This is a genomic window from Porphyromonas circumdentaria (assembly GCF_900167105.1).
GTDB classification, from domain to species: domain Bacteria; phylum Bacteroidota; class Bacteroidia; order Bacteroidales; family Porphyromonadaceae; genus Porphyromonas; species Porphyromonas circumdentaria.
In genome coordinates this window covers 1-51,734 of the sequence record NZ_FUXE01000017.1, presented here as the reverse complement: position 1 = coordinate 51,734, position 51,734 = coordinate 1, and the positions used below count along the sequence as shown (strand labels likewise).

At 44.7% G+C, this 51,734-nt stretch carries 43 protein-coding genes and 1 tRNA gene; 15 read left to right on the top strand and 29 right to left on the bottom strand.

Features of this window, described 5'->3' with window-relative positions; translation table 11 throughout:
* A partial coding sequence (locus B5D06_RS07605) for a transposase (protein ID WP_200804989.1) occupies positions 1-218 on the top strand: 218 nt, incomplete at its 5' end.
* Positions 219-487: 269 nt separating this feature from the next.
* Here B5D06_RS07605 and pckA read toward each other — a convergent pair.
* Complete coding sequence (gene pckA / locus B5D06_RS07600; protein ID WP_078737404.1) at positions 488-2,098, bottom strand: phosphoenolpyruvate carboxykinase (ATP); 1,611 nt, start codon at positions 2,096-2,098, stop codon at positions 488-490.
* A 42-nt stretch (positions 2,099-2,140) separates the two neighbouring features.
* Complete coding sequence (locus tag B5D06_RS07595; protein WP_078737403.1) at positions 2,141-3,631, bottom strand: butyryl-CoA:acetate CoA transferase; 1,491 nt, start codon at positions 3,629-3,631, stop codon at positions 2,141-2,143.
* 207 nt (positions 3,632-3,838) lie between these two features.
* Between B5D06_RS07595 and B5D06_RS08965 the strand changes: the two genes are divergently transcribed.
* The 3 genes from B5D06_RS08965 to B5D06_RS07580 all read left to right on the top strand — a co-directional run bounded on the left by B5D06_RS08965 (position 3,839) and on the right by B5D06_RS07580 (position 6,415).
* Positions 3,839-4,009: a hypothetical protein gene (locus B5D06_RS08965; RefSeq protein WP_159442704.1), complete on the top strand. Its 171-nt coding sequence runs from the start codon at positions 3,839-3,841 to the stop codon at positions 4,007-4,009.
* Between the two features lie 127 nt (positions 4,010-4,136).
* Positions 4,137-5,489, top strand: a complete 1,353-nt coding sequence (miaB, locus tag B5D06_RS07590; protein WP_394364851.1) for a tRNA (N6-isopentenyl adenosine(37)-C2)-methylthiotransferase MiaB — start codon at positions 4,137-4,139, stop codon at positions 5,487-5,489.
* 419 nt (positions 5,490-5,908) lie between these two features.
* Positions 5,909-6,415 (top strand): CD225/dispanin family protein, encoded by a 507-nt coding sequence (locus B5D06_RS07580; protein ID WP_143742649.1) that lies wholly within the window; start codon positions 5,909-5,911, stop codon positions 6,413-6,415.
* Positions 6,416-6,613: 198 nt separating this feature from the next.
* Here B5D06_RS07580 and B5D06_RS07575 read toward each other — a convergent pair whose 3' ends face one another.
* From B5D06_RS07575 to B5D06_RS07530, 10 genes are all read right to left on the bottom strand, one after another.
* The gene (locus tag B5D06_RS07575; protein ID WP_078737400.1) at positions 6,614-7,570 is read right to left on the bottom strand and encodes an NAD-dependent epimerase/dehydratase family protein; all 957 of its coding nucleotides are present in this window, start codon (positions 7,568-7,570) and stop codon (positions 6,614-6,616) included.
* An 86-nt stretch (positions 7,571-7,656) separates the two neighbouring features.
* Positions 7,657-9,378 (bottom strand): phosphoethanolamine transferase, encoded by a 1,722-nt coding sequence (locus tag B5D06_RS07570; protein ID WP_078737399.1) that lies wholly within the window; start codon positions 9,376-9,378, stop codon positions 7,657-7,659.
* 57 nt (positions 9,379-9,435) lie between these two features.
* Positions 9,436-10,359: a hydrogen peroxide-inducible genes activator gene (locus tag B5D06_RS07565; RefSeq protein ID WP_078737398.1), complete on the bottom strand. Its 924-nt coding sequence runs from the start codon at positions 10,357-10,359 to the stop codon at positions 9,436-9,438.
* Positions 10,340-11,029: a DedA family protein gene (locus B5D06_RS07560; RefSeq protein ID WP_143742648.1), complete on the bottom strand. Its 690-nt coding sequence runs from the start codon at positions 11,027-11,029 to the stop codon at positions 10,340-10,342. The genes B5D06_RS07565 and B5D06_RS07560 overlap by 20 nt, the downstream gene beginning before the upstream one ends.
* A 26-nt stretch (positions 11,030-11,055) precedes the next feature.
* Entirely contained in the window at positions 11,056-12,777 is a 1,722-nt protein-coding gene (locus tag B5D06_RS07555; protein WP_078737396.1) for a glutamine--tRNA ligase/YqeY domain fusion protein, read from the bottom strand.
* 274 nt (positions 12,778-13,051) lie between these two features.
* Positions 13,052-13,720, bottom strand: coding sequence for a uracil-DNA glycosylase (ung, locus tag B5D06_RS07550; RefSeq protein WP_184227949.1), 669 nt, complete (start codon positions 13,718-13,720; stop codon positions 13,052-13,054).
* A 389-nt stretch (positions 13,721-14,109) separates the two neighbouring features.
* Positions 14,110-14,490: a rhodanese-like domain-containing protein gene (locus B5D06_RS07545; protein ID WP_078737394.1), complete on the bottom strand. Its 381-nt coding sequence runs from the start codon at positions 14,488-14,490 to the stop codon at positions 14,110-14,112.
* Positions 14,463-15,893, bottom strand: a complete 1,431-nt coding sequence (locus tag B5D06_RS07540) for an MBL fold metallo-hydrolase (protein WP_234989577.1) — start codon at positions 15,891-15,893, stop codon at positions 14,463-14,465. Before B5D06_RS07540 ends, B5D06_RS07545 begins: the two co-directional genes overlap by 28 nt.
* Positions 15,894-15,966: 73 nt before the next feature.
* Complete coding sequence (locus tag B5D06_RS07535) at positions 15,967-16,770, bottom strand: sulfite exporter TauE/SafE family protein (protein ID WP_078737393.1); 804 nt, start codon at positions 16,768-16,770, stop codon at positions 15,967-15,969.
* Positions 16,771-16,835: 65 nt separating this feature from the next.
* Complete coding sequence (locus B5D06_RS07530; RefSeq protein WP_078737406.1) at positions 16,836-17,459, bottom strand: Crp/Fnr family transcriptional regulator; 624 nt, start codon at positions 17,457-17,459, stop codon at positions 16,836-16,838.
* A gap of 197 nt (positions 17,460-17,656) precedes the next feature.
* Here B5D06_RS07530 and B5D06_RS07525 point away from each other — a divergent pair, with 197 nt between their 5' ends.
* Positions 17,657-18,556: a glycosyltransferase gene (locus tag B5D06_RS07525; protein ID WP_234989576.1), complete on the top strand. Its 900-nt coding sequence runs from the start codon at positions 17,657-17,659 to the stop codon at positions 18,554-18,556.
* Positions 18,557-18,571: 15 nt separating this feature from the next.
* Here B5D06_RS07525 and B5D06_RS07520 read toward each other — a convergent pair whose 3' ends face one another.
* The 5 genes from B5D06_RS07520 to B5D06_RS07500 are packed head-to-tail and all read right to left on the bottom strand — an operon-like array spanning position 18,572 to position 24,349.
* Entirely contained in the window at positions 18,572-19,588 is a 1,017-nt protein-coding gene (locus B5D06_RS07520) for a glycosyltransferase family 2 protein (protein WP_078737392.1), read from the bottom strand.
* Between the two features lie 23 nt (positions 19,589-19,611).
* Positions 19,612-20,745, bottom strand: coding sequence for an EpsG family protein (locus tag B5D06_RS07515; RefSeq protein ID WP_078737391.1), 1,134 nt, complete (start codon positions 20,743-20,745; stop codon positions 19,612-19,614).
* Positions 20,746-20,753: 8 nt separating this feature from the next.
* A complete protein-coding gene (locus tag B5D06_RS07510; RefSeq protein WP_078737390.1) occupies positions 20,754-21,758 on the bottom strand; it encodes a glycosyltransferase family 2 protein in 1,005 nt (334 codons plus the stop codon).
* A gap of 6 nt (positions 21,759-21,764) precedes the next feature.
* Positions 21,765-22,772: a glycosyltransferase family 2 protein gene (locus B5D06_RS07505; protein ID WP_078737389.1), complete on the bottom strand. Its 1,008-nt coding sequence runs from the start codon at positions 22,770-22,772 to the stop codon at positions 21,765-21,767.
* Positions 22,773-22,786: 14 nt separating this feature from the next.
* On the bottom strand, positions 22,787-24,349 hold the full coding sequence (locus tag B5D06_RS07500) for an MATE family efflux transporter (protein WP_078737388.1): 1,563 nt from the start codon (positions 24,347-24,349) through the stop codon (positions 22,787-22,789).
* 301 nt (positions 24,350-24,650) lie between these two features.
* Between B5D06_RS07500 and B5D06_RS07495 the strand changes: the two genes are divergently transcribed.
* On the top strand, positions 24,651-25,058 hold the full coding sequence (locus B5D06_RS07495; protein WP_078737387.1) for a PEGA domain-containing protein: 408 nt from the start codon (positions 24,651-24,653) through the stop codon (positions 25,056-25,058).
* 722 nt (positions 25,059-25,780) lie between these two features.
* Here the strand turns inward: B5D06_RS07495 and B5D06_RS07490 are convergent.
* From B5D06_RS07490 to B5D06_RS07480, 3 genes are read right to left on the bottom strand one after another with little or no spacing between them, the layout of a single operon-like run.
* Positions 25,781-26,617 (bottom strand): BamJ family beta-barrel-assembly machinery protein, encoded by an 837-nt coding sequence (locus tag B5D06_RS07490; RefSeq protein WP_078737386.1) that lies wholly within the window; start codon positions 26,615-26,617, stop codon positions 25,781-25,783.
* A 26-nt stretch (positions 26,618-26,643) separates the two neighbouring features.
* Positions 26,644-27,444 (bottom strand): BamJ family beta-barrel-assembly machinery protein, encoded by an 801-nt coding sequence (locus B5D06_RS07485; protein ID WP_078737385.1) that lies wholly within the window; start codon positions 27,442-27,444, stop codon positions 26,644-26,646.
* A 23-nt stretch (positions 27,445-27,467) separates the two neighbouring features.
* The gene (locus B5D06_RS07480) at positions 27,468-28,064 is read right to left on the bottom strand and encodes a BamJ family beta-barrel-assembly machinery protein (RefSeq protein WP_078737384.1); all 597 of its coding nucleotides are present in this window, start codon (positions 28,062-28,064) and stop codon (positions 27,468-27,470) included.
* 355 nt (positions 28,065-28,419) lie between these two features.
* On the opposite strand from B5D06_RS07480, the gene B5D06_RS07475 reads away from it, so the two are divergent.
* A complete protein-coding gene (locus B5D06_RS07475; protein ID WP_078737383.1) occupies positions 28,420-29,295 on the top strand; it encodes a hypothetical protein in 876 nt (291 codons plus the stop codon).
* 44 nt (positions 29,296-29,339) lie between these two features.
* Here the strand turns inward: B5D06_RS07475 and xseA are convergent, their stop codons facing one another.
* Both xseA and ruvB read right to left on the bottom strand, forming a co-directional pair.
* On the bottom strand, positions 29,340-30,749 hold the full coding sequence (gene xseA, locus B5D06_RS07470; RefSeq protein WP_078737382.1) for an exodeoxyribonuclease VII large subunit: 1,410 nt from the start codon (positions 30,747-30,749) through the stop codon (positions 29,340-29,342).
* A gap of 187 nt (positions 30,750-30,936) precedes the next feature.
* Entirely contained in the window at positions 30,937-31,974 is a 1,038-nt protein-coding gene (ruvB, locus tag B5D06_RS07465) for a Holliday junction branch migration DNA helicase RuvB (RefSeq protein ID WP_078737381.1), read from the bottom strand.
* A gap of 361 nt (positions 31,975-32,335) precedes the next feature.
* On the opposite strand from ruvB, the gene B5D06_RS07460 reads away from it, so the two are divergent.
* The 8 genes from B5D06_RS07460 (at position 32,336) to B5D06_RS07425 (ending at position 45,992) form a co-directional block, all read left to right on the top strand.
* Positions 32,336-32,932: a sugar transferase gene (locus B5D06_RS07460; protein ID WP_078737380.1), complete on the top strand. Its 597-nt coding sequence runs from the start codon at positions 32,336-32,338 to the stop codon at positions 32,930-32,932.
* Between the two features lie 161 nt (positions 32,933-33,093).
* The gene (gene mfd, locus B5D06_RS07455) at positions 33,094-36,513 is read left to right on the top strand and encodes a transcription-repair coupling factor (protein WP_078737379.1); all 3,420 of its coding nucleotides are present in this window, start codon (positions 33,094-33,096) and stop codon (positions 36,511-36,513) included.
* Between the two features lie 670 nt (positions 36,514-37,183).
* The gene (gene cysS / locus B5D06_RS07450; protein WP_078737378.1) at positions 37,184-38,659 is read left to right on the top strand and encodes a cysteine--tRNA ligase; all 1,476 of its coding nucleotides are present in this window, start codon (positions 37,184-37,186) and stop codon (positions 38,657-38,659) included.
* A gap of 20 nt (positions 38,660-38,679) precedes the next feature.
* Positions 38,680-39,654 carry a glycosyltransferase family 2 protein gene (locus tag B5D06_RS07445; RefSeq protein WP_078737377.1) on the top strand — a complete coding sequence of 325 codons (975 nt, stop codon included), beginning with the start codon at positions 38,680-38,682 and terminating at the stop codon, positions 39,652-39,654.
* A gap of 42 nt (positions 39,655-39,696) precedes the next feature.
* The gene (locus tag B5D06_RS07440) at positions 39,697-42,204 is read left to right on the top strand and encodes a YfhO family protein (RefSeq protein WP_234989575.1); all 2,508 of its coding nucleotides are present in this window, start codon (positions 39,697-39,699) and stop codon (positions 42,202-42,204) included.
* A gap of 11 nt (positions 42,205-42,215) precedes the next feature.
* Positions 42,216-43,910, top strand: coding sequence for a tetratricopeptide repeat protein (locus tag B5D06_RS07435; protein WP_078737375.1), 1,695 nt, complete (start codon positions 42,216-42,218; stop codon positions 43,908-43,910).
* Positions 43,907-44,473, top strand: coding sequence for an isochorismatase family protein (locus B5D06_RS07430; RefSeq protein ID WP_078737374.1), 567 nt, complete (start codon positions 43,907-43,909; stop codon positions 44,471-44,473). Before B5D06_RS07435 ends, B5D06_RS07430 begins: the two co-directional genes overlap by 4 nt.
* 115 nt (positions 44,474-44,588) lie before the next feature.
* Positions 44,589-45,992 (top strand): YihY/virulence factor BrkB family protein, encoded by a 1,404-nt coding sequence (locus B5D06_RS07425; protein WP_078737373.1) that lies wholly within the window; start codon positions 44,589-44,591, stop codon positions 45,990-45,992.
* 175 nt (positions 45,993-46,167) lie between these two features.
* Here B5D06_RS07425 and B5D06_RS07420 read toward each other — a convergent pair whose 3' ends face one another.
* From B5D06_RS07420 to B5D06_RS07390, 7 genes are all read right to left on the bottom strand, one after another.
* Positions 46,168-46,713 carry a hypothetical protein gene (locus tag B5D06_RS07420; RefSeq protein WP_078737372.1) on the bottom strand — a complete coding sequence of 182 codons (546 nt, stop codon included), beginning with the start codon at positions 46,711-46,713 and terminating at the stop codon, positions 46,168-46,170.
* Positions 46,714-46,739: 26 nt separating this feature from the next.
* Positions 46,740-47,963, bottom strand: a complete 1,224-nt coding sequence (locus tag B5D06_RS07415; RefSeq protein ID WP_078737371.1) for a C10 family peptidase — start codon at positions 47,961-47,963, stop codon at positions 46,740-46,742.
* A 103-nt stretch (positions 47,964-48,066) separates the two neighbouring features.
* Positions 48,067-48,315, bottom strand: a complete 249-nt coding sequence (locus tag B5D06_RS07410) for a hypothetical protein (protein ID WP_078737370.1) — start codon at positions 48,313-48,315, stop codon at positions 48,067-48,069.
* 11 nt (positions 48,316-48,326) lie between these two features.
* Positions 48,327-49,445 carry a cation diffusion facilitator family transporter gene (locus tag B5D06_RS07405; RefSeq protein ID WP_078737369.1) on the bottom strand — a complete coding sequence of 373 codons (1,119 nt, stop codon included), beginning with the start codon at positions 49,443-49,445 and terminating at the stop codon, positions 48,327-48,329.
* 69 nt (positions 49,446-49,514) lie between these two features.
* On the bottom strand, positions 49,515-50,951 hold the full coding sequence (locus B5D06_RS07400) for a CCA tRNA nucleotidyltransferase (protein ID WP_078737368.1): 1,437 nt from the start codon (positions 50,949-50,951) through the stop codon (positions 49,515-49,517).
* A 301-nt stretch (positions 50,952-51,252) separates the two neighbouring features.
* Positions 51,253-51,325 (bottom strand) — tRNA-Gly (locus B5D06_RS07395).
* 92 nt (positions 51,326-51,417) lie between these two features.
* On the bottom strand, positions 51,418-51,734 hold a 317-nt coding region (locus B5D06_RS07390; RefSeq protein ID WP_234989574.1), incomplete at its 5' end, for an IS30 family transposase.

The following is a 51,734-nucleotide window of genomic DNA, read 5'->3' as shown; positions in this document are numbered from 1 at the left end:
TTACCTATCTGAGATTTCCTGAGGAGGTTCGTCGTATGATTTACTCGACGAACTGGGTGGAGCGTCTTAATCGTAGCTATAAGCGTACGTTACGTATGCGCGGGGCTTTACCCTCGGCTGATGCCGTCCTATTCCTCTTAGGATCTGTTGCCCGAGAGATGACTGAAAGGACTTATGCTAGGAGGTTGCCCTACTTCCAAGAGTGGAGGATTAAATAAATGGATAATAACAAGAAAACCACAAAGTTTTTACCACAGGGGCATGCCCCTGTGGTAAAAAAGGAACAACTACTCTTACACACTTTTTCGGACACTACCCAATAGTTGGGCGAGAGAAAGGCAGGAAATGGGAAAAAGTCGCCTATGCGACACTCTTCGCGGCAGAACAAGAAAAATTTGTCTTATAGGTATATAAAACAATTATAGAGACGAAAAAAGGGAAATAACACGAGGTTACTTCCCTTTCTCTTGTGTCTAAAAGTTACAGATTAGTCTACCTTTGGACCTGCTTTAACCAAAGCTTTACCAGCATCGTTGCCTGTGAATTTAGCAAAGTTCTTCACGAAACGATCTGCCAAGTCTTTCGCCTTAGTTTCCCATTCAGTAGCATCTTGATAAGTGTCGCGAGGATCGAGAATCTTAGGATCTACTCCAGGAAGAGCGGTTGGCACTTCAAAATCGAAGTAAGGAATCTTCTTGGTAGGAGCCTTATCAATAGAGCCATCCAATATAGCATCTATGATACCACGTGTATCCTTAATGGAGATACGTTTGCCAGTACCATTCCATCCTGTATTTACCAAGTAAGCTTTAGCACCTACAGCTTCCATACGTTTCACCAATTCCTGTCCATACTTGGTAGGATGGAGTGAGAGGAACGCAGCACCGAAACAAGCCGAGAAGGTAGGAGTAGGCTCTGTGATACCACGCTCTGTTCCTGCCAATTTCGCTGTAAACCCGCTCAAGAAGTAATATTGAGTTTGCTCTGGAGTGAGTATAGATACAGGAGGCAATACACCGAAAGCATCTGCCGAGAGGAATATAACCTTGTTGGCATGACCTGCCTTAGAAACGGGCTTAACGATATTGTCAATGTGATAGATAGGATAAGATACACGTGTGTTTTCTGTAATGCTCTTATCGGTAAAGTCTATTTTTCCGTTGGCATCTACCGTAACGTTCTCAAGCAAAGCATCACGACGAATAGCCTTGTAGATATCGGGTTCACTCTCTTTGCTAAGGTCGATTACCTTAGCGTAACAGCCACCTTCGTAGTTGAAGACGCCATCGTCGTCCCATCCGTGCTCATCGTCCCCAATAAGTTGACGCTTAGGATCGGTAGAAAGGGTCGTCTTACCTGTACCTGAAAGTCCGAAGAAAATGGCTGTTTCTTTACCATCGAGACTGGTATTAGCAGAGCAGTGCATAGAAGCACGTCCGTTAAGCGGATTGAGGTAGTTCATGTAAGAGAACATACCTTTCTTCATCTCTCCTCCGTACCATGTATTCAAAATAATCTGAATCTTTTCGGTAAGATTGAAAACAACAGCTGTTTCTGAGTTCAAGCCTAATTCCTTGTAGTTTTCCACCTTAGCTTTGGAAGCGTTCATGATAACGAAATCAGGTTCTCCGAAGTTTGCCAACTCTTCGTCGGTAGGACGGATAAACATGTTCTTCACGAAGTGTGCTTGCCAAGCCACCTCCATAATGAAGCGGAGTTTAAGACGACTATTGGGGTTAGCACCGCAAAAAGCATCTACCACGAAGAGACGTTTATTGGACAACTGCTCGGTAGCGATACGCTTAAGTTCTTTCCAAGCCTCTGGAGTGATAGGCTTATTATCGTTTTTGTATTCGTCGGAAGTCCACCAAATGGTATCACGGGTCGTATCGTCCATCACGAAGAATTTATCTTTGGGTGAACGTCCCGTGTAAACCCCAGTCATAACGTTAACGGCTCCGAGCTCTGTTACCTGTCCCTTTTCGTAACCTGTCAATTCAGGTTTTGTTTCCTCGGCATAGAGTTGCTCATAGGAAGGGTTGTAAACAATCTCCAAAGCATTATGGATATTGTATTTACTCAAATCGGGTGTTTTCATAATCTTTTACTTTATAATTGTACATTCTAATCTCTCTAAAAATCACTTCTCGGTATACTCTGTCATACGCATATCGCCCTTTTCGACAGCTGCTTTGTGGAAAGCAAAACAGTTGTCAAGGTCTTGAGGTGTTTGTCCCTCTATGCCTCTCTCGAGATATTGGTTCAGCAGCGGTCTGTAATCTGGGTGAACGCAATTATCGATAATACAACGTGCTCTCTGGCGTGGAGATAGGCCTCTCAAATCGGCTACACCATACTCGGTAACAATTACCTTGACAGAGTGCTCGCTGTGGTCTAAGTGTGAAACCATAGGAACAAAGGCACTAACCTTGCCATCTTTGGCTGTGGAAGGCGTTGTGAATATAGATATGTAAGCATTGCGCGTGAAGTCTCCCGAACCACCCAAGCCGTTCATCATGCGAGTACCGTTGACATGGGTAGAGTTGATATTACCAAATATATCAGCCTCAAGAGCCGTATTGATGGTAATAGTACCTAATCGACGTACAATCTCGGGGCTATTGGAGTATTCCACAGGGCGGAGCAAAAGTTTATCGCGGAAGAAGTCGAGATGGCTATACACATCTTGAATAGCAGAGCGACTTACCGAAAGCGAACATCCGCTGGCAAAGCGAACGCGCCCCTTCTTCATCAATGCAATAACAGAGTCTTGGATTACCTCTGTATATATATCGAAAGGAGGAATCACTTCATTATCTCCCAATGAACCGAGTACGGCATTTGCCACATTACCTACCCCACTCTGTATGGGTAGGAACTCTTTGGGGATGCGTCCGCTCTTGAGTTCATCGGCCAAGAAGCGTGCCACGTTGTCTCCGATAGCCTTAGTAACATCATCCAGGGGAGCGAAGTCTCCTTCGTCGTTAGGTTCACTGGTGTGTACTATGGCTACGATCTTTTCGGGGTCTACCTGTATGTAGGGCAATCCGATGCGGTCACTGGGGCTATATATAGGTAATTCTTTACGGTAGGGAGGGTCGAGAGGTTCGGTCAAATCGTGAATACCACGAATGGCTTTGGGGTGCTTATCGTTAAGCTCCACAATAATCTTTTTTGCCAATCGGCATATAGTAGGAAGTATTCCCACGCCCGAAGTGGGGACAATCTGTCCATCCTCAGTTACATCGGCAGCCTCCACAATGGCTACATCTACAGGTCCTAAAAAGCCGTAGCGTAACTCTTGCGCAAGCATAGAGAGGTGCATATCGAAATATTGAGTACCTGCCGAGTTGATTAACTTACGAAGGTCTTTGTTAGATTGGTAAGGTGTACGGAATTTAATAGCATTAGCGCGCGCCAACTCTCCATCGAGACGGTCTCCCGTAGAGGCACCTGTAAACATCCCAATAGCAAATGGGCGACCTGCCTCATGCTCTGCCTTAGCTCGGCGAGCGAGTGCTGCTGGGACCACTTTGGGGCAACCTGCGGGAGTAAAACCACTAAAACCTACATTATCTCCGTCATTAATAAAGGATGCGGCTTCTTCTGCCGACATAATCTTTGTCTTCATCTTTTTCCTCTGTGTCTATTATCCTTATGAATATTTTGTAATAAGAGGCGTCTTGTCTCTGTTTTTAATAGTTCACATTCTCTTTTGTACTTTTGTACTGAGTATGAGTACCCAAAGATACGAAGTATTCATCAAAGTATCCTTATCTGACAGGGATGTTTTACCGAACCTTTTGTGCCTTATAAAGGTTGGTATAAGGGAATAAAAATGCAGAAGATGGTCAAACGTATCGCTATATTGATTGCAATGCCGTTAATGGTACTTGCTCGTCCCTTTCATGACGCAGGAAAAAGAGGTAAAGCGACCGATGCTTTTGCAAAAGAAAGGGCGAACTTCCCAGCTCACCCCTCCCAACATAACCAAAACCTTAACTTATGAAAAGTCCTATTATTCGCCACAAATGTATATAATTAATTTGATAATACCAAAAATATTTTAGATAATATTTCGACTTTATTGTGAAGGAAAGGACGTGATATCCCGTTACAACATAAAAATGCAACATATGAATAGCAAAAATGCCTTACGAAAAGTACATATAGAAACCTATGGTTGTCAAATGAACGTCGCAGACTCTGAGGTGGTAGCAGCCATCATGGAGATGGCTGGGTACGTAATCACCGACTCTCCAGAGGAGGCAGATGCACTACTTATCAATACCTGTTCTGTACGAGACAATGCAGAGAAAAAAGTACTAAACCGTCTGGATTACTATAATGCTTGCCGTCGTAAACACAAGCGTCCCTCAATTATAGGAGTATTGGGATGCATGGCAGAGCGTGTACGACAAGACCTAATTGACAACCACGGAGTAGATATCGTGGCGGGTCCCGATGCCTATGCCGACCTCCCCAACCTCTTTGCCGCCGTAGAGATGGGACAAAAAGCAATGAATATCGAGCTCTCACGCACGGAAACCTATAAGGATGTGATACCACTAAAGATGGAGGGGCTTCACATCACGGGCTTCGTATCCATCATGCGTGGGTGCGACAACTACTGCACCTACTGTATAGTACCCTACACGCGCGGGCATGAACGGAGCCGAGAGGTAGAGAGCATACTGCGAGAGATAGACCATATGGTAGAGTTGGGGTATAGAGAAGTAACGCTCTTAGGACAGAATGTCAACTCCTATCAAGTCAAAAGAGAAGATGGTACCCTTTTCGACTTTGCAGACCTCCTGCAAGCCGTAGCCGAGCGTGCCCCTAAAATGCGCATCCGCTTTACCTCTCCGCACCCCAAGGATATGAGCGATAAAACGATTGGTATAATGGCTCGCTACCCCAATATATGCAAGCATATCCATCTGCCCGTACAGAGCGGAAGCAATCGGATACTGAAACTCATGAAGAGAAGCTACACAAGAGAGTGGTATCTCGATAGGGTTGCCGCCATCCGCAAGGCGATGCCCGACTGTGCCATAGGTACCGATGCCTTTTGTGGCTTTTGCGGAGAGACCGAAGAAGACTTCCAAGAGACGCTTGACATTATGCGTAAGGTGCATTTCGACTCGGCCTTTATGTTCAAATACAGTGAGCGACCTGGTACTTACGCGGCGAAACATCTCAAAGACGATGTACCCGAAGAGGTCAAACTACGCCGTCTGAACGAAATGATTGCCCTGCAAAACGAGTTGAGCCTAAGTTCCAACAAGAACGACATAGGGAAGCAATTTGAGGTACTCGTAGAGGGGGTAAGTAAAAAATCTCCGAACGAACTCTTCGGACGCTCTTCACAAAACAAGGTTATTGTATTCCCTAAAGTAAAAGCACGCATCGGCAGTTTTGTCATGGTAGAGGTGTTGGAGGCTACTTCTGCTACCCTTTTAGGACGAGAAGTATTGGACGAAGCATAAGAAGTTCCCTTTAGCCCCCTCCACAGATGATGTGTCCCATAAAAATGGTGCCTATTGCCCGTTGAAAGTTTAGATAGGAGATAACAAGAGTTTGTATAGGAGGGAACTCAAGTTTTCTCCTATACAAACTTGAGTTTCCTTCTGTGCAAACTTTTGTTGTAGCAAGTCCTAAGTAGAGGCCGTTACGTAGACTTTTGAGCAGTCTGTAGTAGCGGTCTTTTTTGTGTCTGTTGCATTCATATTTATAACGTACAAAATAGAGGGCTTGCACTTATTCTTTCAAGCTCTTCTCTGCACGCTATTACTACAAAATAGCCTACCTTTACAGCAAGAATTACAATACTTTAAGGTACAGCCTTCTTTGCACTCTAAAAGTAAGCGCAGAGAAACGACACAAACTATTAAGAGAATATTGACCGATGGAAAAGCTCTACTACAGCATTATCAATGGAATGCAACAGGGTCCCTTTACTCTGGAAGAACTTTTGAAAAGAGGAATTACACGGGATACTCCCCTGTGGACAGAGGGTATGGTAGACTGGCTACCCGCCTCGGGCATACCCGAAGTGGCCCGCCACTTGACCTATCGACAAACTCCTCCCCCCTCTTACGAGGCACAAATAAGGTATGGAGAGATTACGAACGAGGATAGAGGTGTTTGTCCCCCTACCTACCTTGTTTGGTCTGTATTGATGACGCTCTTTTGCTGTTGGTTCTTGGGGATTTTTGCGATTATCAACTCGGCAGGCGTGCAGTCGGCTTACCGCAGGGGAGACTACGAATTGGCGCAAAGAAAGAGCAAAACAGCTCTTACGCTCACAATTATTGGAGCGATTGTAGGCTTTGTATTCTCTGTGATATACTTTATTTTCTTTTTTATAGTGGGTGCTTCAAATGCACTATTCGACACCTTAAGTACGTTCTAATAGCACCAATCTCCCTTTACCTCTGGGGGCAACCTCATAAAGGTTCTTGAAGTAAAGCATTGCCCAAGCTCTAAAAATTAGGCATAACGGCTATAAATATCACTATACAACAACCCCCTTGCTCTACAACCATAGAACAAGGGGGTTTATTCGTAACTCTCCGCTATCCTCGAAGGGTAGGAAAAAAGCTGTTACTAATTATTTGCCGTAACGCTCTTTGAGGATGCGAATCATATCTTCGCTCATAGAGTCCATATCGTAGCGTGGAGCCCAATCCCACTCGGCACGAGCACAACTGTCGTCCAAAGAATTAGGCCAAGACTCCGCGATACCTTGACGAAGAGGGTCTACCTCGTAGGTCATCTCGAAATTAGGTATGAGTTTCTTAACGGCAGCAGCAATCTGACTGGGTTCAAAGCTCATAGCCGTGATATTAAATGAGTTGCGGTGTACTAAACGACTTGGGTCTGCTTCCATCAATTCGATACAAGCGCGGAGCGCATCGGGCATATACATCATATCCATATAAGTACCCTCTTTGATAGGACACACGAAACGTCCCTCTTTTACCGCCGCGTAGTAAATATCGACAGCATAGTCGGTTGTACCTCCACCAGGCAAAGTAACGTTAGAAATCAATCCAGGGAAACGAACCGAACGAGTATCTACCCCAAAGCGTTTGAAGTAGTAGTCGCTGAGCAACTCACCCGCTACCTTGGTTACCCCGTACATAGTCTTAGGGCGTTGAATAGTATCTTGAGGAGTTTTATCCTTAGGTGTATCGTTACCGAAAGCTCCGATAGAACTTGGGGTAAATACGGCACATTTCTTTTCTCGAGCTACTTCCAACACGTTGAAAAGTCCGCCCAAACCAATGTGCCACGCCAATTGTGGCTTAGCTTCCGCTACAGCACTCAAAAGAGCCGCAAGGTTGTAAATAGTATCCACCTTATACTTATCTACAACTTCTGCTATTTGCTGCGCATTGGTAATATCTACCACTTCACAGGGTCCAGTCTCTGCCAAAGCTCCTTTGGGCTCAGCCCCAGGGATATATCCTGCTACAACATTACCAGAGGGATACGTTTCCCTCAACTTCAGAGCAAGCTCTGAACCGATCTGACCGGTAGAGCCGATAATGAGAATATTTTTCATTACGCTTGATTGATTAGTACTATATTACGCCTTACAAAAAGACACTGCAAAATTAGATATTATTTTGGTCGTTACAAGTATTTAAATCATTCTTTATGGAGCGTAGCATCTGCCGAACGCACCTTAAGATTAGGGCTCAAATAGTAACGCTTACGGGATTGATAGGTAGAGTCGGCTATCGAGATGGGAAACTCGGGCGAAGTAATTCCCCCTAAGCGTACCAACAGAGAGGGTATGTCGACAATGCTTATCGGCATACGGCTCTTCTCTTTCAAAGTCGCAATGAGTTGAGGGTTTAGTCGCTCGTAGCGTTTGTTGTAGGCTATAATCATAGGTATCTGCAACTCGTCTCTCAAAGGGTGTTCCGACCCGTGCAAAAGGCTTCGAGGGTCTACCTCTCCCAACCCTTCCCCATGATCGGGGGCGTAAAGGAATAGGGCAGGCCTATCCAAAGCGTCTATACGATGGGCTATTTCGTTAAGAAAGAAATCGGTGTAAAGGATAGAGTTGTCGTAGCTATTGATGAGTGCCTCTCGATTACTTTGGTGGAGTACACTGTTGGTTGTCTTATAGCTTCTCGTCGTTGGCGTGAAACGCTCAAACTCGATAGGATAGCGAGCATCGTATCTGAAATGGCTACCCATCGTGTGGAGCACAATACAAGCTGCCCTTTTACGCTCTATGACAGAACCCAAATAGTCATCTAAATGGGGTAATAGCTCCGAATCGTAAGCGACCATACTCTCCACCTCTTTACCCGTATTGAAGTAGTGGTCTACCTTATTGGAAGAGGCACGAACGATGGCAAAGCTGGAGGCTTGGTTGCCCAACCACGCGGTTAAAAAGCCTGCCTTATTGAAGAAATGAATCAAACTGCCCTCATGTTGCCACCGTTTGAAGTCGCGCGGAGTAGACCTGCTTATCATCATAGGCACTGCTATCGAGGTGAGTGTGGCGGCGGAAAGTACGTCCGAGAAGGCGATAAGACGCTCCCTCTCTGCCAAAAGAGGCGTAGTAGGGCGTTCGTATCCATAAAGTTGCCAGTGAGACATATTGCCCGTTTCACCGATTACGAAGAGTATTATCGGCTGTTTAGAGGCAGGAAGTTGGAGACTTTGAGGCGAAGAAGCTACTTCAAACATTCCGTCTCCAATCTGTTGGGAATACTTCTTCTCCTCCTGACGCACCGCAATATAGCGCCCCGTATTATAGAGGATATCTATCGGGAATACCTTACAGAGCTTCGAAGCAGTATAGGTTACAGCAAAATCAAGCTTATACAAAGTGCTGGCTCTCTTACTCGGTAACTGATACATTTTCACCATGACCGCCAATAAAAATAGGGTGAAAGCAGCCGCAATACCCCACCGCACCTTGCGGTGCAGTACAATCGGACGTTTCCTCCACACTATAAAAGCCCAATAGTACATAAACCAGTACAGCAGTGTGATGGCGGCGATAACGATGTAAAGACCGAAAAGCTCCATTATTTCACCTGGATTGGTCTGAAATGTAGCCTGTACTAAACCGAAAGAAACTGGTTCACCCGCCAAGACATACGATGCGATTTCTGCGGGAAAGAAGAGCAGCCAAATGGCTCCGAGTATAGGGGCTACACGCCCCCCAATAGCACCTAACATTCCTACGCATAGAGCTGCCAGAACCAAAAGAGCTGAACCGAGGAAAAGACTCTCGGAAGCCTGTTTATCGGCAAATACAATCAAACAGGTAGGCAACCAACAAAGAAGTGCCATTAACAAATAGGCTCTTCTGGGCGTTAGTTGGAAGTGTCGAAAAAAAGCTTTCATGTTGTTGTGGTTATGTGATATGTCTCCTTTTCGACTTCCCTATATAGGAAAGCGAGGTTATTTAGCTAATACTTGCTCGGGACCTATTGTAAGCATCTCACGAGGTACAGAACTACGGATACTCTCCTCGAAAAGAGTCAGCACCGACTGGCGCACGAAATCTTTACGATAAGCCAAATAAATACCTCGTACGGGACGAGGAATAGCAAAAGGACGTACGAGCGTACGCTGATTAGTATCGAGATAACGCTCTGCCAACTTGGGTATAAAGGTTAGTCCTTGCCCTGCCTCTACGATGTGCATAAAAGAGATAAGATTGCCCTCTGAATAGGTCAACTTGCTTTTATTTTGGTACTTCAACTGGCAGAAACGTACCAATTGATCTCTAAAACAATGCCCTTCGTCAAGTAACCACATACGTTGTGGATCTACTTCTGACGTACGTACAACAGAGGAGCTATAAATCTTTTCGTTGCGAGAGACGTAACCCAAGAACTCTTCGTAGTAGAGCTGCGAGTAGCGTATATCGGACTGTTCGGGGTCTGAGGCTATAATAGCCATGTCCACAGTGCGGTCGGTAATAGAGCGAAGACAGTCGCTTGTTTTCATTTCCACTATTCTAAGCTCCAAATCCTTGAAACAGGTTCTCCATCGGGGCAATACTAAAGGGAGCAGGTAAGGGGCTATTGTGGGAAGTACGGCAAGCGTAAAAGTTCCTTGTATCGTATTCTTTTCCTCGTCGATAATACTCTTTATCTGAGATGCCTCTTGGAGGATGCATCGAGCTTGCTCGATTACTTTAAGGCCTATCTCGGTAGGTCTTTGCTGTGTGCGGTCGAAAAGAGTTACTCCAAGCTCCTCTTCAAGACGCTGAATCATAGTGCTAAGCGTGGGTTGCGTTATGTCGCAAGCCGTAGCCGCTTTGGCAAACTGTCTATGTTTGTCAAGAGCTAATAGGTATTCAAGTTGTTGAAGTGTCATCTTTAGATTGCACAATTATTTGTTTTCTATTCTTTCTCTTTTTGTACACCTTCATCAGCACCATCGGCACTACAACGAGGTGAAAGAGAATTAGTATAACGACACTAATCTGATGGCTATATATGGTAACCTTCTCGATCAGTTGCTCTTTGGTCTCTATACCAGGTATTTTGGAAACAGAGTAGCCCAAGATATAGAGAATCACATTCCAGACACCTGCCCCCAGTGCCGTATAAGATATAAAAGGCAATAGACGCATACGTGCCAAACCTGCGGGGATAGAGATGAGCTGACGTATACCAGGCAGTAATCTTCCTATAAGGGTAGAGACTGCCCCCTTACGATCGAAGTAATGCTCGGCACGTACCAACTTCTCTTCGCTCAAGAGCAAAATTCTCCCCAAACGACTGCGTACAAAAGCATGCACCAGAGGCCGCCCCAACCACAGCGCAAGGCAATAATTGATTACAGCCCCGCAAAGAGCTCCCAACGTGGAAACGAGCAAAACAAGCGTACCATCGAGTTCGCCCTGAGCTGCCAAGTAAGCCGCAGGAGGCACTACTACCTCGCTCGGAAAGGGTATGAAACTACTCTCAATTGTCATCAAGAGGAAAATCGTCAAGTAGTTGATATGCGCCAAATACCACGCAATGAAAGCCTGCATAGGGATAGGGTCTCGTGAGGATTAAAAACGGATTAATTCTTCGCTGCTATTTTACTCCACGTATCTTTGAGCGATACGGTACGGTTGAATACTAAGTGCCCTTTGCTGCTATCCTTATCGACCACAAAGTAGCCCGTGCGCTGAAATTGGAACTTATCGCCCACCTCGGCACCTTGCAAGAACTCTTCTACCTTGGCATTGGGCAGTACCTGCAGCGAATTGGGGTTAAGCATCTCTTCGAGCGTCTTACCCTCTACCGAAGAGGGGTCTTCGTCTAAGAAGAGGCGGTCATAAAGCCTTACCTCGGCATCCAGAGAGTGCTCCGCAGAGAGCCAGTGTATAGTACCCTTTACCTTACGGTTGCTCCCAGGCAAACCGCTACGTGTCTCTGGGTCATACTCTGCGTATACCTCGACCACATTGCCCGCTTCATCTTTTTTACACCCCGTACATTTTACGATGTAAGCACTCTTCAAACGCACCTCATTACCAGGTGTGAGGCGGAAATATTTCTTGGGAGCCTCCTCCATGAAGTCGTCTCTTTCGATCCAAAGCTCTCTGGAGAAAGTGATTGAGTGCGTACCCTCGGATTCATTTTCTGGGTTATTCACGGCCTCGAAGTGCTCCACTTTATCCTCTGGGTAGTTGGTTATAACCAAACGCACAGGGTCTAAAACGGCAGAAACACGAGTTGCTATCTTGTTTAAGTCCTCGCGCACGGCATGCTCCAACAGTGCCACATCAATCATACCATCATATTTGGTGTACCCAATGCTATCGATGAAATTGCGAATGGCTCTCGGCGTATAACCACGACGGCGATAACCGCAAATAGTCGGCATACGGGGGTCGTCCCAACCTTTGACCAATCCCTCCTTTACCAGTTGTAGCAACTTACGCTTACTCATCATCGTATAAGTAAGGTTCAGTCTATTGAATTCGTACTGACGAGGGCGATAATCGCTATCCTTTTCCTTCAGCAAATCGATGAAATAGTCGTAAAGTGGGCGGTGAGGAACAAACTCCAACGTGCAGATAGAGTGTGTTACCCCCTCGAAAAAGTCACTCTGTCCGTGAGCAAAATCGTACATCGGATAAACCGTCCACTGCGTACCTGTGCGGTGGTGGGGATGTTTAATAATGCGGTAGATAATAGGGTCACGGAAGTGCATATTGGACGATGCCATATCTATTTTGGCACGCAATGTCATCGCCCCCTCCTCAAACTCGCCTGCATTCATTCGACGGAAGAGGTCTAAGCTCTCCTCTTTGGGGCGGTTACGATAGGGGCTATCAATCCCTGGTGTGGTAGGTGTACCCTTTTGGCGTGCTATCTCCTCGGCACTCTGCTCATCTACATAGGCATGTCCCTCCATGATGAGACGCTCGGCAAAGGCGTAGAGCTGGTCGAAGTAGTCCGAAGCATAATAGATCGCTCCATACTCAAAACCGAGCCAATGTATATCCTCTACGATAGCATCTACATACTCTACATCTTCCTTAGTTGGGTTGGTATCGTCAAAACGAAGATTACAAACCCCTCCGTACTTCTGTGCTATACCGAAATCAATACATATCGCTTTGGCATGGCCTATATGCAAATAGCCATTGGGTTCTGGCGGGAAACGTGTCTGCACACGACTATCGTTTACCCCCTCTGCTAAATCTTTTTCAACGATTTGCTCCACAAAATTGAGAGAGCGTTTCTCCTCTTTTGCAGACTCTAACGGATTGTTATTTTTGATTTCGTTCATTTTTCTTGCACTAACGAGTTGTACACATCTGAAAACAGTTGAAGATCTACGGTTCTTTATAAAGACCTATACCAGAGCAAAGATAAAGGTTTTCAGTTAAAAATCGAAAAGAAGAGGCACAAGCAGTGAATAGAATTTACCCTCTGCATCACGAGTGGGCGTCAAAAGGCAGTTCAGAAGAAAAAGAGCCTAACGAAAGGTCGCCGAAGAGCACTCCAGCAGAGCTGAAAGAGCGATAGAGCCACTTATCCCTCTCCCGAGAGAAGCAGTATTTTCACCAGTTAATAGGCTCCTTACCCAGAGAGATGAGATACCTATTTGCCTTGCTGAAGTGTTTACACCCTATAAATCCACGAGAAGCTGAGAGGGGAGATGGGTGCGGAGCCTCGAGTATAGCGTGCTTATCGCTCGGTATCATGGCAGCTTTGCGACGGGCAGCACTTCCCCAAAGCATAAACACAAGCCCCTCGCGTTGCTTGGCAAGTGCCTCAATGGCTGCATCGGTAAAGGTTTCCCACCCCTTATTCTGATGCGAGGCGGCACTATGAGCAGCTACCGTTAGGGTAGCATTGAGGAGCAAAACACCCTGCTCTACCCACGGTCCTAAGTGCCCCGAACGGATGATAGAGGGGCGTCCTAAATCCGCTTCTACCTCTTTCAAAATATTGCGCAGACTGGGCGGAATGGCTACTCCATCGGGTACAGAGAAAGCGAGCCCCTCTGCCTGACCTGACTCATGATAAGGATCTTGCCCCAATATAACCACACGCACCTTATCAAAAGGGCAAGTATCAAAAGCTCTGAAGATATACTTAGCTGGTGGATAGACCCGCCCCGAGGAGTAGCTTTGGCGCACAAAATCGGTCAAAGCCGAGAAATAAAACTTCTCAAACTCTTTGGCTAACACCTTTTTCCAACTCTCTTCAATACGTACATCCATAATATCCAACCTTGTAATGTAGGGCTATTTCACTTCTTTCACGATGTCAAAGGTATACATTTCCTGCCATGCAGAGCGAAGGGCTTGCAGGGGATTCTCCTCGTCGGATTATTTGAGAGTAACCCAATGTACAAAAGAGTTCTTAGAGAGCATCGTAGTCTCCCAAAAGTTGGGATATATGGAAACTTAAGTTTGCACATATCCCAACTCGAGTTTCCATATATCTAAACTTTAGTTCCCTCCTGTGCAAACTTTTATAAGAATACGAGAGACTCAAAATACCCTCCAACCATGAAGTGCCGCTTGGGGTTGAGCAACAAAAAAACCGCCATTAGATATGCTATCCAATGACGGTTGGTATTTAGTTGAAACGAGATAGTTCTTTAGAGGTGTTACTCGTTTTTGAGAGAGGCTACATGTTCCCAAGTACCTCCATTGAGTACATTCGTGAAACCATTGCGCTCGAGGATACTCTTCGCTTGACTACTTCTACCTCCGCTGCGGCAGAATACAATGATGGTTTTCTTCTCTTTGAACTCGCCCAAGCGGCTCTCAATTCTGTCCAAAGGGATGTTTACAGCTCCCTTAACGCTCCCCGAAGCAAACTCTCCAGGCGTGCGTACATCTACCAAGAAAGCTCCTTCACGAATCGCTTCTGCGAGAGCTTTATCGTCGGTTTGAGAAAATAGATTTTTGAATAATCCGAACATAACAAATACAATAATTATAGATACCGAGAATAGTGTTACTTTTTTGATACTTTGCTTTGACATACAAAATCGGTTTTTGGGATATTGGTTTGGGCGATGCTTCCAAAGCCTCCTTCAACATCTGTAAAGTTGCGATAACCTCTTGCAAGGAGAATACTTGCTGCAATCATACTACGATATCCGCCCGCGCAGTGTAGATAGAAGTGCCGATCGTTAGGTATATCCTGTATCCAGTCATTGATGTAAGCCAACGGACGGCTATAGGCATCTTCTACGTGCTCAGAGGCATATTCGCCCTCCTTACGTACGTCTATTATGATACTATCCTTAAGTAGGAATAGTTCTGCCAGTTTCTCTGCCGATATACGCTCTACTTGGTCTACCTCTTTGCCCGAAACTTTCCATGTATCGAAGCCCCCCTTTAGGTAGCCCAATACGTTATCGAAGCCTACACGACTTAAGCGAGTAATGGCATCTTCCTCTTTCCCTGGCTCTGCTACAAGAAGTAGAGGCTGTTTAACGTCTACTACCATAGCCCCAACCCAAGGTGCAAAGTCGCCTTCAAGACCGATGTTAATGGAGCGAGGTATGAAGCCTTGTGCAAAAACACCTGCGGCTCTTGTATCCAAGATAAGAGCTCCCGAGCTGGCAACCATAGCCTCAAAGTCGTCTGCCGATAGAGCAGATAAGCCTCTCTCGAGAACGTTTTCAAAACTATCATAACCCTGTTTATTCATTGCCACATTACCGCCAAAATAACCAGGAGGAGGGAGTAGACCCTCTGTTACGGAGGCAATGAAAGCTTCCTTATTAGGTTGGTTAAGAGCATAGTTGACACGCTTTTGATTGCCCAAGCTATCTACGGTCTCTTGCATCATATTCTTACCGCACGCAGAGCCAGCTCCGTGAGCAGGATATACGACAATATCGTCAGAGAGCGGGAGTATCTTGTTGTAAAGGCTGTCGTAGAGGAGACCTGCAAGCTCCTCTTGCGTCATGTTTGCCGCCTTTTGTGCCAAGTCGGGACGCCCTACATCGCCCAAGAAAAGAGTATCGCCACTGAAAAGGGCACTCTCTTTGCCCTGCTCATCAATCAGCAGAAAGCAAGAGCTCTCTAAGGTGTGCCCTGGGGTATGAAGTACTTTTATTTTGATTTCTCCCAATTCAAAGACTTGGTTGTCCTCCGCAACGATAGCATCGAACTCAGGCTTTGCGGTGGGACCATAGAGGATTTTTGCGCCTGTTGCACGACTTAAATCGAGGTGCCCACTGACAAAATCGGCATGGAAATGGGTCTCCAAGATGTACTTGAGCTTTACGCCATCTCGTTTGAGTCGCTCCATATAGGGAGCAATCTCACGCAAGGGATCAATTATTGCAGCCTCTCCTTTTGAAACGATATAATATGCGCCTTGAGCAAGGCAACCAGTATAAATCTGTTCTATCTTCATAACTACTGAAAGCATTGTTGTTTTATTTACAACACAAAGATGGTTCTATTTTTATTCCTGTACAGCTACTTTTGTTACATAAGCGTTTTTACAGAATAGTCTCTTTCAGTATAATGTACAAACCCATCAAAAGAACAAACCACCCAAAGGCAGGTTTGAGCTTTTCTCCATTGATATAACGGGCAAACCGTGTGCCTGCGAGGATGCCGATGATAGCAAAAGCTGTAACCATTAGAAGTAATTGCCAATCGAGACTTGCAAGATTTTTTTCGCCCAGAAAACCCAATAGAGATTTAGCGGAGATGATTACGAGGGAGGTACCAATGGCCTTTTTCATAGGTAGACCACCAAAGAGGATAAGGGCAGGGATGATCAAAAAGCCTCCTCCAGCTCCCACCAAGCCTGTCAGAGTACCCACGACCATTCCTTCGAGGAGAATTAGAAGGTAGGGCGTCGGTTTTTGAGTTTTCGCTTCGAGTTTCCGCCCTTCTCCCTCCTTGGTAGGCCGAATCATACTGATAGAGGCAAGAAGCATGAGTACGGCAAAAAGGAGCATCAAAAGCACATTCCTGTCGATTACAAAGCTACCTACGCGCGCAATCGTCGTGGGGATAGCGGGTATCAAATAGGCTCGAGTAAGAAAAACAGCGACGATAGAAGGGATTCCGAAGAGTATCGCTGTACGTATATCTACCGAAGAATTGCGAAAATAAGAGACACTTCCTACTGCACTTGTTATACCTACGATAAAAAGAGAATAGGCTGTACCCAATACAGGGTCTACACCGAGTAGATACACAAGCACAGGAACGGTGAGAATGCTTCCGCCCCCACCAATAATTCCAAGGGATAAACCTATTAAAATAGATGCTAAATAACCAAGTATATACATAAGGTCTCTAAATCAAACGACAGAGCAAAGGTCGTTATATATAGAGCTTCGTACTGTTACTTTGGTTACATAAGGGTGATTTTATTACGACCTAAAAGCACAACGCCTGCTTCTTCGAGTTGTTTTAACAGTCTTGACACGACAGCTCTTGCCGTTCCTAATTCGCTGGCAAGCTGTTCGTGCGTTATGGGGATTGTGTGGCTCCCGATGAGTTCGGCTTTCTTATGAATGAGTGCTAATAAGCGTTCGTCCATTTTCTTAAAAGCGATGGCGTTGATGGTTTCGAGTAATTCTTCAAACCTCTTGTGGTAAGATCGAAAAATATAGTTGACCCACTCGGGATGCTCCTTCATAAATAGAGAGGCCTTATCGACGGGGAGGAAAAGAATCTCTGCATCATCTTCTATTTCTACTCTTACCTTGCTCGTTTCGTTGTGCAATCCACCCAAAAAAGACATGATACAACTCTCTCCTGCCTTTATGTAGTAGAGCAAAATTTCTCGCCCATCCTCTTCGGTGCGAATAACTTTCATCACCCCTTTTATAACGATGGGAATGAAACGAATATGGGCATTCTCGTTGAGGATAATGCTGCCCGCCTTGTAGGTCTTGGCAATACCATATTTGTAGAGTTTCTCTACAAGTTCGGGAGAGGAACGAAACTCCGAAATCTCTTCTATCTGCTTCATGGTAGCAAACTTACTAAAAAAATGGCCGCTAATAGAAAGAACTCTTTTGCTCCACATTTCTCTCGAACTTTCTTACTGGTTGGTCACTTTTACTGCCCCATAATCTAACGAACCCTAACAGATTGACAGAGAAAATGTAGAAAGCCATAATAAAAAGATATAACTTTGCGTTGTTTTGAGAAAAATATAGTGCTATCGTGACACACCACACTACACAAAAAGGGGATATCCATACTGCCCCCGATGGAGAGGCGCGCAAGAAAACGACCCCAGATAGAGGGTTTAGTGTTCTTATGGCTGTTTACCATGGGGAGCATCATTCACACTTCCGAGATAGCATCGAGAGTATCTTTCACCAGACTCTTATGCCCTCCGAAATTATCTTGGTATGCGATGGACCCCTTAACGATAATCTTGACGCTATCATTGAGCAACATCAATCAGAGTATCCAGAGATTCTAAAGGTTATTCGTCTGCCCGAAAACCGAGGCTTAGGCAATGCCTTAAACAAAGGTATCGAGCAGTGTAGCTATGAAATCATAGCACGTATGGATGCCGACGACGTAGCCTATGCCAATCGCTTCGAGGAGCAAATCAACTACATGTACCAGCATCCCGATATTGATGTTCTTAGCTGTGCCATCGATGAGTTTCGAGAGAGCCCCGATAAAATCGTATCGAAACGTTTACTCCCAGAGAAGCATGAAGATTTAGTAAAGTATGCCAGAAAGCGTTGCCCAGTGAATCATCCCTCAGTAGTATTCCGTCGTAGTGCCGTACAAAAAGCAGGTAATTACCAACACTTCTTCCTTTTCGAGGACTATCTTCTATGGGCAAGAATGATTATGAACGGGGCTAAGTTTCATTCTTTGCCAGAGTCATTACTCTACTTCAGAATGGATGAGAATACCTATAGCCGACGTAAGGGATGGAAATATATTCAGAGCGAAATGAAGTTACAGAAGAAATTCCTCAAGATGGGCTTTACCAATCGCTATGAGTATCTGCGTAATATCTGCTTACGTGTCCCTCCACGTTTGCTATCGACACGACTTCTTTCTCTCTTTTACCGATGCTTTTTGCGTTCCAAAAAATAGGGCGATGGATTAAGTCTATCGCCTTTTTTGTAAAAACTCTTTGATACGTACTATAAGGTAGGCAAGAGGCGTTAGGTGTAGCTTATGAAAAAAGAGCGCAGCCCGCAGGAAATGCCCACTTAGTTTGGGCATTTGTTGTATGTGGGTATGAAGAGTAGGGTTGTTATGCAGTATCGCGCCAAAGTTTTTGTAGGAAGCATGGCAGAGTACTCCTATGTCGATGTGGAGATAAGCTGTGGCAAAACTCTTTTGAAAGGAGTGTGCTTGCTCCTCTCCCAATCGCTCAACAAAAAGGTTTTCCAAGAAGTTAAGCACCTTTTTCATCGAAGTTACATTCTTGTGGGAGAGATCTAAGGTAACCGATCGTTCGTTGGTACGCCGATAAGCGACCAAGTTTTCCTCTATGTAGGCTACTCGTTGCACTTCCAAACTATAAGGCACTACGCACTGAAGATCCTCCCACATATTATTGCCTAACTGTAATAAATTGGCTTTTTCCAAGAAGAGGGAGCGACGGAAGACCTTGTTCCAGAAGTAAGCGGGTGTAACTCCCTCTAAAAGGGCAGAGGTAAGTTCCTTAGAATCATATATTAGGGGCAAAGAGCTTCGCCTTTGACTTCGCTTAAAAAGCTCCGTATAGTTGAAAATTACAATATCGGCTTGCTCGTGTTGCATACACTCCACGGCTCTTTTTATTGCCTCAGGAGATAGAAAATAGTCGTCACTATCCAAGAAAAGTAATAGTTCGCCCTGCGCCTCTTTTATAGCCGTAATTCTGGCTCCTGCTATGCCCATGTTCTTTGCATGATGTAAGATGCGGAAGGTGTGATTGTATCTATTCTCTTGAGCAATCAACTCTTCTGCCAAAGAGATGCTATTATCGGGCGAACAATCATCTACCAAAATAACCTCCAGAGGGGTATACTCTTGCTGCAGCACAGAGCGCAAACACTCCTCTATATAGAGTTCTACGCCATAGACTGGTATCAATAGGGATACTAAAGGGCGGAGGTTATGTTGGTTTGCTTTCATAGAAAACTGCCATTATTAGGATTTTATGCCATCTTTTGTTCTAAAAGAGTTGGTGTGGAGGTCATGTTGTACCCTACCCAAAAGTCGCTTGGGGCATCCTTATCTTTTAATATAATTTTATAGTTGTGATACGTCTCGCTGGGGTCGCTTATCGTCTTGATGGTAATCATGATTTGGAAAAGGATAAAAAGCGATAGAACCACTCTATCCATACGATGCCCTCGAATGAAGAAGTTCGACACCAGTATCGGAAAAAACATAAGAGGGTAATACATCAAACGATCTGCCACTTGGAAAAAAGAGAACGAGTTACTCAGCAGACAGACAAAGAGCCATGTGTTTAAGTATGGGAGTAAATGGGCATCTTCATCGGTCAATTCTCTCTGGCGGTAAAGGATATAGAAAGCGAGAAGAGTATTGATGATAAATCCTATTCCAGAGCCCTTCCCTTCTTGCGTATCGTACATCGTCTCGATATAGAAAGTATCGAAAGGAAGATAGGGTATAAGGGCTATAAGCGTTGCTTTGAAGAGAATAGGGAAGAGCGTTAACGAAAGAATAAGTACCCCTCCTACGAAATAGCGGTTATAGCGAATAAAAAGAAACGGAGTTAATGCTACCATTATAAAAGCAGACTTATGTATGAGTAGTGCACCCATGAGCAAGAAGAGAGCAGGTACGTATCGTTTCTGGCGCAGATAGGGAATTACAAAAAGGCAAACAGCCTCTGCCATGGCTTGACGTACCATATTAAAAGACTCGAAGTAGAGGCGGTACATGAAGATGAAGACAAAGAGTGCCAGTGCCAGATTATAGCTTTGCTGTCGGTAGGCTCTGATTACCAGAAATATAAATATAAGTGCTACGAGGAAAGTCCACATAGGGAACTCAAAATTAAAGTAGCGCAATATACTCTTGAAATAGTTCCACACCGCCTCCATGTGCTCTGCATCGTACGAGTAGTACCTGTTGAAAGCACGTTCGTAAACGGTGTAATCTCGGCCGACCTCATAGCGTAATGCCGAGAAAAGTACCAATAGTACCCCCAGTAAGAACGTAGGTATTCGGCGCCCATATTCGTCTCGGGCTATAAACCATAGGAATACGGTTGCCAAAAGAAAGAATCCTGAGTAGAGTAGAGCTGAGTAAAGGGGCATATTATAAACTATCGAAGGCGTTGTAAAGAGGCTTTTAGACGTAGTAAAGCATAAGCCACGTGAGGCATTCGCTTTCTGTAAGAGAAAAGAGCCAAACGAAGGATCTTACCTCCCACACCGCCAATTTCCTGAGCATAGGAGTGTAAAGAGGGATATTGGGATAGGGTTTTGTGCATTCCCTGATAGTTGCTGCTGCACAAGATCACCAAATCAATGACCTGCGAAGCCTTTTTAAGCCCTTCTTGAAAGTAAGGCAAATCGTCTGTGGAACAGTGTTTTTTGAAATGTTCAGAAAGGAAAGAAACAACCCTACGCATAGAAAGAATGTTTTTTGAAGAGAAGTCTAAAGTTACCGATCGTTCGTTGGTACGTCTATACGCCAAAAAACTTTCTTCGACATAGGCTATGCGTTGTACAGCCAGACTATAAGGGATAACGTTCTGTACATCTTCCCACATATTATTCCCTACCTCCCATAAGTTAGCATGTTCCAGAAATAAAGAGCGTCGAAAACATTTATTACAGAGAAAAGCTGGCACTCCACCAATTAAGAAGCTATAAACCAATTCTTTGGAATCGTATATATGGGGCAAATTACTCGTTCTTCTACTCCGTTTGAAGAGCTCGGTATAGTTAAAGATTACCATATCGGCACGCTCTGCTTGCATGGATTGCACCACCTTTTCTACTGTGTGGACGGAGAGGTAATAGTCATCACTGTCTAAGAATAGCAATAGCTCTCCTTGCGCCTCTCTTACTGCCGTTATTCTTGCTCCCGCCAAGCCTAAGTTTTTTTCGTGACGAATAAGTCGCACACAATGGTTATACCTATTCTCCTCGGCAATAACTCTCTCTGCCAATGCGATACTACGGTCGGGCGAGCAGTCATCTACCAGAATAATTTCTAAAGAGGGATATTCCTGTTGTAGTACAGAGCGCAAGCACTCTTCTATATAGAGCTCTACGCCGTATACGGGGATTAAAACAGATACAAGGGGTGAAGTGGCAGGCATAATGGTCTATAACATCATTTTGATAAGGTGGATTTTCAGACGGAAGAGGGCAAATCCCAAACGGTAACAGCCTATGCGGTTCAAAAATAGTACCCATGCATCCCAACGGGCACTCCATCCCTTTCGTTGCGATATGGCTTCTTTCCAGTCCGTTCGCTCCCGAGCAATCTCCTTATACGCTTTGAAAGAGCCTGTTTTTAAGCGTATCATATGTGTGAGCAGAGCATTGACCTCAAGAGCTTCGTATACAGCTTTGCAAGCCTCTTCATCGGTGTACTCCAAGTCGTAAAAGCGTTGCATCAAATCTTGGTGTATGGCCCAGACAGAGGCTCTTGCTATGGGAGATAAATTGTTGGTTATAGAGTTAGGGAGGCGACGATAGGTCAGATAGTATTTATCTATGTAGGTAATACGCTTTGTTTGAAATGTGTAGAGAGGTACATTGTGCAGATCTTCCCAGAGATTACAGGAGGGTAACCATACTGCAGCCTTGGACAAAAAGTCCTCTCTTAGAAAACATTTATTCCATAGATAGGCAGAAGCCTCTCCCTTAAGATAGGCTACTGTCTGTTGCAGCGAATCCTCTATGCCCAACACTTTCACCTTTCGGGAGCCTCTACTGCGTTGTTCTATGTAATTGAATATAGCAAGGTGGGCAGAGCATTCCATCATTTGGGAGATTACTTCGCGCACCATCGAGGGGCTATTCCAGTAGTCATCACTGTCTAAAAAGAAAAGATACTCCCCCTCTGCTGCATGAAGTGCCGATAGACGTGCCACGGCTAACCCTTGATTGCTCTCGTGGTGCAGCCACTTAACCCGATGGTGCTGTGGATTTTCTCGCTCCACAACCTCCTGAGCCAAAGATACGCTCTGGTCGGGCGAACAATCGTCCACCAAAACAACCTCCATCTGAGGATAGTCTTGTATCAGTACCGAGCGAAGTGCTTCCTGAACATACGCTTCAACTCCATAAATAGGTATAAGTACAGAGACTAAGGGCAACTTTTCCATAGCGTAATTATTCTCTAAGAATGCGAGCGTATCAATTTTATTTTTCGAAGTAGCATCTGCAAGCCCTCGCGGAAGTCTCCATGCGTTAGAAAGAGTACAAACGCAGATACTGTCGCAAAGATAGCGGTTCCACTCATACCCGATAGTAGTAGGTGTACAAGTCCTGTTTGTTCAGGCCTAAACCACTCTGGCATATAACGGAAAAGGTAAAGAGGAATTATGAGTAATAGCAACGCTTTGGCCTGCTGTAAGAAAAAGGGGAAGACCGACATGTGAAATCCTCGTGAATAGAGAAAGTAGGGCTTCCAGCCATGTACTACCACGAGCAAACTAACGGCTATACCAGAGAGTACCCCCGCAATGCCCCAATAAAAACCCAACAATAACGATAGCCCTAAGTTTAGAACCGCTTCGACTAAAGGCGCGGCTACATCTTGAAACATACCGTAAGCAGATATGAATTGGTCAGGGAGGCGTGTGATTTGGAGTAGCAGGCAAAGCACAAAAAGCAGTAGTTCGGGCTCTGTGAAGTAACGCTCGCCACCCACCCATAGAATCATGAAAGCCTTGGAGTAGTATATAATTGCAAAGGCAGCTGCAAAGGAAATCCATAGCCGCAGAGCGTAAAGGCGACGAAATAGCGACTCCACCCGTTGATGATCTTGCTCTAAAATAAGATTGCCCACACTGGCCGTCAGCCCATTGAAGATGGAGCCGAAAATCCCGAAAACACCCGCTTGTAAGACAAGGTAGTTTTGATAGATGGTTACAATGGGCAGGGCTTCTCTCGCCTTAAATATAAAGAGTAGCACGATTGGGGTACTCTGCTGGAGGATGAAAGATGCTATCTTATGGTAGATAACTTGCCCCGTACGACGAAGTATATCGCCATACTGGCGTCTAACCTTACCCCCTAATGCAGCACTTGCTTTGAGCCAAGGGTAGTCTTTATGTATCATCCACTCAATAAGCAAGGCGGTAAATACTCCAAAGGCGGCTTCTATACCGAGCCACCATATATAAGGATTGGGGAGATAAAGGATGGCAAAGACCTGTAGTACCTGCTTTATAATCTTCGGGAACTGTGCCGCAAAGGTGATTTTATACTCCCTCTGGTCCGATGAGAATATGATCTGCCGATAATTGTACAAATAACTCCATAGGGCATTAAGCAGTAGCACCCCATACGTTGCATAGGCATACCACATAGGAAGCCCACTGTCGCTAAAAATACGAGGGAAGAAGAGCAGCAATATACCCGATCCGACAAGGATAAAGATGGCTACCAAGCGGTAAAACCACGCCTGTATAGAAATAATCTCCTGAACCGATTTCCGATCTCCTTTGGACAAGGGGGCATAAAGGGCAAAGGCAATTGCTGAGGCAAGCCCCAACTCTGCAATGTTTAAGAACCCTAAGAAGCTCGTTAGAGTTGTATTAAGTCCCAGAAGAGCGTCCCCTAACTCTTGTATAAAGTAGCGACGGAAAAAGAGTGCTACCACTTGCCCCATCATGTAAAATGTAATGGCATAGCGGGCATTGCGTAGGCTATTGGCTGCTCTATCGGTAGTAACCATGGGTTTTTGAGGAGAAGAAAAAAAATGTCTTGTATTCTTTTTATTTAACGACTGCAAAGATACCTTATTGTACAGGATAAGGAAACTTTGTCCTAATAAGGATTATCCCTTTACTCTATTTATAAGCGATGAATTTTAGAGGAACTATAATAGAAATGGATCGAAATATACATATCTTTGCAGTCGCAATATAGAGAGTACTACTCGACTTTCTATAATAAAACGAATAAAATCAACACATAAAACCAAACAATGTTTATGAAAAAAAACAATCCTCTCCTTACTTGCAACTACCTTGCTATTGACGAGTTGCGCTACAATCTTTACAGGAACGTACGATTACATTTCTTTTGACTCCAAACCCTCTGGTGCCAAAGTATTTTTAGATGGCATAGAGCTCTGTGAAACTCCTTGTGGAGAAGATATCAAACGTTCCATAAATAGCAAAGAGGTAGAGTTTGTTTTAGATGGTTATAAGACCAAAGTTGTACGCCTCGACAAGGAGTTCAACGTCATATCTGTACTCAATATGACCACCATATTTGGTTGGGCTGTAGATGTTGCTACTGGTGCTGTGCTCAAGTATGGACGCAAGCACTACAGAGTAGATATGGAGCGCGACGAAGCCTTCATTGCTTCTTTGAAAGAGGCCAAAGAAATCCATATAGATAGTAACACGAAAGAGGCTACTATATACGTTCAGCGTTAAATAGCAACCTTTATAACACGCAGAAGAGAGTTGGGGGCTTGTTGCTCTCAACTCTTTTTTGAAAAAGACATTCCTTTTCAAAGATTTTCCTCTTCTCAACGTCGCAAAATGCCAAAAGGTGTAAGCTAAAAGAAGTTTATACTTGTGTTATTCTTTATACGCAATCTAAATATACATATATTCAACCTTAGTATATATATATTCAACCTAAATATATATATACGTAGATTGCGTATAGAGTTTTACCTATGTTTTAACGATTTTATGGCCGTGAATAGAAGTGTTTTTTCTCCTGTGGGAGCAATTTTCACAATGGGTATATAATCCTGATATTTGCGGTATTATCGCGGATATTTAGTCTTGAAGTGCAGACTTTTCATACCTTATCAAGGCTCTATACTTAGGATAGAGTAAAATACTTTAAGTTTGCCCCTGAGTGTAAGAATTGGTGTAACTCAATAGGAAGCTTGAAAATAAATCTTCCTGCTACAAGTAGAATGCCTTGCTCTTGTTGAGCGATGCTCTCTTATCCTCCCCGTACGAGTTTTTCTAATACGGTGCAAATACTCTTTCTCTCAAAACTCACTCTTTTTCCAAAGTTTGTAACAGTACAAAAAAAGAGTACACACACCTCAAAAGATGCGTGTACTCTATTCTAACGTTGTATCTCGCACGCTTTTAACTCAAAAGTCGCAGGCGCATCGAAATATAGAGACTACTTTTTACTTAACTACCTCTACCAAAGTTATCTCGAATACAAGAGTAGAGAAAGGATCAATATTGCCTGTTTGACGCTGACCATAAGCAAGTTCTTGAGGTATTACCACCTTAACTTTCTCGCCCTCTTTCATGAGCTGGAGTATTTCTGTCCAACCAGAGATTACTTGAGTAACACCAAATTCTACAGGCTCTTCGCCACTTTTATCGAACTCTTCTCCGTTGATAAGCGTACCCACGTAGTGTACCTTTACGCGGTCTTTTTCGGTAGGAGTAGCACCAGTACCTGGAGTGATTACTTTATAGGCAATGCCGCTCTCGGTCTTTTGTACACCCTCTTCTTGGGCAAACTTAGCAAGGTACTCTGCACCCTCTGTTTTGTTCTTACCAAATTTGGTCTCGAGTTTCTTCTCTTCCAATTTCTGCTCTGCTCCGTTAAGGTAAGTCATCGCATCTTCCATAGACCACTTAGTCAACGTAGTGTCTCCCATCAAACCTGCTTCGAAGTATTTCAAGAAAAGCTTTTGGTCGATTTTATCTTCTACAAGAGAAGATCCCATTTGATGACCTGTGATAGTTCCTGCATAGTAAGAGAACTTTGTAGAGTCTGCAGCCTTAGTAATCCCCTCTTTGAAGCCCTGCAAAAATAGAGCTGTGTCGATGGCTTGACCTTGCATAGCCGAATACATAAGCTGTTGTCCCATTTGCATACCCATAACGTAACCACGAGCCATAGCTAAGCTGTCATTCGCTGGGTCTTTTTCTGTCTTAGAGGAACCTGTACAGGAGATTGCTCCAAACATAGTTGCTGACGCTAAGGCAGCATAAAGTAATTTTTTCATTGTCTTTTCTGTTTATTTTGATTGGTTTATTGTTTCTCTCCTTTGTTGGTAGAGATCTTTTTTTCTACCTCCTTTGCCGTTGATGTTCCCTCCGACACAGGAAGCGGTTTTCCTTTGATAACATCTACCATTTCGATTTCGAAAATCAACGCAGAGAAAGGAGGGATATTACGTCCTGCCCCTCTCTCTCCGTAGGCTAAGCCATGAGGAATATAAAGCTCTGCCTTAGTGCCTTTAGGCAGGAGGCACAAACCTTCTGTCCAACCAGGTATCACCTGTAAAGGATTGAATTTGATAGGTTCACCACGTTCGTACGAGCTGTCAAAGACGGTGCCATCGAGTAACTTTCCTCTATAATGTACCATTACGGTATCTTCCACTGTAGGCTTGATGCCTTTTCCCTGTTTGATAATCTTGTATTGAAGGCCGCTATTGGTTGTTTTTACACCTTTTTTCTTTGCATTCTCTGCAAGGAAAGTTTCTCCTGCCAAGCGGTTAGCCTCATTTTCGGCCTTTTGTATTCCCTCAAAGTAGTCGCGTATCACTGTACCCGCTTCGTCGGGAGACATTGTTACCTTCTGCTCCAAGAAATCTGAAATACCTTTCAAAACCGTCTTTTGGTCTATGTCTTTACCGCCAGGCATTTGAGCCATATTCTGGATGATCATATAGCCCATAGAAACACCTATAGCATAGCTTGCCTTTTCTGCATCGGGTTGTGCTGTTGCTGCACTCTTTTGTGCCTCTGTTTTTTGGACGTCCTGTGCGATTGCCGTACAAGGGAGCAGTGCCAATAACAGATAGAAAAAATACTTTTTTAATCGCATAACTGATATTGCTCTTATATAGTTTATCGTTGGTCTTCTATTGCCAATAGATGGATCTCAAATACAAGGGTAGCATTAGGGCCAATCATTTGCCCAGCCCCACGCTCTCCATAAGCCATGTGTGCAGGTATTGTTACGCGCCACTTCGAGCCGACAGGCATAAGTTGTAGTATCTCAGTCCAACCAGAGATCACTCCCGTGAGGGGGAAAGATGCTGGTTCGCCACGCTTGATAGAGCTATCAAAAATGGCTCCATTGGTAAGAGTTCCTTCGTAATGTACAGTTACGGTGTCGGTTTTAACAGGTTTTCTGCCGCTTCCCTCTTCGAGGATTTCGTACTGAAGACCATTTTCGAGGCATACAACGCCAGGTTTGTTTTTGTTTTCCTCCATATACTTGCGCCCAGCTTCCAAGTTGGCATTTTTTGTTTTATTTTGGAGCTCTTCAAAGAAAGCACCTAAAACATTTTGTGCCTCTTCTGGTGAAATAGAGGGAGTAGTCATCTCAAAAATGGCCTTTACCCCCGCTACAAAATCTTCTACTACGAGATCGTTTACTCCTGTTCCCTTAAGATTGGAACCGATGCTCAATCCCAACGCATAGCTTACTTTATCTGTCATATTCTTTTATAATTATCTCTTTTGTTTAATCTGGTATATCCATAAGTACCGCTAAATATAGGGGTACAAATCGTAGCAAATGTACCTATTTTTCCTGATATATTATGAAATATTGTTTTGTGTATGAGAAGATTTGCCGACCGATATAGGACTCAGAAGGTGCGTATGGAGTTTCAAAACACTGCGTAGGGGTAGAAATTTATTAAATTCTATTACCCTGGTAAAACAGAAAAGGATTCTTTTTACGACAACCATCTGCACCATATAAAACATAATCGTATCTAAAAAGAGTGTAATAATACAACTAGATACTATTTTTGTCGCAGTAAACTACAAATGAGAATATTGATTTAGTATGGAAACCAATAAAAAAAGATTCAGTTTGAATGGAGTATGGGCTTTTTTGATCGTACTCTTTAGTATGCCATTAGGGCATGCTTTGATGATTCTATGTGAGCATCTTTTTGGGGATAATCAGCTCTTTATTGCGGCCTTTCTCATGGGATTTATCGGTCTGATTATAACCCTGATCGGCTTTTATGTAAAGAGAACGGGGCAACAGACACTACTCGGCTTCATCGGGGGGCTACTCTTTTGGACGGGATGGATAGAGTTTGGCTACGTCTATATAGCTCGTCGCTATGGGATAGAACCCTTGATGGAGAATGGAGAGATTGTAACCAAGCCCGAATACCTTTTGATGCCATCGAGTATTGGCTTCTGGGCAATGACTATGTTGGGCTACCTTTTTAATTCTCGTACAGGGTGTACATTCCTCAATTGGATACAACGTCGTGTGGTACGCAGAGAGGGTTTGTACACTTTCACCCCATCGCTACAAAACAAGTCAATCATTACATTCATGGAGTTGAATATCCTTTTGTGGACTTTCTACCTCTTACTTCTCTTCGTGTATGATAACGCTTTCTTGGGCGACCGCCATCCCATTACTTATATTGTTGCTTTCGGTTCGTTGGTTTGGGCACTTTATCTTTTCGTTCGCCTTATCCGCATTAAGGAAATCGGCGCAGCAATTCGCTACGCTATACCTACGGTAATTATCTTTTGGAACTTTGTGGAAATCCTCGGACGATGGGATTTATTTAAGGAGATATGGGTACATCCGTTGGATTATGTCTTGGAGATGGGGCTCATGCTACTCTCTTTCGTGGTACTTATAGTCATTCTTTACTTCTCAGATAAAAAGCGTAAGAATCACCCCACTAAGTGATTATGTGAAGCAAATATAGCTCTGCCTCTTGGTTGGGATAGGAGTTATTCATCATTTGCAACCCTCTCGGCATCGTTCGGGAGGGTTGTTTTTGTTACCACCGCTTCAAGCGTACCTTGGTAAAGCAATATATCAAGAGCTTCTCCTACGATTATGTCACTTGCCGAGGATATACTTCTGCCTCTTTTACGTATGATGCTATACCCTCTTTTAAGTGTACTTTGGGGGCTTAAGAGCGAATGTACCGCCTCGAAGTGTGCCAACCGTTGCTTTTCCTCAGATACTCTAAAAGGGATAAGGTACCATATCTTGTCGGTAAGGTTGTGGAGGGCAACATGCTGTTGCTCCAAAAGTCGATGCGTGCGGATAGATAGTTGCTGCTCGAGCAACGTGAGTCCATTGTGGTGGTTGGAGAGCATATAGCCCATTTCTCGAAATAGTTTCTGCTCTAAGTGATGTACGTTCAGCTCCTCTCTATGAGTTACCATTTGTACCGCCTTGGGGAGTTTCAAAAGCAGTCGGTCGAGGTAGCGCGCATTCATATCGACCATAATCCCTACAGCCCTGCATAGTTGTTCGGCAAGAGACTCTATCCGATCGCTCTCGCCCCTACGCCTTTGTACCAAAAAGTCGGCTACGGCGGTCGGTGTCTTTTGTGCCAAATGGGCTACCATATCTAACACGCTCTGGTCGCGTTCGTGCCCTATACCCGTAATCACGGGGAGCGGATAGCGTGCCACGGCGGCAGAAAGGGTATATCCATCGAAAGCGACGAGGTCGCTCACCGCACCCCCACCACGAATAATGATAACGCAATCGAACGGAATGCTCGATTGTAAAATGCGTTGCAATGCTTCTATGACCGAGTTTTCTGTATTCTCTCCCTGCATCGTTGCGGGATAGAGTTGCAAGAGAAACGGGTAGTGGTAGCGGTTGTCGGTAATATGACGGCAAAAGTCTCCATATCCTGCTGCAGTAGGAGAACTGATGATGGCAACGTGTCGGATGAGTAGAGGCAGTTGCAACTCTTTTTGTAATGCAAGTAACCCCTCTGCCTTGAGTCGCTTAATGGTCTCCATACGTTTGAGTGCCATACCACCCAATGTATGAGAAGGATCTATGTCTAAAACATCGAGCGAGAACCCATATTGTTCGTGATAGCGGAGTTTTACAAGTAGAAGTACGCTCAATCCGCTTTGAAACTTCTGCCCTGTGCCTTGCTCAAACTTGCCAATAAGTTGAGGGGCTATGGAAGACCAGATAACGGCAGCCGCTTTTGCCTTTATTCGTTGGGAGTTTTCCTCTTTTTCTATAAGATCAAAGTAACAGCTCTGCACAGAGGATGAGCGCATAAGACCGCTAATTTCTCCCTTGACCCAGTACATACCGTTGAAGTAGCGGTCAAAGGCTCTTCGAATAGAACTATTCAATTCAAAGAGAGTAAATATCTTCATCGTGTCGAGCTGTTTAACAATGTTTCTGAAAGCGATAGAGCCAACGCAAGTTTCCTATAATCTTTTCCAAAGTTTTCATAGGTCTAAACTCAAGTTAGCACCTATGGTAACTGGAGTTTGTACAAGTACTAACATCCGATAGGATATATCCTATCGATAGTTTACTGTAATAACCTTGTTTTTAATACTATACATCTTCAGAGAAAAGCCCTAAAGGTACCCCCGTAAAGGGTCTGTTCAAATGTCGGTATGCCAACTCGGTAACCTCGCGCCCTCTGGGAGTTCTCTTGAGGAATCCCTCTTTGATTAAGAACGGTTCATACACCTCTTCTATCGTCCCCGCATCTTCACTCATGGCGGTAGCTATAGTGGTAAGCCCCACAGGGCCTCCCGAAAACTTGTCTATGATCGTAGCCAAAAGTTTGTGGTCTATATTATCCAGTCCGTAACTGTCTATATTAAGTGCCTCCAGGGCATAGGTGGCAATATCCAAATCGATCGCTCCATCGCCTTTGACCTGCGCGAAGTCACGCACGCGACGCAGTAACGCATTCGCAATACGCGGTGTACCTCGGCTGCGGCTTGCTATCTCAAGAGCGGCAGCATCGTTGCAGGGAACGCCCAATATGTTTGCCGAGCGCAAGACGATAGACTTAATTGTCTCAACGTTGTAATACTCCAAGTGCATATTAATCCCGAAGCGTGCTCTCAATGGTGCGGTGAGCAAACCGCTACGTGTAGTAGCTCCGATGAGCGTAAAGGGATTAAGGTCTATCTGGATAGAGCGAGCCCCTGGTCCTTTATCTATCATGATATCAATCCGAAAGTCCTCCATTGCCGAGTAAAGATACTCCTCTACAATGGGGCTAAGACGATGTATCTCGTCGATAAAGAGTACATCTTTGGGCTCTAAAGAGGTGAGCAAACCAGCTAAGTCTCCTGGTTTGTCGAGTACAGGCCCCGAGGTAATTTTAATTCCCACCCCCAGTTCGGCAGCAATAATATTGGAGAGTGTGGTCTTTCCCAAGCCAGGAGGGCCATGTAGCAATACGTGATCCAAGGCTTCGCCTCGCAACGAAGCGGCCTTGACGAATATAGAAAGGTTTTCTACTACCTTTTCCTGTCCGTTGAAAGATCGAAAGCTGACAGGCCGAAGAGCGGCTTCAAACTGCTCCTCGGTTTCGGGCTTAAACGATTCGTTTCTAATGTCGAACTCTTGATTCATTTGCGCACAAAGGTAAAGAGAATATACGTTCCTTATCTCTTTTGCGGGCTCTTTTTGTATGATATAGCACTTTGCCGAGGAAAAGGAGCACCTAAGTAGTCGAGAGGATACCTCTATTTCCCGTGGAGTTGATAGAAAAAGAGATTCTTAATTAAAAGAATTATTACTCTGATTCGTTAGTTATCGTACAAAGTATATACTTTTGCGGAGTAATTGCGGTTTCTAAACTCTAACCGAGTCCCTTACATGGGCACTGTTTGGGAGTAATTTTGTCTCTCTTTTGTAAGAGACAGGTTTGTTTTACGACCTTTATGCAACAAATATGGAATGTGAAGAGACCGATAAGTACCAATAACACCAAATGAAGAGATTACTTGATTTTATTGTCAGCTTATTAGGACTTATCCTCCTCTCTCCTGTATTTCTAATCGTATCCCTATGGATAAAGCTCGATAGCAAGGGAACGGTATTCTTTCGCCAAGCACGTGTCGGACGTCACAACAAAGACTTTATCCTCTATAAGTTTCGTTCCATGGGATGTCAAGATTGGGGGAAAGACCAGTTGATTACTGTAGGAGATGATGACCCTCGTATTACCAGAGCGGGTTATGTGTTACGTCGGCTTAAGTTGGATGAGTTGCCTCAGTTGATTAATGTGTTGAAAGGCGATATGAGCCTCGTAGGTCCTCGTCCTTTGGTACGCCAGCAAGTGGAGCTCTATCCAGATCTTTATGCGCCTATCCTCTCGGTGCGCCCTGGTATTACAAGCAATGCTTCAATTTATTTCAGAGATGAAAATGCTCTGTTAGGCAAGGCGGAAGACCCAGAAGCCTACTTTCGAGACGTCGTTATGCCCAAGAAAATAGAACTAAATCTACAGTACGTACAGAACAGAAGTATGTGGGGAGATATTAAACTGCTCTTCAAGACGGTTTTTTTGAGTTTCTTCAGAAAGTGATCTCTTGAAGGAAAACTTCTCTCTTCCTCTTTTTTTATCTGTTATCTATGACCTTCGATAGAGTTGCTCTATTCCGAAGGTTTTTTCTTTAATAAGAGGAACCCTTTGCAAAGACTCCAATAGAAAAAAGTAACTTTACCCCTACCAAAATCCTGTATAGCATGAGTACAACGAAGAGCGCACAAACAGCCCCAAATAGCCCCCTCAATCGGGAAACAAAGCAAAGCAACAGCCATTGGGAACAATGGGCTAAGCAATCGGCTATACAAAACATAGAAAAAAGCAAAGAGCCAGCCCTGCTCTGCCGAGGTATACAAGGCTCTGCCATAGCAGCCCTTGCTTCCGCTCTCTATAAAGGAAGTACATGGGGAGAACTGCCATTGCCCTCACAACCTCTCTTGATAGTAGCTTTTGACGAGGAAGCAGCTGGTTATCTCTACGGAGATTTGGTACAATTAATCGGTAAAGAAGAGGTCTTTTTCTATCCCTCTTCGTTTCGCAGACATATAAAGTATGGCCATGTAGATGCAGGCTACGAAGTGCTCCGAGCAGAGCTCATTACTGCTCTCAGCAATGGGTCAATGCCTCTTGTAGTAACCTATCCGATGGCTTTGGCGGAAGCTATCCCCAACAAGGAAGAGCTTGAGGAGCGAATACTGCACTATGCAGTAGGTGAGAAGTGCCATCTCTCCCAGTTAAGAGAGTGGCTCTTAGAAGAGGGCTTTACCCTTACAGACTACGTGTACGAACCAGGCGAAGTAGCCTTTAGAGGAAGTATCGTAGATATTTACTCCTACAACAGCGACTTTCCCTACCGATTAGATTTTTTCGACGATGAGATCGAAAGCATCCGAACCTTTGACCCCTCGACACAGCTTTCCAAAAAGAAAGTAGAGGAGGTCAGTATCGTTTCGAAACTCTCTTTCATAGATTCAGAGCATAAGAACTCGCTCTTCTCACTTCTTCCTGCTACGTATCGCATCGTTTTTGCCGATTATGACCACACGATAGACACCCTCGAACAACTTGACAAAACCGAGGCTATAGTGATCGAGGGAGGGGAGGGATTTGATGCTACCAGCGACATGAAAGCCCATTTGCTTTCGTGTGATCAGTTGGTGCAAGAGATGGGCTCACTCTCTTCGCTACATTTGCACTCCTCACATCGCTTATCCTCCCTACCCGAGGTTCCTTTCCAAACTACAGCTCAGCCACTGTTCCATAAGAATTTTGATTTACTCATAGAGGGCTTACAGCGTTATAGAGACGAGGGCTATACGGTATACTTTCTTTCCGAGGGGGTTAATCAGTCAGAGCGTTTGCAAGAGATATTGTCCGATTTGGGGCGAGAAGATTTATTCCCCCTGCAGCTTCCTATCACACTTCACGAGGGGTTCGAAGACCACACCACACATCAGGTTTTCCTCACCGACCATCAACTCTTTGAGCGTTATCACAAGTATCAACTCAAAAGTGATAAGGTACGCTTGGGAAAGGTCTCCCTTACCATTAAGGACTTGAACAGCTTCAATCCTGGAGATTATATAGTCCACTACGATCATGGTATAGGACAGTTTGCTGGTTTGATAACTATGATGCGAGAGGGGAAGGAGGAGGAAGTACTCAAAATCGTGTACCGTAATAACGATTATATTCTTGTCAGCCTGCACAATCTCAGGAAACTCTCGAAGTATCGTGCCAAAGATGATGGCAAACCCCAATTGAGCCAACTCGGTAGTGGAGCATGGCTACGCATCAAAGAGAAGACCAAGAAGAAGATAAAGGATATAGCCCGAGAACTTATCGTACTCTACGCCGCACGTAAAGAAGCAGAGGGTTTTGCTTTCTCTCCCGATAGCTACCTGCAAAAAGAGTTAGAGGCCTCTTTTATTTATGAGGAAACGCCCGACCAGTTAAAAGCAGTCGAAGCCGTGAAACATGATATGGAGCAGGCAAGACCTATGGACCGTTTGCTCTGTGGAGATGTAGGCTTTGGAAAAACGGAAGTAGCCATAAGAGCTGCTTTTAAAGCTGTGTGCGACAGTAAACAGGTGGCCGTACTGGTGCCTACTACTCTGCTTGCCTACCAACACTACTGTACTTTTAGCGAGCGGCTCAAAGACTTCCCCGTACGGATTGCCTACTTTTCTCGTGCAAGGAGTGCTAAAGAGACAAAAAAACTACTGGAGGAATTGGCCGAGGGGAAGATCGATATCATCATCGGTACGCATCGCATAGTGGGGAAGAATGTGCAGTTCAAAGATTTAGGCCTACTCATCGTAGACGAAGAACAGAAGTTTGGCGTTAAAGTCAAGGAGGCTTTAAGGCAACTGCAGGTTAATGTCGATACGCTCTCCATGAGTGCCACGCCAATTCCTCGTACCCTTCAATTCTCCCTCATGGGTACAAGAGACCTGAGCAATATACTTACCCCTCCGCCCAACAGATATCCCATACAAACAGAGATAATCGATTTTAATGCGGAGATTATAGCCGAGGCAATAAACTTCGAGCTAAGTCGCAAAGGACAGGTATACTATGTGCATAATCGCATAGAGGATATTGAAGATATCGCCGCTATGATTCGTCGCAATGTGCCTAAATGCCGTGTTGCCGTAGGACATGGACGGATGCAACCTTCCGATTTAGAAGAAATTATACTCGACTTTGCTCGTCAAGAGTACGACGTGTTGGTCGCTACCACTATCATAGAAAACGGTATAGATATACCCAATGCCAATACGATTATTATAGATAGAGCGCATCACTACGGACTTAGTAGTCTGCATCAGCTAAGAGGGCGCGTGGGACGCTCCTCTCGAAAAGCCTTTTGTTACCTTATTGCACCGCCTCTTTCCCTACTGAATGATACTTCTCAGAGACGCTTGCGGGCAATAGAGGGCTACTCCGACTTGGGTAGTGGCTTACGTATCGCTATGCAGGATTTAGACATTCGGGGAGCTGGTAATATATTTGGAAGCGAGCAGAGTGGCTTCATCGCCGACATGGGTATAGATGCCTACCACAAAGTATTTGACGAAGCCGTAAGAGAAGTAAAGAGAGAGGAGTTTTCTAACCTCTTTGCCGAGGAGAAAGAGGCTTTGGAAGAGCCCTTAGACACTGTTTTTGAGAGCGATTTAGCCCTCTCCTTTCCGCCCGAATACATACCTCAAGATGCCGAGCGTATTACACTGTACAGAGAGTTGGATAGTCTCACTTCCGAAGAGGATATAGAGAACTTCTGCTTGCGACTGAAGGATCGATTCGGGGCAATACCCAAAGAGGGAGAGGAACTCATACGCGTACCCTCATTGCGCTCTTGGGGACGAAAATTGGGACTTATAAAAATAACGCTCCGCAAGGAGGGTATGAATCTTTTCCTGCCCGAAGACCCTGCCAGTGCCTACTATCAATCCGATCTTTTCTCTCGCCTTTTGGTTTACATAACTCGTAATACCAAGACGTGTCTTATAGAGCAGGGCAAGAAAGGACAGAGGGTGGCACGCATTCAGAAAGTCCCTACTGTGTCGAGAGGGGTAGAGGTGTTGAAAGAAATCCTTAGTACTCCCACGGAATACTAACATTAAACGCAGGCACGCTCTCAAGGTAGCTCTCTAAAGCCTCTAAGCAAACTCTCTTCCTTTAGGCTCTAACACCTCTCTTTGAGGGGGAGGGGAGTTGTCTAAACTTATCGTATTGAATTCTCTGCCTTGCGTTTTTCTTCTTTCGAGAGAGGTGCTACCTCCGTTATGCACGATGGCATAGTCTCATTTTTCGATCCTATACCGCTGCTCTTGCTTTTGAGAAACCATTCGTGTGGTATTGTATAGTTGTGTTGCTTCCCTTTAGAAAGTGAATTTGATAGGTAAAAAAGTTACTTTCTTTAGGAGTATTTTTTTATTTGCAGATTGCATATATATATTTCCAAGTTGCGTATATGTATATTAAGATTGCGTATATGTATATTCAATCCTAATATAGAAAACAGCACACCACAAAAGAGGAAAATTAGTGTGATATAAGCATTAAAAGAGTAGCTACAGAGAAAAAAGTCCGCCCTGTTGAAGTTGCCATTTTCCCTCTCTTCGCTCCAACACAAAAAAAAGGAATCCAGAACTTGCACTCATTTTTCAGACACTGCCAGTCGACGATCTTATCGCACAGAAAGAAAAGCTTCTCTCCTCTCGTCCTTTTAAGGTTGTGCGATAAACTGTATCTTTGTCTACATAAATTAGTATAGTATCGCTATCTATGGAACATCCTTTTTTTCTCTACAACACCCTCAGCAGAAGCAAGGAACAGTTTATCCCGATTGCAGCACCCCATGTAGGGCTTTACGTATGTGGCCCCACCGTCTATGGCGATGCTCATTTGGGACATGCTCGACCTGCCATCACGTTTGATATACTCTTTCGCTATCTTACGCATCTCGGTTATAAAGTGCGCTACGTACGCAACATTACCGACGTGGGGCACTTAGAGTCCGATGCCGATGAAGGAGAAGACAAAGTGGCTAAGAAGGCTCGTTTGGAACAACTGGAACCGATGGAGGTCGTTCAGTACTATCTGACCCGTTACCGCCATGCTATGGAGGCACTCAACGTATTGCCTCCGAGTATAGAACCTATGGCAAGCGGACACATCATTGAGCAGATTAAACTCGTAGAAGAGATTCTTGAAGCAGGTTACGCTTATGAAAGCAAAGGGTCGGTATACTTCGATGTAGAGAAATTCAATAGGGATTTTGGCTACGGTATCCTAAGCGGACGCAATATAGAAGATATGATAGCCAACACCCGCATCTTAGATGGGCAGGATGAGAAGCGTAACCCGCTCGACTTTGCCCTCTGGAAATGCGCCAAACCCGAGCATCTTATGCATTGGCCAGCTCCGTGGAGCGAAGGCTTCCCAGGGTGGCACTGCGAGTGTACCGCTATGGGAAGAAAGTATTTGGGCGAGAGCTTCGATATACACGGAGGGGGTATGGATTTGGTTTTCCCCCATCATGAGTGCGAAATAGCCCAAGCTACTGCTGCTCAAGGGCACCAAATGGTGCGCTATTGGATGCACAATAACATGATTACCATCGAAGGTAAAAAGATGGGCAAGAGTTTGGGGAACTTCATTACCCTTGATCAGTTCTTCTCGGGAGAGCACGACAAACTGGAACAGCCCTACTCTCCCATGACCATCCGCTTCTTTATATTGGGGGCGCATTACAGAGGGACGGTAGACTTTAGCAATGAGGCTTTACAAGCTGCCAACAAGGGTTTGATGCGTCTTTTGGATGCCAATGATCAACTCGATAAGCTCACGACAAATGGTAAAAGCAGTTGCGATGTAGCTTCGATAGCAACTCAATGCACCGAAGCTATGAACGACGACCTCAATACGCCTATCGTTATCGCCACCCTCTTCGATGCTGCAAAGCTCATCAATCGCCTCCGCAGTGGCGAGGAGCAAATCTCTCAAGAAGATTTAGAGGAGCTGAAGCGCATCTACCGCCTCTATCTCTTCGACATTTTAGGTATGAAAGACGAGCGCGTGTCGGGTAACTCTGGCACAGAAGCCTATAAGGGAGCGGTTAATTTACTCCTCGACATCCGTCAAACAGCTAAGAACCAAAAGGATTGGGCTACTTCGGACAAAATCCGAGACGCCCTCACCGAATTGGGCTTTACCATTAAAGATACCAAAGAGGGTGCCGAGTGGCAACTCAACGAATAACGTTCCCTCTGGATGCTACTATGCCTATTCCACCTCGATACTCGATAATCGTACCCGTCTACAACCGCCCTGAAGAGGTCGAAGAGCTTCTGCAGAGCCTCGCGGTACAGACGCTGAAAACATTTGAGGTTATTATCGTGGAGGATGGTTCTTCCCGTCCCTGTCTTACAGAGGTAGAGCGTTATCAAGGGCAGCTCTCCATACAATACCACGCTACACCCAACGGCGGACCCTCAAAGGCTCGCAATATAGGGAGCCAATGGGCAGAGGGGGAGTATATTGTCCTCTTAGATTCCGACATAATCTTACCGCCACAGTACATCGCTTCTATAGAGCAGGCACTCAATAGCTATCGAGACAAAGGGGCTCCTTTAGATGCTTTCGGTGGACCCGATGCAGCCCATGCCGACTTTACCACCGTGCAGAAAGCGATAAACTACTCGATGACCTCTTTCCTTACAACTGGGGGCATACGAGGGGGGAAAAAACGAATTAGCCATTACTACCCCCGAAGTTTCAATTTGGGTTGTCGTACAGCACTGTATAGAGAGATGGGAGGCTTTGACCCCTCTATGCGTTACGGCGAAGATCTCGATTTCAGTATGCGTTTACACCAAAGGGGGGCACATGTACAACTTATTCCCGAGGCTTTTGTCTACCATAAAAGGCGTAGCACTTTCCTACAGTTTTTCCGCCAAGTATTCAAGTTCGGGGGGGCTCGTGTAGCTCTAAGTCGTCGCCATCCTCACTCTTTACGCCCTATTCATCTACTGCCCTCTGTGGCAACCCTCTTCCTTATCCTCTTTTTTGTAGGGGGGGTATGTACATTTTGGTCATGGTTTCCTATCGGGGGCTTGGCTTTTCTCTTCTTTTTCGACGCTCTTGTGCGCACCCGCAGTATAAAAGTAGCTGGGTATGCGGTTATAGCCTCCTTTACTCAGATCTTTGGGTATGGATTGGGACTTATAAGAGCTCTTTTCGATCGTAAAACATAGTATCTAATAAAGCCCGAGTATTTTCTCATGAAGACAGACACAATGAACTCGAACGCTCTACTACAACGCCTTAAGGTTTTATGGCCCTATGCGGTTATCATCGTCCTATTTGGCATCATAGCCACGACCTATTTCATGCCTGCAACATGGGAGGGAAGAGTGCTCTTCCAACAAGATGTAGCGGGGGCTTCGGGCAACGGGCAGGACGTGCGAGACTATGAGGCAGCTACGGGCGAACATTCCTACTGGACCAACAGTCTCTTTGGAGGGATGCCGATGTATCAAATATCGCCCTCTTACCCCTCTACCGAGGCTCTGTCTAAGGCAGAAAAGGTCTATACCCTCCGTTGGCCACTACGACTTATGGGAGAGTCTCCGTGGTTGCTCTTCGCTATGATGATAGGCTTCTTCCTACTTTTGAAGTCTTTACAGGTACGGAATATCCCCGCAACTATCGGGGCTCTTATGTGGACTTTCTCCAGTTACTTCATTATCCTCATAGCTGCTGGGCATATATGGAAGCTCACGGCACTTGCCTTTATCCCTCCTACTTTAGCAGGGCTTATATGGATTTACCGCAAGAGATGGTTGCAGGGAGCTTTTGTACTGGCTTTTTTTACCGCTTTACAGCTACTGGCTAACCACGTACAGATGACCTATTACTTCCTTTTCGTAATGGGGGCTATGGTGATAGGGTGGTTCATCGAAGCCATTCGCACTCATCATATAAGTGACTTCTTGCGTTCAACGGGTGTGGCTCTTATAGCGGGCCTTATCGGGATTGCTATAAATTCGTCCAATTTGTACCATACCTACCGCTATGCCCAAGAGACCATGCGAGGCGGCAGCGAATTGACATTGGATGCAGAAGATGCCTCCCTCGCCCAACGGGCAGAGAAGGCGCAATCGGGACTCGACAAAGAGTACATTACTCAGTGGAGCTATGGAGTGGGGGAAACATGGAGCTTGCTCGTACCGAATATAAGGGGCGGAGCTTCGGTGCCTTTGGGGGCTAATCCGAAACAGATAGAAGACGTAGCTCCGATGTACCAACAGACAATAGCTGGGATCCCATCCTATTGGGGCGAACAACCTTTTACGTCAGGACCTGTCTATGTAGGGGCCTTCGTTTGTGTCCTTTTCTTACTCGGTTGTTTTCTGGTGCGAGGGCCTATTAAGTGGGTTATGATAGCTATGACCCTCCTATCCATACTACTTTCATGGGGTAAGAATTTTATGCCTCTGACAAATCTTTTCATCGATTACTTCCCACTGTACAATAACTTCCGAGCAGTCTCCTCTATTCTGGTGATTGCCGAGCTGACCATTCCACTTTTAGCAATCTTAGGTTTGGTAGAGGTGATGAAGCAACCCAGCATTCTTAAAGAAAAGAAATGGGCTACGATTACAGCCGTAGGCATACCTACAGTAGTGCTTTTACTCTTTATAGCAGTGCCCGATTTATTCTTTAGTTTCCTCTCTTCAATGGAGCAGGAGCAGTTGGGACAGCTTATACTCTCCAACCCCGAATACATAGGGTTGCGTGATGCGCTTGTGGGAGTACGTCGCAGTATGCTCCGTAGCGATGCACTTCATGCTCTCATCGTAATACTCCTTTCGTCTGGAATTGTTTGGCTCTACACCAAGGGAAAAGTAAAACAGGTACCCGTACTGATACTATTAGGGGTTATTACGCTAGTAGACTTGTGGTTGGTAGATAAACGCTATCTATACGACGCAATGTATCAAAGACCTGCACAGGTAGCCGCAATGGCAGCACCACAAACCGAGGCAGACCGTACTATTCTTCAAGATAAGACCTTGGGGTATCGTGTTTGGAATATGTCCGTCAATTCGTTTAATGATGCGACAACAAGCCGTTGGCATAGAAGTGTGGGCGGTTATCATGCTGCCAAACTCCAGCGTTATCAAGACCTCATTACTCATCAGTTGCTCAAAGGCAATGAAGAGGTAGTAAATATGCTCAATACGCGCTATATCATCCAGCCCGACCCCGAGACAGGAATGCCAAAAGCCTTCTTTAATGATCGAGCTTATGGCCCTGCATGGTTTGCCCAAAGTATAAAGGTCGTTTCCGATGCCAATAGCGAGATGAAGGCACTCAATACAGAAGACCTTCGCACCACGGCAATCGTCGATGCCCGTTTTGTAGATGATAATCTCAAAAGGCTCGCTCCTCTTTCCGACAGCACTGCAAATGTTACCCTCATTAAGCACACACCCAACGAGGTAGAGTACCTTACTTCGGTAGGACAAGATGCCTTGCTGGTTTGCTCAGAAATATACTATCCCGAGGGATGGATAGCTACCGTAAATGGCAAAGAAGTACCTATCATACGCGTAAACTATACGCTAAGAGGAGTTATCGTACCTGCGGGCACACATTCCTTGCGCTTAACATTTGCCCCTACTTCGATTGCCACTACCGAAAGAATTGCTTTCGGTGCACTCATACTCTTGCTCTTACTGCTTTTGGGGGCTATCTACTCCTCTTGCAAAAAATATCTGACAACAAAAACTATTAAATAACAACGCTTAGTATGTCCCAACAATTTTTGCGCACATCTTCATTGTGTCTGGCAACTGCACTTATGGTTGCCTCTTGTACGCCTAAACTTAAGCCCCTTTCAGAGCAAAACTTTACAACGCAACCTCGCCCCTTGGAACTAATGGGAGAGCAGATACCAACTACCATCTCTGTGAGCATACCCTCTAAATGGATGCACAAGAAAGCCAAAGTCTCTTTCCTACCCGTTCTTCGCTATGCTGGAGGGGAAACTTGGGGGGTAACGGAAACAATTCAAGGAGAGAAAGTTTTGGACAATTACCGCTCTGTAAACTACGCTCAAGGGAGTATTATACGTATGAATACCTACTTTGATTACTCCGATCCTCGTCTGATGGAAAGTGATCTTTATATGACCTTTAACGCCACTATCAATGGTAAAGGGGTCAATTTGCCCGAGATAAAAATAGGAGAAGGCACGCTCGCTACACAAACTTTGGCCGATCTTTCGGGTGCTACTCCTATTATTGCGCCCGATGCTTTCCAGAGGATTATTAAGGAACGCTTCGATGCCGATATTCACTTCCTCATACAGCAAGCCAACATCCGCTCACAGGAATGGAAAAAAGAGGACGTACAGGAGTGGAGAGAGTTAGTGGAGAATGCTCAGCAGGCACCGAACCAACGTGTTTCTGTAGAAGTACAGGCGTACGCTTCGCCCGATGGGGGAGTAGCTTTGAATGAGAGACTTTCTGCCCAAAGAGAGCGCAATACAACAGCTGCTCTCGATAAGGAGTGGAAAAAAGGGGTAGAGATAAGTGCTCACTATACAGCACAAGACTGGGAGGGATTTCGCTCGTTTGTAGAGCGTAGTTCTATCCAAGACAAGGAACTCATCTTACGAGTACTCTCTATGTACAGTGATCCCGAAGAGCGTGAGCAGGAGATACGCAACATCAGCGTTGTATATGATCAACTTGCCAAAGAGATATTGCCGCTGCTACGTCGTTCTCGTCTTACGGCCAACATAGAGACCATTGGCAAGAGTGACGAAGAGTTGAGCCGTTTGGCACGTACAGCTCCCGAAACACTCACCGTAGAAGAACTTCTCTATGCTGTAACCCTCGAGAACAATATAGCTACACAAGAGAAACTCTACCTACAAGCCTCTCAGCTCCATCCTAAGGATGCTCGCGCTTACAACAATATAGGCTCTCTCTACTTGCAAAAGGGAGATATGAGCAAAGCTGTCGAGTGGTACGAACGCGCTCGTGCGATACAAGACCTACCCGAAACTCGTCTGAACCTCGCTTTGGTTGCGCTCGAAAAGGGCGATTTGAAGAGTGCCGAGGAGCTTATCGGCACATCGATTGCTTCCTCTACAAAGGGAAGTAATGAAGTTCTTGGTCTACTCTACCTCAAACAAGGCAAGTATGAGCAAGCACTTGCTACTTATGCGGATACCAAGAGTAATAATGCAGCCGTGGCACAACTCCTCAACAGAAACTACAAGCAAGCCCTCGAGACTCTCGAAAGTATCGAACGTACCAACGCTACGACTGACTATTTGAAAGCAATCGTAAGCAACCGTATGGGCGATAAGCAAGCTACTTTGAACTATTTGCGCGAAGCTTTGCGTCGCAATCCAGACTTCGTAACACGCTTACGTATCGATAAGGAGTTCCGTAATCTCTCGCAAGAGGCTGCATTCCAAACGTTGCTGCTATGAAAATAACTCAACCCTATACTCTGTTGGTCGTAGACCCTCAGGTAGATTTCGTTAGTGGCTCTTTGGCAGTACCTCACGCAGGAAGAGCTATGGAGCTACTAACGGAGTGGGGAAACCGTCATATCGAAGAAATGGAAGCCCTCGTGATAACCTCCGACCAACACACATGGGATCACTGTAGCTTTCAAGCAAATGGCGGACTATGGCCCCCACACTGCATTCGTTATACCGAGGGGGCGGCCTTGACACCAGAGGTACTACCGCTTGTAAAGAGTGTGGTAGAGCGCAAAATCCCTTACAAGATGGTCGAGAAAGCGACGACCTCCGAGCGAGATGCTTACAGTGCCTTTGAGAGTGAGGTTCCAGAGTTACTCCGCAGTGCTACGCATATCGTAGTAGCTGGCATTGCAGGAGATTACTGTGTTCTACAGACGGTGCGAGATTTGCTCAAATTAGGTTTGGGCAGTAAACTATACCTTTTGGAAGAGGGTATCGCCAGCATTGACGATGGGAGTACCCTTCGTAACTTTATTGCACAAGAGGGAGTGCATTTACTTCGATAACTCCCCCCGATATAGGTAGGGGGAGCTGCTCCCTTTCCATGCATAAGAGAGAAGTTGAATCCTCTTACATCATACACAGTAAATAGATACGAAATCTAACATAGAGCATACCCCGATGAAGAAAAAAAATACAGAATCCCAACCCGTTACTCGCAAGAAAAAAAGCCGTTTTATCCGTAAATGGAACTATTTTTTTAATCGATTTTTCTTCTTTGTAACGAAAGATATGTGGCATATCAGGGAGCATGAGGTAAAAGGCATCCATCGCATATACCTCAATGCCCTCAAATCGATCTATATGGCCATTAAGGGTTTCGTGGCAGAGAACCTAACCCAAAAAGCATCGGCACTTACCTATAGTACGGTGCTCTCTATTGTTCCTCTTCTTGCGGTTCTGCTCGGTATTGCCAAAGGCTTTGGCATCCAAGATATTTTCTTTAAGACGCTACTCGACTACTTCCCCTCTCATCGGGAAGAATTGAACCATTCGTTCGACTTTGTAGACAACTACTTAGATCAGGTACGTAGTGGCATATTCCTCGGGTTCGGGTTGATTTTGCTTTGTTATACTGTATTCAATCTACTCTCTACCATAGAGGGTGCCTTTAATGAGATTTGGGAAAAGCCTCAGAGCCGCCCGCTCAAAGCGAAGATTATGAGCTACTTTGCGATGCTCTTCCTGTTGCCTATCATCATAACGGTATCTTCGGGATTGACCCTTGCCATGAGCACCATAAAAAATAGCTTCGTCAAAGATTATGTGATTATAGGTCCAATTGCCGAGCTGATACTGCACCTCATACCTTTTATACTTATCGTATTTACATTTGTAGGTATGTTTATGGCGATGCCCAACGTTAAGGTGCGCTTCTTCCCAGCCTTGCTGTCTGGGATATTGGCGGGGGTTGCTTTCCAAACCTTCCAGATGATGTATATCAATGGAATGATGTGGATCTCGAAATACAACTCTATATATGGTAGTTTCGCCGCATTTCCTCTCTTATTGTTGTGGATACAGCTAACGTGGGTCATTATACTCTTTTGTGCTAAGCTCTGCTATGCGATACAGAATGTGGACAAGTTTTACTACGAAAAGGAGGCGACTCTTGTGTCGAGAAGATACAACGATTTTCTTACCATACTCGTAGCAGGTCACATTGTTCACCGTTTTATAGACATCTCTAATCTAACGCCTCACACGGCAGAGAGTATTGCCGATACCTGCAAGATACCCATCCGACTTACCATGATTATCATAAGAGAACTCATCGAATTGGGTATTATCATCGAGGTTAACTATCCCGAAGATTTGAAAACAGGCTACTACTATCCTGCCATAGACCCAGATAAAATAACAGTCGGATTCATCATACGGCTGTTGGATGCTAAAGGAAGTGAAAATTTCAAAGTAGACCGTCAGCGATTTGCTACCGAATGGGAGCTTATTCTTGCCACGCGTAGCGGACTGAAAGATACTACGGCAGAAACGTTACTTAAAGACTTACCTCTCGGGAACTAACCGCCTGCACGGCATCGCCCGCGTCTCGGTGCTCTAAAGGGGCAATAAACAACTCGCTGCCTCCTCTCAAGTAAGGGAACAGCGAGTTGTTTTTTTTTTTGGGGGGGGGGGGGAGGGGAGGAGGAGAGAGATTCTAACGATTTATTTTCTTAGAGCCTCTTTACAAAGAAACAGATTACTCGTTTTTTATAAAGTCTATCTTAAGAGTTTTAGGATTGTAACAGTGGAACGCCCCTTCCTCAATCTCCCGAAGAGAAGCAATACCTTTGAGGGCAACGACTTCTTTTATTGGACTTGTGAGATTATGTATTTCTAACTTAATTCTCATTTTAATCTGAGCGATCTCCTTTTTATCCTTTGATGCAATATGGAGTATTCCCTCCATTTCCAGATCCCTCATCCAAGGCTGTTGGGCTACTATTTTGTCTTCTATTGCCTCATAAGGCCTGCTTATGGGTGCGTTACCCCAAAGAAGGTGCACTTCGTTATCGGATTTTGGCGAAGGGGAAGAGGAAGGATTAACGTTTACAAAAAATAGTTGATGGTCACTTTCTCTCTCAAAATAGAAGTAGGCTTCACTCAGATTGAGCACTTCTGGAGTTCCATTTATTAACCGTAAAGCAATGTCTTGTGGTCCGCTATCTTTGTTAAACTTCTGTTTACAAGAAAGGAGAAGCAAAAGTCCAAAAACGCAAAGTGCGAGAATACTAATCTTTTTCATAATGTGTTGTTTTTTATCTTCGTGTGTTATCTGTCAAAACTGCTAGGATAAACATGAGTCATTTCTATACCATATTTATACTCGTTATTTGTATTTCCATCTCTAAAAGCATTCATTCTGATAGCTTCAGAGTCGTGGGGATTGAAAACATTACTTCTAAAGTAGCCATTGTAATACATAGGTCCCCAACCCCAGTTTATATGAACCATTTCTGTTTCTTTGTTTTCTTTATCCCTAAGTTTGGCATAACCATCAACAACCCAAGCATGCCCCCCATCAGGCCAACTCCAGCTATGAAATATAAAATATCTTTCAGAACGAGCTCCATGCATATATGTCAATTTGTTTTCTAATAGCCCACTACGAACTTGATTTACTGTGTATTCATACATTCCTGTATTCGCTATAAAGCCATTTCGAGTCATTAGTTTTAGTGCTCTAGAGGAATTAGTCGAGGTCTTATATTTAGCATAGTGGGCTCCTGAATTTAATCCAATCCACCAAAGAACCTCATTTAGATCTGTCCTCGTTTCTTCGGGAGAGTCGCTCCCCATTTCACCTCCATTTCTGTAGCTTTCTTCTTCAATTTTTGCCCAATTAATTAATCTGTTTTTTATTGGCCAAGTAATCGTTTTGTAGTAAGTCAGAATTTGTGCGAGTGCCACTGGGACACAACCCGCTACATCGGCTGGTCTATAAGGATAAAAGTAGGCTCCTTTTTGTCTGAGCGCAGTCTTTAACTTCGGCTCAATTAACTCAACCACTTTATACCCTCTATTGACAAAGATTTGATGTTTTTTTTGTTTTTCATAATTGAGCATTATATCAACAATAGATTGGTCTATTACCCCCCACAGAACAGAATCGATTGTCAAACGCTGCTCCCGTTTAGGCTCGAAGTTTCCCGCATCAACAATCGCAATAGGAGTCTCGACATCGCCCTTTGTCATTATAACAAATCCTTTATCATCTTGGAAGTTCACAACACAAACATCCACATTGGGTTTGTCTGAATCTTCACTTCTAAAATTCAGAGTTTCTATTAATGATACATCCTTAACCTTCACAGGCTGTCCTTGTCTCATCTTGGAGGAGTAGAGTTCTGTATAAAGTTGAAGGGCATTTTCCTCAATGGAGGTGTCTACATTCTTTTGATTTTCAAAAGAAGCTGTTGGATCTTTTTTCGCACATGAAAATACGCTTACCATGCTCAGTAGCGCGAACATCTTTAAGAATAATTTGAATGCCATAATTTAAATATATTTTTATTACTTTATCTCGCAAAGATATACTATAAAAGAGAATTAACCAAACATAAGCACAAAGCTCAGGGGGGGGGAGCAGATTCCAGTATCAAGTGCAACGATGTTGCATATATATATTAAGAGTTCTATAGGGGCTTGAAAGTTTAGTTTTTTTCTGAGCCTGTCGTTTAACAGGCTCTGTATTGTTTTGATTTGCAGTTTCAATATTTCGGAAAAGGTGCGAAGAAGAGAGTTCCATGATAATACGTCCGAGCGCGTAGTGACTTGCTTTGAAACGATGCGAAGCAAATGCAAACGCTTCTTCCTCTTCTTGGGGTAGAATGGGCGAATTCGTCATCTTAATAAACTTTATTCACAGCAAGAGGTCATGCCACAGTCTGTATCGGGCGAGTCCATCTCTATAGTAGCGTGTTGCACACCACAGGAACGGATAACTTCACGCACACGTTCCTTAAGTGCCAAAATCTCTTCGGCTGTCGTACACTGCGTGGTATTATAAACCACGTGAATGGTAAGTACATGCAGCTCTCCGTCCACGCTCCAAAGATGCAAGTCGTGCATCGAAAGCACCTCGGGCAACGCCGCAACACGCTCTTCTATATCGTGCAGAGAGATATCGGAGGGCACACCCTGGAGCAGTACCTTAAATGTACCTAAGAGGGTGCGCACTACATTGAAGAGTACCCAACAAGAGATAGCTATCGAGAGGATAGGATCCAAGATAGGTACATTTACAAAGTTCATCACGATACTCACCACAAGTACTGCTACCCAGCCCAATACATCCTCCAAAAGATGTAGCATAACAGCCCTTTCATTAAAGCTACTTCCTTTACTAATCCGTAAGGCTGCCACCCCGTTTACAACAACCCCTACAATAGCTATGACAAGCATCCATCCTGCTTTAGGCTCTCCTGGATTGGAGAGCCTCTGTAAAGCTGCCGAGATAACGAATATAGACCCGACCAAAAGAATGGTAGAGATAAAAAGCGCGCCCAATAGGGAGAAGCGTTTGTAGCCGTAACTAAATTTGGCATCTCTCCCTTTGCTGCTCAATCGCTGTAAGTACCAAGCTACTCCGAGCGATAGCGCATCGCCAAAATCGTGTAGAGCATCAGAGAGGATAGCAATACTCTGGGTAAAAAATCCGCCAATGAGTTCAAAAAGAGCAAAAGAGAGATTGAGCCAAAAGGCCATTTTGATATTCCCCTCTGCTCCGTGATGATGGTGCCCTAAGATATGGCTATGCCCATGGTGGTGGTGCCCGTGAGCATCGTGTTCATGTGTGTAGTCGTGCTGGTGGTGATGCTCGTGTGTGTCATGCTCATGGGTATGGCTTTGATGGTGATGATGCCCATTTGTGTCATGCTCATGGGTATGGCTTTGATGGTGATGATGCCCGTTTGTGTCATGCTCATGGGTATGGCTACAAGAATCAATGTGTTTGTGTTCTTCTGTATGTCTCATAGCTTTTCTTATTATACTATTTGTAAAGGGCTAATATACAATAACTGTCGAAACGCTCCTTTGCTTTACTCACTTCTGGGTATTCTTACAGGTCAATCCCATAGCGGTTGCTTTTTCTTGTAGATATTGATAGGCGGCTTCGTATTCATTGGGAATAACGCCATCGAGTATGGCATTTTTTATGGATTCTTTGAGAGTACCTACAATGCGTGATGGCGGGAGGGAGAATAGCTCCATGATTTCCTCGCCCGAGATAGGGGGTTGGAAGTTGCGGATGCGGTCTTTCTCCTCGATTTCTTTCAGCTTTCGACGCACCGTAACATAGTTGTCGAGATAACGCTTCACACGTTGCGGATTTTTGCTCGTGATATCCGCCTCTACCAGTAGCATCAAATCGTCTATATCGTCACCAGCCTCGAAGAGCAACCTGCGTACGGCAGAGTCGCTAACCCCCTCATCTACCAGCGTAGAGGGGCGCATATGGAGATCTACCATCTTGGCAACATACTTCATGTTATGGTCCATCGGCAGTTTGAGACGTTTGAATAGACGAGGTACCATCTTTGCCCCCACGATATTATGATTGTGAAAAGTCCATCCCAGTTTCTTGTCGAAACGTTTGGTCACGGGTTTGGCAATGTCGTGCAGCAGAGCCGCCCAGCGCAAGTATAACTTATCGCTTTTCATCGCCAGATTATCAACTACTCGATAGGTGTGCGTAAGGTTGTCTTTGTGTCCTATACCATCTTTTGTTTCTGCTCCCTTTAGGGCAAGTAGTTCTGGGAGAATGATTTTCATAAGTCCCGTTTGCTCCAGCAGTTCAAGTCCTATCGAGGGACGAGGCGATGCCATGATTTTATTTAGCTCTATCATGATACGCTCCGCAGAAACGATAGAAATGCGCTCTATATTATGTTCGATAGCTTCGAAAGTCTCTTCGTGCAGAAAGAAGCCCAACTGTGTAGCAAAGCGGATAGCACGTAGCATACGCAAAGGGTCGTCGCTGAAAGTAATATTGGGGTCTAACGGGGTGCGCAGCAAACAGTCTTCGAGGTCTTCCAGACCATAGAAGGGATCGACCAATTCGCCATAACGCTCTTTATTCAGGCAAAGGGCCATGGCGTTGATGGTAAAGTCTCTTCGCTCTTGATCTTCCTCTAAAGTACCATCTTCGACGATAGGTTTACGGCTATCCTTGCGGTAGCTCTCCTTTCGTGCCCCGACAAACTCGATCTCTTTCCCTCCCTTTTTTACTTGAGCAGTACCGAAGTTCGCAAAAACAGAGAGGTGTGCTCCTCTGCCCCACTTCTTAGCAAAAGCGCGTGCCAGATCGATGCCTCGCCCTACGGAGACTACATCTATATCGTAAGAGGGGCGTTGGAGTAGAAGATCTCGTACATAGCCTCCTACCACGTAGGCTTCGACCCCCAATTCGTCGGCAGCCTCGCCAATCATGTGAAAGAGGGGAGTATCAATGGCTTTTGCTAAGCTTTTTTCATCGAACATATTTTAGAGAGAACAAATTAGATATAGTAAGGGACAAAGGTAGAGTTTTCCTACAGAATCTATTCCTGTAACCTTGGTGAGAGTTGCGCAGAAACCTACAAAAAGTTTCCTCCTGTGCCAACTTTCATTTCTACCTATGCAAACTTGAGTTTAGACCTGAGGAAACTTGAGTTTACACAGAACCTTTTACGGAGAGGGTCTAAGGCTCTTCGTCATCCTCTGCGATAAAAAGGGTTTCAACCTACTTTACTCCATAAAAAAACTCCCCCATCTAAAGCAAGATAGGAGAGCCAAACCCGAGAGCGGAAAACGAGACTCGAACTCGCGACCCTAACCTTGGCAAGGTTATGCTCTACCAACTGAGCTATTTCCGCAGGTATATTTTCAAAATCCGACTGCAAAGGTAGTAAATAATTTGATATAATCAATAGCGAGGTGCAACAAATTAAACGTGCAGATTCCAGAGTCAAGTGCAACGTTGTTGCAAATATACGTCAAGGGCTTTTATAGGAGATTGAAAGTTTAGCTTTTTTCTGGGTCTGTTGTTTAGCAGGCTTTGTATTGTTTTGATTTGTAGTTTCGATATTTCGGAGAAAGAGGTTCCTTTCGGTATATATTGTCTTATTAGTTTGTTTAGATGTTCTATGTGTGGTTTGTCGGTTGAGCAATAGGGTTTTGCAAAGAAAACGGGAATTTTGAGTGCCCTTTCGATGGAAGAAAAAGCCATAAACTCGGCACCATTGTCCGTTGTGATGGAATGTAGCAATCCCATTCTCTTGAAAT

Bases quoted from the DNA above. Each gene is read 5' to 3' on its own strand.
- pckA (WP_078737404.1), bottom strand. From the start codon at position 2,098: ATGAAAACACCCGATTTGAGTAAATACAATATCCATAATGCTTTGGAG.
- B5D06_RS07595 (WP_078737403.1), bottom strand. From the start codon at position 3,631: ATGAAGACAAAGATTATGTCGGCAGAAGAAGCCGCATCCTTTATTAAT.
- B5D06_RS08965 (WP_159442704.1), top strand. From the start codon at position 3,839: ATGCAGAAGATGGTCAAACGTATCGCTATATTGATTGCAATGCCGTTA.
- miaB (WP_394364851.1), top strand. From the start codon at position 4,137: ATGAATAGCAAAAATGCCTTACGAAAAGTACATATAGAAACCTATGGT.
- B5D06_RS07580 (WP_143742649.1), top strand. From the start codon at position 5,909: ATGGAAAAGCTCTACTACAGCATTATCAATGGAATGCAACAGGGTCCC.
- B5D06_RS07575 (WP_078737400.1), bottom strand. From the start codon at position 7,570: ATGAAAAATATTCTCATTATCGGCTCTACCGGTCAGATCGGTTCAGAG.
- B5D06_RS07570 (WP_078737399.1), bottom strand. From the start codon at position 9,378: ATGAAAGCTTTTTTTCGACACTTCCAACTAACGCCCAGAAGAGCCTAT.
- B5D06_RS07565 (WP_078737398.1), bottom strand. From the start codon at position 10,359: ATGACACTTCAACAACTTGAATACCTATTAGCTCTTGACAAACATAGA.
- B5D06_RS07555 (WP_078737396.1), bottom strand. From the start codon at position 12,777: ATGAACGAAATCAAAAATAACAATCCGTTAGAGTCTGCAAAAGAGGAG.
- B5D06_RS07545 (WP_078737394.1), bottom strand. From the start codon at position 14,490: ATGTCAAAGCAAAGTATCAAAAAAGTAACACTATTCTCGGTATCTATA.
- B5D06_RS07540 (WP_234989577.1), bottom strand. From the start codon at position 15,893: ATGCTTTCAGTAGTTATGAAGATAGAACAGATTTATACTGGTTGCCTT.
- B5D06_RS07535 (WP_078737393.1), bottom strand. From the start codon at position 16,770: ATGTATATACTTGGTTATTTAGCATCTATTTTAATAGGTTTATCCCTT.
- B5D06_RS07530 (WP_078737406.1), bottom strand. From the start codon at position 17,459: ATGAAGCAGATAGAAGAGATTTCGGAGTTTCGTTCCTCTCCCGAACTT.
- B5D06_RS07520 (WP_078737392.1), bottom strand. From the start codon at position 19,588: ATGAAAGCAAACCAACATAACCTCCGCCCTTTAGTATCCCTATTGATA.
- B5D06_RS07515 (WP_078737391.1), bottom strand. From the start codon at position 20,745: ATGCCCCTTTACTCAGCTCTACTCTACTCAGGATTCTTTCTTTTGGCA.
- B5D06_RS07510 (WP_078737390.1), bottom strand. From the start codon at position 21,758: ATGCCTGCCACTTCACCCCTTGTATCTGTTTTAATCCCCGTATACGGC.
- B5D06_RS07505 (WP_078737389.1), bottom strand. From the start codon at position 22,772: ATGGAAAAGTTGCCCTTAGTCTCTGTACTTATACCTATTTATGGAGTT.
- B5D06_RS07500 (WP_078737388.1), bottom strand. From the start codon at position 24,349: ATGGTTACTACCGATAGAGCAGCCAATAGCCTACGCAATGCCCGCTAT.
- B5D06_RS07490 (WP_078737386.1), bottom strand. From the start codon at position 26,617: ATGAAAAAATTACTTTATGCTGCCTTAGCGTCAGCAACTATGTTTGGA.
- B5D06_RS07485 (WP_078737385.1), bottom strand. From the start codon at position 27,444: ATGCGATTAAAAAAGTATTTTTTCTATCTGTTATTGGCACTGCTCCCT.
- B5D06_RS07480 (WP_078737384.1), bottom strand. From the start codon at position 28,064: ATGACAGATAAAGTAAGCTATGCGTTGGGATTGAGCATCGGTTCCAAT.
- B5D06_RS07475 (WP_078737383.1), top strand. From the start codon at position 28,420: ATGGAAACCAATAAAAAAAGATTCAGTTTGAATGGAGTATGGGCTTTT.
- xseA (WP_078737382.1), bottom strand. From the start codon at position 30,749: ATGAAGATATTTACTCTCTTTGAATTGAATAGTTCTATTCGAAGAGCC.
- ruvB (WP_078737381.1), bottom strand. From the start codon at position 31,974: ATGAATCAAGAGTTCGACATTAGAAACGAATCGTTTAAGCCCGAAACC.
- B5D06_RS07460 (WP_078737380.1), top strand. From the start codon at position 32,336: ATGAAGAGATTACTTGATTTTATTGTCAGCTTATTAGGACTTATCCTC.
- mfd (WP_078737379.1), top strand. From the start codon at position 33,094: ATGAGTACAACGAAGAGCGCACAAACAGCCCCAAATAGCCCCCTCAAT.
- cysS (WP_078737378.1), top strand. From the start codon at position 37,184: ATGGAACATCCTTTTTTTCTCTACAACACCCTCAGCAGAAGCAAGGAA.
- B5D06_RS07445 (WP_078737377.1), top strand. From the start codon at position 38,680: ATGCCTATTCCACCTCGATACTCGATAATCGTACCCGTCTACAACCGC.
- B5D06_RS07440 (WP_234989575.1), top strand. From the start codon at position 39,697: ATGAACTCGAACGCTCTACTACAACGCCTTAAGGTTTTATGGCCCTAT.
- B5D06_RS07435 (WP_078737375.1), top strand. From the start codon at position 42,216: ATGTCCCAACAATTTTTGCGCACATCTTCATTGTGTCTGGCAACTGCA.
- B5D06_RS07430 (WP_078737374.1), top strand. From the start codon at position 43,907: ATGAAAATAACTCAACCCTATACTCTGTTGGTCGTAGACCCTCAGGTA.
- B5D06_RS07425 (WP_078737373.1), top strand. From the start codon at position 44,589: ATGAAGAAAAAAAATACAGAATCCCAACCCGTTACTCGCAAGAAAAAA.
- B5D06_RS07420 (WP_078737372.1), bottom strand. From the start codon at position 46,713: ATGAAAAAGATTAGTATTCTCGCACTTTGCGTTTTTGGACTTTTGCTT.
- B5D06_RS07415 (WP_078737371.1), bottom strand. From the start codon at position 47,963: ATGGCATTCAAATTATTCTTAAAGATGTTCGCGCTACTGAGCATGGTA.
- B5D06_RS07410 (WP_078737370.1), bottom strand. From the start codon at position 48,315: ATGACGAATTCGCCCATTCTACCCCAAGAAGAGGAAGAAGCGTTTGCA.
- B5D06_RS07405 (WP_078737369.1), bottom strand. From the start codon at position 49,445: ATGAGACATACAGAAGAACACAAACACATTGATTCTTGTAGCCATACC.
- B5D06_RS07400 (WP_078737368.1), bottom strand. From the start codon at position 50,951: ATGTTCGATGAAAAAAGCTTAGCAAAAGCCATTGATACTCCCCTCTTT.